Source organism: Streptomyces lienomycini, assembly GCF_027947595.1.
GTDB classification, from domain to species: domain Bacteria; phylum Actinomycetota; class Actinomycetes; order Streptomycetales; family Streptomycetaceae; genus Streptomyces; species Streptomyces lienomycini.
This window is the reverse complement of the sequence record NZ_CP116257.1, coordinates 2,164,035-2,221,705: the sequence shown is the minus strand read 5'-3', so window position 1 is coordinate 2,221,705 and position 57,671 is coordinate 2,164,035. Positions and strand designations below refer to the sequence as shown.

The following is a 57,671-nucleotide window of genomic DNA, read 5'->3' as shown; positions in this document are numbered from 1 at the left end:
TTCGCCCGGTGCAGCGGCACCCGGGACCAGCCGACGGCCGCCGGGTCGAGCCGGCCGTCGGGCAGGCAGAGGTCGACGGGTCCGGTGATCTCGCGCTCGTGCGTCGCCATGGCCGGAGCCTACTGGGCGGCGCGAACCTCAGATGTTCCTCTGAACCGGCCCTCCCCGGGGTTGGCACCGGACCGGGTGGGCGATACCCCGAGCATGTGCGCAGGAAAGGGGGACGCGATCATGCGATCCATCGCGCGACTGGGCACCGGTGTCGGATGGCGGCCGGAGATCGCGGACGTCGTCGAGTCGATGCCCGGCATCGACTGGGTCGAGGCCGTGTCCGAGAACCTCTGTCCCGGGCATCTGCCCGACTCGCTGCTGCGGCTGCGCGAGCGCGGGGTGACCGTCGTGCCGCACGGCGTCTCGCTCGGGCTCGGCGACGCCCGGCGGCCGGACGCGGGGCGGCTGGCGGCGCTGGCCGAGCGGGCGGAGGTCCTGGGGTCGCCGCTGGTCACCGAGCACATCGCGTTCGTCCGGGCGGGCGGGGCGCTGACCGCCTCGCCGCCGCTGGAGGCGGGACACCTGCTGCCCGTGCCGCGCACCCGCGACGCCCTCGACGTGCTCTGCGAGAATGTGCGCATCGCGCAGGACGCGCTGCCGGTGCCGCTCGCCGTGGAGAACATCGCCGCGCTCGTCTCCTGGCCGGGCGAGGAGATGACGGAGGGACAGTTCCTGTACGAGCTGGCCGACCGTACGGGGGTGCGGCTGCTGATCGACGTGGCGAACCTGCACACCAATCACGTCAACCGCGGCGAGGACCCCGCCGAGGCGCTCGCCGAACTGCCCCTGGAGGCCCTCGCCTACGTTCATGTCGCGGGCGGCTTCGAGCGGGACGGCGTCTGGCACGACAGCCACGCCCATCCCGTCCCGCGGCCGGTCCTCGACATCCTGACCGACCTCGCCTCGCGCGTGGCACCGCCGGGTGTCCTGCTGGAACGCGACGACAACTTCCCCGCAGGGCACGAGCTGGAGGGCGAGGTGGCGGCGATCCGCACGGCCGTCGCGAAGGGGCGGGCGGCGGGCCCGGCCGCCACCGGCGACCGGGCGGCACCGCCCGCCTCGCGCGCCGGTGCCGGTTCCGGTGCCAGTGCCGGTGCCGGTGCCGGTGCCGGTGCCGGTGCCGGTGCCGGTGCCGACGACGCCGTACGGCAGCGGGTCGGGCTGGCGCAGGCCGCGCTGCTGGCGGCGCTGGTCGCGGGAGCGCCCGTCCCCGAGGGGTTCGACGGGGTACGGCTGGGGGTGCAGGCGCGGGCGCTCGCCGGGAAGCGCGCGGACGTGGTCGCGAAGGTCGCCCCCGAACTGCCGGTCCTCCTGGGCGCCGACTACCGGCCGGCCTTCCTCGCCTACGCCGAGGGGCGCCCGATGACCGGCGGATACCGGCGCGACGCCCTCGACTTCGCCGAGCACCTGCTGCGGACGGCGCCCGGGGGCGCGGCCCCGGGGGTGCGGCGGGCGGTGCGCGAGTGGTGGCTGGAGCGGTCGGGGCCGGTGCCGCGGTCGGCGCGTCCCGGGGTCCGGCTGGCCCGCGCCACCCGGCGCGTCCTGCTGGGCCGCTGACGCGGAGACACCCACGGGGGGCAGCACGGAACGGGACCAAACGGAACGTCACACACCCGCAACACCGTGTCCCGGAATGTGAACAGGGCATGGCGCCGGCGAAACCCTTTGGCATAGACATACGGCATGTTCTGGGTCCTCTTCCTCCTGTCGGCCTGGGTCGTCGCGGGCCTCGCCTGCCTGCGGCTGTGCCTGGCCGCCGTGCGCGCGGCGGCCGTCGTCGCGCCCGCCGCCGCCCGGGAGCACGCGCTGACGCTGTACGAGGCGGCGTTCCTGTCCGGGGGCCCGCGCCGGGTGGCCGACCTGACACTGGTCTCCATGGCACGCCAGCGTCGGCTGCTGCTCGCGCACACCGGCTGGGCGACCGTCGTCGACCCGCGCGGGCGGGACGACATGGAGCGGTCGGTCATAGGGGCGATAGGCCCCGGGGGGCAGTCCCGGATAGCGCCGGTGCGGGCCACCGCGGCCACCGCGGAGGCGGTGCGGGGGCTGGCCGACCGGCTGGTCGGCGCGGGCCTCGCCGTACCCGACGGCGGCGCCGGTGGCGTGGCGGCCGGGGTGCGGCGGGTGCGGGCCGCCGCGGTGAGCGTGTGCGCGCTCGGCCTGGTCGCCCTGGCGCTGCCGCTGCCCGCCACGGAACCGCGCCCGCTGATCGCCCTCTGGTTCGCGCTGCCGCTCGCCCTGACCCTGGGCTGCCTCGCCCTCACGCGGCTGGAGGTCCACCCGTACTCACGCTGGGCCTCCCCGGCCGGGCAGCGGCTGATCGGTGCCCTCGTCCGGCAGGCCGACGGCACGGCGGACGACCGTACGTTCCTCACCTCGGTCGCCGTGCGGGGCGTGCACGCGATCGGCGAACCGGACCTGCGTGCCGCCTTCGCCCATCGCGAGAGGTACGCCGGGGACCAGTGGGAGCGCCGGGCCTGACGCGCCGGGGGGCGCATGGAGGCACTCGGCGCCGACACCCGCGGGCGGTGCTTGTACCGCCCGCCCGCCGCACCGAGCATCCCTGGTGTCACGCCGTGCACCGAAGGGATACGCGATGCGAGCTGCCGTCCTCCACTCGGCCGCCGGGTCCTTGCTGCTGACCACCCTCGCCGTCGCCCCGGCCCGGGCGGCGCCGTCCGAGGGGCCGGGTTCCGCCGAGGCGCGCGGCACCGCCGTGGCCGCCGGGCGCGCGGCGGCGGCCGGGATCGAGTTCGGCAGGTGCCCGAAGGCGGAGGACCTGCCGGGCGCCATCCGCTGCGGCACGGTCACCGTGCCCCTGGACTACGCGCACCCCGACGGGAAGCGGATCGAACTCACCGTCAGCCGCGTCCGGGCCACCCACGAGGACCCCGACGGCAGCGACCGCGAAGTCCCCGGCCAGGGCGCCCTCCTCTACAACCCGGGCGGCCCCGGCGCCTCGGGCCTGTACTTCCCGCTGGTCGGCATGGTGCCCGAGTGGAAGCGGATCGCCGCGGCCTACGACCTCGTCGGGTACGCCCCCCGCGGGGTCGCGCCCTCCGCGCCGCTGTCCTGCCAGGACCCCGGCGACTTCTTCAAGGGGCCCCGGCCCGCCCCAGCGCAGCCCTCGCAGGCGTACAAGAGGCAGCGTGCCGCCGAGGCCGAGGCGTACGCGAACGACTGCGCGGAACGGGGCGGGGACGCGCTGCGGCACTACCACTCCCTCAACAACGCCCGCGACCTGGAGGTCGTCCGCGCGGCGCTGGGCGAACGCCGGCTCACGTTCATGGGCGCGTCGTACGGCACCTACCTCGGGGCGCTGTACGCCGAGCTGTTCCCGTCGCACGTACGGCGGATGGTGTTCGACGCGGTGGTGGACCCGGATCCGGAACAGGTCTGGTACCGGAACAACCTGGAGCAGTCGGAGGCCTTCGAGGACCGCTGGGACGACTTCAAGGAGTGGGTCGCCGAGCACGACGCCGTCTACGGGCTCGGGGACCGGCCGAGGAAGGTGCAGGACGCCTACGAGGAGGCGAGCGAGCGGCTGGCCGCGGAGCCCGCAGGCGGGACGGTGGGGCCCGCGCAGTTGCAGGGCGCGATGCTGAAGGCCGGGTACTACGACGACTACTGGCCGCACCGCGCCGAGGCCCTGTCGGCCTATCTGAAGGGCGACCCGCAGCCGCTGATCGACCAGGCGGGCACCCGGACCGAGGCGGGGGCGGTCGCCGCCGAGAACTCCAACGCCGTGTACACGGCCGTCGAGTGCAACGACGCGCCCTGGCCGACCGACTTCGAGGTCTGGGACCGGGACAACACCCGGCTGGCCCGCCGGGCGCCCTTCGAGACCTGGGACAACGTGTGGACGAACCTGCCGTGCGCCTACTGGCGGGCGCCCCGGCAGCGGCCCCTGGACGTGCGCACCGCGCCCGGTGAGCTGCCGCCGACGCTGATCCTGGCCGCCGAACGCGACGCGGCCACCCCGTACGACGGCGCGCTGGAGCTGCGGCGGCGCCTGTCGGGCTCGGTCCTGGTGACCGAGCGGGACGCGGGGACGCACGGCATCGGCGGCGGCCCCAACGCCTGCGTCAACGCCCACCTGGAGGCGTACCTGCTGGACGGCCGCCTCCCGGCGCGGGACGCCTCCTGCGCCCCGCGCCCGGAACCCGAGCCCAGGGCCTGACTAGGCCAGCCCGGCCACCAGCTCCGCGACGTCCTTGCGGCGCCCGGTGTAGAACGGGATCTCCTCGCGGACGTGCATGCGGGCCTCGGAGCCGCGCAGGTGGCGCATGAGGTCGACGATGCGGTGCAGTTCGTCGGCCTCGAAGGCGAGGACCCACTCGTAGTCGCCGAGGGAGAACGCGGGCACCGTGTTGGCGCGGACGTCCGGGAAGCCGCGGGCCATCTTGCCGTGGTCGGCGAGCATGCGGCGGCGGTCCTCGTCGGGCAGCAGGTACCAGTCGTACGAGCGTACGAACGGGTAGACGCTGACGTAGTTCCGGGGCTGCTCGTCGGCGAGGAAGGCCGGGATGTGCGAGCGGTTGAACTCGGCGGGGCGGTGCAGCGCCATGTTCGACCACACCGGCTCCAGCGCACGGCCCAGCCTGGTGCGGCGGAAGAGGTTGTACGCCTCCTGGAGCTGGTCGGCGGTCTCGGCGTGCCACCAGATCATGAGGTCGGCGTCGGCGCGCAGACCGGACACGTCGTAGGTGCCGCGGACGGTCACGTCCTTGGCGGCGAGCTGGTCGAACAGCTCCTGGACCTCGTCGGCGTAGCCCGCGCGGTCCTCGGGCAGCGCGTCCTTGAGCTTGAAGACGGACCAGAGGGTGTAGCGGATGACCTCGTTGAGGTCCTTGGCCAGCTTGCCCTTGTTGGGGATCCGGTCGGCGGGGGTGGTGGCGTCGTCACTCATGCCCTTATTCTCCCGCTCCGCCGTGGCGGCTCTCCACCGGGTGGCCGGTGAGTTCCTGCACACCTCGCGGGTCTGCGTGGATCAGGTCGGCGGCGGCGTACGCGCTCGCGATGCTCGCCGGGATGCCGACGCCGTCGTAGGCCGCGCCGCACACCGCGAGGCCGGGGAGTCTCGCGACGTGCTCGCGGACGCGGGCCACGCGCGCGTGGTGGCCGACGGGGTACTGCGGCAGGCCGTCGTGCCAGCGGGTGACGCGGGTGGCGACGGGGGCGGCGATCAGGCCGGTGGCCTGCGCCAGGTCGTGCCGGGAGACGTCGACGAGGCCCTCGTCGTCGCGGCCGAGGATCTCCGTGTCCCCGTACCGGCCCACCGAGGTGCGCAGGACGACCAGGTCCGGGTCCTCGTCGGCGATCCAGCCCCACTTGCGGGAGGCGAAGGTGGACGCCTTGATGGTGTGCCCGTCGACCGGCGGCACCAGGAAGCCGCTGCCCTCGGGGAGGGCGGCGGCGTCGGAGCGGCGGTAGGCGAGGGTGATCAGGGCCATCGAGGCGTACTCCACCGCGGACAGCTCGGCCGCGGCGGCGGGCGCCTCGGCGCGCAGCAGTGCGGCGGCGGGACCGGCGGGGACGGCGACGACGACCGCGTCGGCGTGCAGGGTCCGGTCGCCGGCGACGATCCGCCAGCCGTCGCAGGCCGTGCGGCGCAGCTCGGTGACGGGCGCGTGCGTGACGATCTCGCCGCCCCGCGCGCGCACCGACTCGGCGACGGCGGGCGGGAGGGTGCCGATGCCGCCCTCGATGCCCATGAACACCGGGCCGCTCGGCGGGGAGGTGGCGGTGCGGCCCTGGAGCGTGCGGACCGCCTCGGTGAGCGAGGTGTGGGTGCGGGCGGCCTCGAAGAGCTGGGGCACGGCGGAGCGCAGGGAGATGCGGTAGGCGTCGCCCGCGTAGACGCCGCCCAGCAGGGGCTCGACGAGCCGGTCGACGACCTCGCGGCCCAGACGCGCGGCGACGTACTCGCCCACGGCCACGTCGTCGCCGACCTCGGTGGGAGGCAGTTCGGCGTCGCGCCCGATGCGGGCGAGGCCCTCCTCGGAGAGGACGCCGGACAGGGCGGCGGCGGTGCCGGGGACGCCCATGACGTGGCCCTTGGGCATGGGGCGCAGGACGCCGCGGGTCCACAGGGAGGCCGTCGCGGTGGACGGCGGCTGGAGGCGGTCGGCGAGTCCGGCCGCGCGGGCCAGACCGACGGCCTCGGGGCGGCGGGCCAGCATCGACTCGGCGCCGAGGTCGACGCGCACTCCGGCGATCTCGCCGGGCAGCAGTTTGCCGCCGACGCGGCCGGACGCCTCCAGCACGGTCACCCGGGTGCCGCGCTCCAGCAGCCGGTGGGCGGCGGCCAGTCCGGCGATGCCGGCTCCCACGACAACGACATGTCCCTGTCCCCCGTCCGCGGGGAACTCGCCCGCCGGGGTCTCACTCGCGCTCATGTCCCCAGCGTCTCAGACCCCGCCCGCCCGGACCCGGGGCCGGGTGGCCCCGTGGTCCGGCCCACAGGTCCCGCGAGTCCGGACCGTGATCTCTTCGGAACCGTTCCGCGCCGTCGTCCGCGCCCCTTCGCGCGTCGTAGAGACGTCAGTTGTCACCGACCCCGGGGGGACCCACGATGCGGGCAGGACGATCCACGACACGAGGAGCGGCGGTACGGCGGTCGGCGCCGCCCGCCCGCGCCCTGGCCGGCCTGCTGCTGGTCACGGCGCTCGCCCTCACCGGGTGCAGCGCGTCGGACGCCGGCTCCGACGCGGGCGGCGACGCCAAGGCCGCCGCGCCGCAGCAGGACTCGCGGGCGGCGGGCTCGCAGGCCGACGGCAGGGCCGGCGCGGCCGGTGAGGGGCAGGCCGACGGCACCGGGTCGAGCGCGCCGCCGAAGCTCGCCCCGGCCCACATCATCCGCACGGTCTCCCTGAGCGTTCAGGTCAAGGACACGGCCAGGGCGCTCGACGCGGCGCGTACCGCGACCGAGAACGCCGGCGGCTACGTCGGCGACGAGAGCACCACCCGGGACGCGGAGGGCCATGAGCGGACCGAGGTGACGCTGCGCGTGCCCGTGGAACGCTACGAGGACGTCCTCGACGACCTGGAGGGCGCCGGGAAGCTGCTCAGCCGCGACGCCAAGGCCGAGGACGTCACCGACCAGGTGGTGGACGTGGACAGCCGCGTGAAGTCGCAGCGCGCGAGCGTGGCCCGCGTCCGGGAGCTGATGGACCGGGCGACGCGGCTGAGCGACGTGGTGGACCTGGAGGGCGAGTTGAGCTCCCGGCAGGCGGAGCTGGAGGCGCTGCTCGCCCGGCAGGCGGCCCTGAAGGACCGCACCAGCCTGGCCACCGTCACCCTCTCCCTGTCCCAGACGCCGGTGAAGCACGCCGAGGAGAAGAAGGACGAGGATCCCGGCTTCCTGGACGCGCTGGCCGGCGGCTGGGACGCCTTCGTGGCGATGCTGCGCTGGGTGGCCGTGGTGCTCGGCGCCGTGCTGCCCTTCGCCGCGGTGGCCGCGCTGCTCGCGCTGCTGTGGCTGCGGGTCGTACGCCCCCGGCTGCCGCGCCGTGCGGCAGCCGCGCCGGTGTCCCCGACGCCGCCGGGGGCCGCGCCGGCTCCGCTGCCCCGGGCCCGGCCGGTGCCCGAAGCCGGGCAGCGGGAGGCGCCGCACGGCGACGAACCCGGCGCGGGCGAGTGAGAACGTCCCGCCCCCGTAGCGTGTTCGCATGAACATGAGTGCTGGGGACGGGAAGAGAGAGCGGCTGGTCGTGGTCGGCGGGGACGCCGCGGGAATGTCCGCGGCGTCCCAGGCGCGTCGGTTGAAGGGCCCGGACGAGCTGGAGATCGTGGCGTTCGAACGCGGTCACTTCAGTTCGTTCTCGGCGTGCGGCATCCCGTACTGGGTCGGCGGCGACGTGACCGACCGGGACCAGTTGATCGCGCGCACGCCCGAGGAGCACCGCGCCCGCGACATCGACCTCAGGATGCGCACCGAGGTCACGGAGATCGACGTGGCCGGGGGCCGGGTCCGCGCGCGCGACGTCGATTCCGGGACGGAGTCCTGGACGTCGTACGACAAGCTGGTGATCGGGACCGGGGCGCGGCCGATCCGGCCGGATCTGCCCGGCGTCGACGCGCCCGGCGTGCACGGGGTGCAGACGCTGGACGACGGGCAGGCGCTGCTCGACACGCTGGCAGGCACGCGGGGCCGTCGCGCGGTGGTCGTCGGCGCGGGCTACATCGGTGTGGAGATGGCCGAGGCGCTGATCAACCGCGGCTACGAGGTGACGGTCGTCAACCGCGGCCGGGAGCCGATGTCGACCCTGGACCCGGACATGGGCCGCATGGTGCGCGAGGCGATGGAGGGCCTCGGCGTCACCATGGTGAACGGTGCCGAGGTCACCAAGGTGCTGACCGGGGAGGACGGCCGGGTCCGTGCGGTGGCCACGCAGGACGCCGAGTTCCCGGCGGACGTGGTGGTGCTCGGCATCGGCGTGCGGCCCGAGACCGGGCTCGCCGAGGCCGCGGGGCTGCCGCTCGGCGCCCACGGCGGGCTGCTGACCGACCTGGGCATGCGGGTGCGCGGCCACGAGAACATCTGGGCGGGCGGCGACTGCGTGGAGGTGCTCGACCTGGTCTCGGGCCAGGAGCGGCACATCCCGCTCGGTACGCACGCCAACAAGCACGGGCAGGTCGTCGGCACCAACGTCGGCGGCGGCTACGCCACCTTCCCCGGTGTGGTCGGCACGGCGGTCAGCAAGGTCTGCGACCTGGAGATCGCGCGGACGGGCCTGCGGGAGCGGGACGCGCTGCGGGCGGGGCTGCGGTTCGTGACGGCGACCGTCGAGTCCACCAGCCGCGCGGGCTACTACCCGGGCGCCTCCCCCATGACGGTGAAGATGCTCGCCGAGCGGCGCACCGGGCGGCTGCTCGGCGTCCAGATCGTGGGCCGCGAGGGTGCGGGCAAGCGGGTCGACATCGCCGCGGTGGCCCTCACCGCCGGGATGACGGTGGAGCAGATGACCGCCCTCGACCTCGGGTACGCGCCGCCCTTCTCGCCGGTGTGGGACCCGGTGCTGGTGGCGGCCCGCAAGGCGACGGGGGCGGTGCGGCGGCAGGGCTGACGGCCCGTGGGCGGCGGGGCTGGGGGCCTCGCCCGTTCACGCGGTCCCGTTGATGCGGTCGACGGCCCGGCGTGCTCACCGCCTCGTCCAGGGTGACCGGCCGCAGCGTCTGCGCGGTCGGCCGCCCGGCCTCCTGACCGAGCCGGGCGGCGTCCTCCCAGGGCAGCCTCGGCACGAGGGCGACCTCGGCCTCTCCGTCGGGCGGGGCGTGCGGCGCGGGAGCCGGTGTGACCCCTTCGTTCAACGCCTGTTTCCTCACGTCGTCCCCGCGCCCCGCCTTCCCCGGGCCGCGGACGGTTGAGAGGGCATACGTACACACGGATGGGGGCGTTCAACGGGCGAACCGATTCACCGTCCGCCGGGCGGGCAGTAGTGACTCGTGGTCATCCCCGTCCATGACGTGAACCCCGCGCGCCGCACCCCGTGGGTGACGTACGCCCTGATCCTCGCGAACGTGCTGGTGTTCCTGTTCACCCCCGGCACGACCGGGTCGGCGACGGGCGACGGCAGCCTCGCGCAGATGTGCGACCTCCAGGCCTTCCTGGACCACTGGGCGGCGGTGCCGCAGGAACTGCTCCACCACCGGATGCCGCACCTGGTGCCGACGGGCGCCACCGGGGTCGGCCCGCGGGGGCCGGGCTGCGTGGTGGCGCCGCCCGGCTACGACAAGTCGCCGGAGCTGAGCGTCCTGACGGCGATGTTCCTGCACGGCGGCTGGCTGCACCTGCTGGGCAACATGCTGTTCCTGTGGATCTTCGGCAACAACGTCGAGGACCGCATGGGCCACCTGCGCTTCCTGCTCTTCTACGGCGTCTGCGGCTACGCGGCGACCTACGGTTTCGCCCTTCTCGACGCCGACTCGGGCGCCCCGCTGATCGGCGCGTCGGGCGCGATCGCCGGGGTGCTCGGCGCCTATCTGGTGCTGTATCCGAGGGCCCGCGTCTGGGTGCTGGTCCCCTTCCTGATCTTCCTGCCGCTGCGGTTGCCGGCCTGGCTCGTGCTGGGTTTCTGGTTCGGGCTCCAGGCGGTGTACTCGTCCGGCGGCGCCGTCTCGGACGCGGGCACGGTGGCGTACGTGGCCCACGTCGTCGGCTTCGTCGTCGGCATGCTGATCGCCTGGCCGCTGCGGCGCGGCACCCCGCCCCCGCCGGAGCCGCGCGGGCTGCTGTTCGGGCGGCGGGCGCGGCCGGGGTGGTGAGCGGTGGGGCGCGGGGTGCCCGGGCCGGGGCGCCGGGCTTCCGGGGGTCAGGCCGGGGTCGCCTCGCTCGGCGCGACGGGGGCCGGGGTCCAGCGGATGCGGGTGCCGCACAGCGCGACCGCGCCGGCCGAGGCGGCCACGGCGCCCATGCCCCAGGCCAGGCTGCTGGCGCCGGCGATGAAGCCGATGAGGGGCGGGCCGGCCAGCAGGCCGGTGGTGCCCATGGCGGCGACCAGGGTCAGCGCGTCCGAGCCCTGGCGGGCGGCGGCGGCGTAGACGCAGGGAGTCACGGCGGCGATGCCCAGGCCCATGCAGGCGAAGCCCCCGAGTGCCGGTGCGACGCCGCCGCTGACGAGGGCGGCGGCGAGACCCGTACCGGCCACGACGCTGCCCAGGAGCACGACGCGTCCGTCGCCCCAGCGGGCACGCCAGCCGTCGGCGAAGAGGCGGGCGACGACCATCATTCCGGACACCACGGCGATGCCGAGCGGCGCGAGGTGTGCCGACGCCTTCGCGACGTCCTCGAGGTAGAGGGCGGACCAGTCGTTCATGGCACCCTCGGCGACCGTGCCGAAGACCATGGCGGAGCACATCCACAGGGTCAGGCGGGAGGGGAGGGCGCGGCGGTGGGTCGGTTCCGGGGCGGCGGCCTCGGCCGGGGTGTCCTCGCCGAGCAGGCCCGTGCGGGCCGTCAGGTTCAGGAGGGCCAGGAGGACGACGGCGACGCCGAAGTGGGCGGTGACCGAGTCGGTCGCCGCGGTCGCCCCGGAGGCGAGGAGGGCCGCGAGCAGCGATCCGGCGCTGAACGTGGCGTGCAGCTTCGCCATCGTGTTGCGTGCGTACCGTGTCTCCAGGGCCGCGCCCTGGGCGTTCATGGCGACGTTGAGGCAGCCGACCAGGACGCCGTCGGCGCACATGACCAGCAGGGCCACCGGGTAGTTGGGGGCCGCCGAGAGGGCGGGCAGCGCGAGCGCCAGGCCGAGTTGGGAGAGCAGGGCCAGGCGGCGCGAGCCCAGGCGGCGCATCAGGTAGGCCACCGCGGGGAACGCCACCGCCGACCCGACCCCCGCGGCCATCAGGAGCACGCCCACCTCGCCCGCGCTCAGGTCCAGGTCGGACTTGATGGCCGGGATCCGGGCCGCCCAGGTGGCGTACTGGAAGCCCAGGGAGAGGAAGAGCGCGGAGATCGCCAACTGGCCGCGCAGGAAGGGGTCGTGGAGGCGGGACACGCGGATCAGCTCACTTCGCGCAGGGTGACGGGCGGGGACGGGTGGGCCGGGACCGGCTTGGACATGTAGACGGCCCGGCCGCCGTAGGCGCCGGCGGGCACGACGCCGGGCTGGGCGACGAAGCCGCGGGCCGACCAGAACCGGTCGGTGCCGCCCACGGCGACCAGGGAGATCCGTTCGTCGCCGCGGGCCCTGGCGGTGCCGGTGAGGTGGTGCAGGAGGTGCCGGGCCAGTCCCCGGCGGCGCAGTCCGGGTGCCACGACGATGTCGTGCAGGTGGAGGTTGCCCCACCGCTCGGCCGGGAGCGCCCTCGGTCCGGTGTGCTCCGTCCGGGTCAGGTCCGGGTAGCTGCGTGGCGGGTAGGGCAGGGCGAGGAGGTAGCCGGCGGTGCGGGGGCCGACGTCCACGACGAAGCAGGTGTCCGGCGACGCCGCCGCCCTCGACTGCAGCGCGGCCCGGCCCTCCGACAGGCCGAGGCCGGTGTAGGCGTCCCGTTCCAGGGTCACGACGGCGTCCCAGTCCGCGTCGGCGAGCGGGCGTACGCGCACGGTCTCAGCCATCGGCGCCGGTCCCGTCCGGGCGGCCCGCCCAGGTGTACGGGAGTGGCGCGAAGCCGTTGAAGCCCCGGGTCGTGTAGCTGGTCGCGTAGGCGCCGCAGGACAGCACCCAGACCGGGTCGCCCGAGGCCAGCGCCTTCGGCACCGGGACCAGGCCCTCCTCGTGGGAGTAGGCGTCGTCGCTGTCGCAGGTGGGTCCGGCGACGACCGCGGGGACCCGCGGGCCGTCGGTGTGGCCCGGGAAGACCAGCCGGTACTGCAGGGCGTCCATCTCGTACAGTCCGTTGAACTTGCCGCAGCTCAGGTACAGCCAGTGCTGCGACGTGCCGTCGGCCGTGCGGCGCTCGGTGAGGCGGGCGACGTGGGCGCGGATCGCCCCGTGGTCGGCGACGAGGTGCCGTCCGGGTTCGATGACGAACTCCAGGGGCCCGCCGTGGATCCGGCGCAGTTCGTCCATGCCCTCCCGGATCACCGCGAAGATCTTGTCCAGCGGTGGGTCGAGGGGGTTGCCGCGCCGGTCGCGGTAGCCGAGCGCGGGCAGGCCGCCGCCGAGGTTGACGTGGTCGACGCGGATGCCGCGCCGGCCGAGTGCGCGCAGGACCTCGCCCAGGTCCTCGACGGCGCCGTGCCACGCCTCGCCCGTCATCTGCTGGGAGCCGACGTGCACGGACAGGCCCGCCGGCACCAGCCCGGCGTCCCGGGCCGCCGCCAGCACGCGGACGGCGTCGGCGGGCGGGCAGCCGAACTTGTTGCTCAGCCCCCACACCGCGCCGGCCCCGCCGGTCGCCACCCGGCAGAACACGCGGGCGCCGGGTGCGTGGACGGCGAGGGCGGCCACGTCCTGGACGCTGTCGGTGGCGAAGGTGCGGATGCCGAGCCGGTACGCGTCGGCGATGTCCCGGTCGGACTTGACGGTGTTGCCGTAGTGCGCGCGCCCCACCGGCACCCCGGCCCGCAGCGCCTGTTCCACCTCGCCGGGGCTCGCCGCGTCGACACCGGCGCCCCGGCGTGCCAGGGCCGCGAGGACCTCGTCGACCGGGCAGGCCTTCATCGCGAACCGCACCTGGACGCCGGGCAGTTCGCGGCGCAGTGTGTCGTGGCGGTCCTCGATGCCGGCCAGGTCGTACACGAGCCGGTCGTCGGTGGCGGCGGCGAGGGCGGCGGCCAGGGGCTCGCTGAGGTCCGCGCCCGTCACCGCGCTCACCGGGACCGCTCCGCGGCCGGGGTGACGGGGGTGGCCTTGGCGGCGGTCACCATCGCCTCCCACGCCTCGGTCAGCAGGGCGAAGTCCGCCATGTCGCCGCGTGCCTCGTCGAGGAGGCGGGCACGGCTCCCGGCCAGGTGGTCGGCGACGTCGGCGTAGGCGCCGCCGAGCCGGCGGTAGGCGGTGTCGAGGGCGTCGAGCCGGCGGGTGTTCTCCGCGGTGTCGAGGCCGGTGCTCTCGCGGGCCAGGGCGGCGACGACGGCGGGGCGGGCCCGGCCGTGCTCGTCCAGCAGCGCGTCACCGGCTTCGGTCATGCGGTCGTAGACGAAGTGGAAGTAGAGCATCGACAGCAGGAACTTGGCGAAGCGGGTCTGGTAGGCGAGGAAGCCGGGTCCCGTCCTGCGTTCGCCGGTGTAGTAGTTGACGATGTTGCGGTTGTGGAGCACGCCGGGCAGCCGGGCGTCGTGCACCAGGTGGATCAGGAAGTAGTCGCTGCCGATGGTGTCCCGGGCGGGCGGCAGCGGTACGCGTTCGCTCACCGTCGGGCCGTGGAAGGCGATGTTGCACATGTCGACGCGCATCGGGTCGACCACCGTCAGCAGGGCGTGGTCGCGGGAGAAGGGTTCGGTGCCCGCGCCCGTGAAGGACTCCTCGACCAGCTCGCGCTTCTGGTCGGCGGACCAGTGCTCGGGGGCCCAGAGGGAGACGACGTCGCGGTAGACACCGGGGTCGGCGTCCCGTATCTGCGCGATGTCGACGGAGAGTTCGCCCACGAAGGAGCTGCCCACCATGGCGACCCGCCGCTCCCCCAGGGAGTCCGGCAGGTCCGACTCGGTGACGTGCCGGGCGGCGTCGGCGGCGCGTGCGCCGAGGGTGCGCAGCTCGTGGTGGACGGGGAAGACCGTACGGCCGTCCAGGTGCTGGTAGCGGCTGTCGGAGTCCCTGCGGTGGACGGAGTCGCAGCCGAGGGCGGCCGCGATGAGGAAGGCGCGGTTGGTGCAGGCGCCGTAGGACAGTCCGTCGGGGAGCATCAGGTCGAGCAGCAGCTCGGGCTTGGCGCTGCCCGAGCGTGCCGTCACCCGGGTGAGGAAGTCGCGCTGGGCGGCCTCGTCGAGGTGGTGCGCCGTGATCCGGGGGTGGGCCGGCAGGCGCCGTAAGGCGGCGGCGTGGGCGGCGTGGTCCGGGGGCGGGCAGGAGTCGAGGACCAGGAGGTGGACATCGATGTCGAAGTGGTCGGCGGCGTAGGCGGCTTCCTCGCCGAGCGCCGTGATCGTGTCCGGGCAGGGCCGGTTGGTGGGAAGGGTCAGGCAGATGCTGCGCATGCGGCGTCCCCGGTGGCCTCGTCGGTCGCCTCGTCGGTGCCGTCACCGGCGGTGCCGTCGTCCGCGTGCCAGGACCGCAGGCCGAGCAGTCTGGCGCCCAGTCCGGTCAGTTCGGCGGGGCCGTAGCGTTCGGACTCGTGCCGGTGGGCGTCGCCGAGGAGGGTGGCGTTCCAGTCGGGCGTGGCCAGGGTGCGCCAGGAGTCGACGCGGGAGTCGCGCAGCGTGCGGTGGGTTTCCAGCGCGGGCATCATCGACAGGTACTGGACCGCGCGTACGCCCTCGCCCGAGGTGTTGGGGGCGACGCCGTGGGCCAGCAGGCCGTTCCAGATGAGCAGGTCGCCGGCCTCCAGGTCGGGCCGTACGACGGGCATGTCCTCGCGGTCGATCGCGGGCCGGATCGGGTCGCGGCCGTCGGGCTGGAGGGCCTTCCAGCGGTCGAAGCGGCGGAACAGTTCGGGGCAGCACTGGAAGCCGCCGTGGTCGGGCTTGGTGTCGTTGAGCGCGATGATGCCCTGGACGCGCTGCGGCAGGACACCGAGGGTGGTGTCGACGTCCCAGTGCAGGTCGATGTCGAAGCCCCGGTCGGGCTTGTCGATCAGGGCGCGGTCGCGGTTGCCGACGTTGGGCGGGTTGAGGTTGAGCCGGTCCAGGGTGACCCACAGCTCCTCGCAGTCCCAGACGTCGACGAAGGCGTCGTAGACGCGCTGCGCCTGGCGGCTGTCCCAGATGAGCTGGTGCTGGTAGGCCTCGACGAAGCCGTAGATGTGCAGTTCCCGGTCGAGGTCGGAGCGGTACTCGCGGTCCTGGTACCAGGTGTCGGGGCGTTCGGGGTCGAGCCCTTGGAACTCCCAGGCGAAGTCGAGCAGCCGGCGCGCGGAGTCGGCGGGTACCGCCTCCTTCACGACGACGTAGCCGTACGTCTGCCAGTGGGCGAAGTCCTCCTCGGACAGCACCCGCAGCGGGCGTGTCTTGGTGAGGTCGCGCAGCTGGGTGCGGGCCAGGTAGGTGTCGGCGTCCGCGCTGAAGTAGGGCAGGTCCGACGGGGCTCGGTGGAGGTAGGAATCGGGCGTCGCCATGTGGTGCTCCAGATCCTCGCCGAAGCCCCGTGCGGGCGACGGCGGTGTGGACGACGGTGGTCGGGCCGTCGCACATGAGGTCGGTGGTGGCAGCGGGGCCCGCTCGCGGCACGGAAGCGGGGCGACGGGGGCGGCTCGGACGGACGGGGTGCTCCCCCGCCCGGGGGTTCGCCCCGCTCGGGGGTGGCCCCGCTCGGGGGGTCGCCCCGGTCCGCGCCCTCGTCCGGAATGGTCGTCTCGTCCGGGGTGGTCGTCACGGAAGTCGTCGTACGGAAGTCGTCACCGCGGCGGGGTCTTCGCAGCCCGGCCGCGGCAGGTGTCCGGCGCGGGGACCGATGTCGCATCCGTCCCTCGCCGAACTTGCGCCTCACAATGGACTAGACCAAGGGAAGTGTCAACACCCGTTCCGGCTAGCTCAGTTGTTACTTCCGAGTTGAGAAAGCCGCTCTTGACAGGCGTGGTTAACCTGAACGCGCACCCTCTTGGTCTATACCAAGAACTCATCCGAAAGGCGCGGCCGATGTCCTCCAGCAAGCACAGCAGCGAGTTGCGTCGGCTCGCGCTCTCCGTTCTGCAGCCGGGCTTCGTGGGCACCGAGGCCCCCGACTGGATCCTGCGCGACATCGGCGACGGACTGGCCTCCGTCGTGCTCTTCTCCCGCAACATCGTCTCCACCGAGCAGGTGGCCCGGCTGACCGCACGACTGCGCGCCGAGAACCCGGACCTGATCGTCGCGATCGACGAGGAGGCGGGCGACGTCACCCGCATCGAGTCCGCCACCGGCTCGTCCCGGCCGGGCAACCTCGCGCTCGGCACCGTCGACGACACCGGGCTGACCGAGGCCGTCGCCGCCGACCTCGGCCGGCAGCTGCGCACCGCCGGAGTGAGCCTCGACTACGCGCCGAGCGCCGACGTCAACTCCAACCCGGACAACCCGATCATCGGCGTGCGCTCCTTCGGCTCGGACCCCGACGTGGTCGCGCGGCACACCACCGCCTGGATCCGCGGGCTCCAGTCCTCCGGCGTCGCCGCCTGCGCCAAGCACTTCCCCGGCCACGGGGACGTCGCCGTCGACTCCCACCACGACCTGCCCTCCTACCCGGCCGGGCGGGACGAGATCGCCGCCCAGGCACTGCCCCCGTTCCGGGCCGCCGTCGCGGCCGGGGTGCGCGCGGTCATGAGCGGCCACCTGCTGGTGCCGGCCTACGACCCTGACCTGCCGGCCACGCTGAGCCGGCCCATCCTGCAGGGCCTGCTCCGCGAGGAGTTGGGCTTCGACGGCCTGATCGTCAGCGACGCGATCGAGATGGGCGCCGTCACCCGCCGGTACGGCATCGACGGGGCCACGGTGAAGGCGGTGGCCGCCGGGGTGGACGCCGTCTGCGTGGGCGGCGAGAGCGCCGAGGAGGCCACCGTCGCCCTGCTGGTCAAGGCCCTGGTCGCCGCGGTGGAGGGCGGGGAGCTGCCGGAGCGGCGGCTGGCCGAGGCGGCGGGCCGGGTACGGGAGTTCGCCCACTGGTCGGCCGGGCTCCGGGCGGCCGGGGGCGGTGGGGAGCCGGCCGGGGACGGCATCGGTCACGCCGCCGCGCGTCGCGCCGTGCGGGTCACCGGTGCCGCCCGGGCCGCCCTGCCGCTGACCACCGCGCCGCACGTCGTCGAGCTGGCCCCGGTCACCAACATGGCCATCGGCAAGGAGACCCCGTGGGGCGTGGCCGACCCGCTGCGGGAGCGGCTGCCCGGCACGACCTCCGTGCGGGTGCGCGCGCGGGAACTGGAGGAGGGGACGGTGGCGCTGGAGCAGTGCGCCCTCGAACCGGCCGCGGGGCGCCCGCTGGTGATCGTCGCCCGCGACGCCGCCCGGCACCCCTGGATGCACCGTGCCGTGACCGGTCTGACCACCGCGCGCCCGGACGCGATCGTGGTGGAGATGGGCCTGCCCGGCGCCACCGCCTCCGCCACGGCCCAGATCTTCACCCACGGCGCGAGCGCCGCCTCCGGGACGGCGGCGGCGGAGATCCTGGCCGGCACGGACTGACGCCCGGACCGCGCGGGGCGCGGTTCCCCAAAGCCTGTTGAAGTACCGGACGTTGCCACTTAGAGTTCAATGGTCCAGACCAAAGGGTGAGCAGGGCGGCCGCATCCGTGTGGCCGTCGGCTTCGCCGTGCACGGGGGACGGGGGAATCGATCGTGAGGACGCGGGACTTACGCGTCGGGGCGACAGGACGGGTGATCGTCCTGGACTTCGACGGGGTACTGCTCGACACGGAACGCACCGGTATCGACGTCTGGCGCCAACTGCTGCGCGAGGCCTCGCTCGAGCCGCGCGGCACACTGAGCGTCCGTCCCGACGGCACGCTCGACCGGGACACTCTGCGCCGCGGCCTGACCGGCACGCTGGGCCTGCGGCGCACCACGGCCCTGTGGGCCGAGTTCGAACGGCGCAACCGCGCCCGGGCCGACCTCCTCGAAGCGCGGGCCGGGGTCCGGCCCTTCCTCGCCCACTGCCGGGAGCGGGGGCACCGCCTCACGGTCGCCTCCGGCAACTGCCGGGACTGGGTGGAGGGCCATCTCGGGAGGCTGGGCATCCGGTCCGCCTTCCACTCCGTGCACTGCGCGGGCCCCGGCGTACGGACCAAGCCCGCCCCCGACACCTACCTCGGCGCACTGCGCGCCTGCGCCCCCGCGGAACCGGCCGCCGGACCCCTCGCCGTCGAGGACTCCTACGCCGGCCTGGCCGCCGCCGACGCCGCGGGACTGCCCGCCGTCTGGCTCACCGACGCGCCCCGCTCGACCGTCCCTCCGGGGCCCGTCGCCCGGCGCGTGCGCGCCCTGGACGAACTCATCGACTGCCTCTGACCCGGACGGACCGTCCGCCGAGTACCGAACCGCACCACCGACCTCCGGCCGGGGACCGCGACCGGGCCGCTCCCCGGCCCGTGACGCCGTCACCGCCGTCGAACCGCGCTCTCACCCCACCAGGAGACTGCGATTTCCGTGCTGCTCGCCTCACCCATGCGTGAACTGGACCGCCTCGTGGCCGGTTCCGACCCCCTCGACGCCGCCCGCGACGCGCCGCGGCTGCCCGCCCTCAACAGAGCCGGGGACGTCACCGGCCTCGACCGCCTCGCCCGCACCTGGAACGACCGGGTCGCGGCGAACGTCCGCGACACCGTCACCGCCGGAGCCGCCCTGCGCGACCTCGGCTTCGCCCTCGCCTCGCTCGAACGCCACGGAGTCGACCTCCGCAGCGTGCCCGGCGCGGAGGAGAACCTGCTGCGGCTGGGCGCCCGCACCGGGGAGGTGCCGCGCGACAGCGTCTACACCTACGCCCTGCGCAACCCCGAGAACGCCGTGCGCTCCTTCACCGAACTGCCCGAGGAGGCCCTGTTCATCCGGGAGGTGCGCACCGCGGGAGTCGCCCTGCGTCCCGCCGTCGACGCGCTGCTCGACGCGCTCGCGCTGACCGCGGACGACCCCGTGGTGGCGGAGCTGCTGGCCGAGGCCACCCGGGGGTTCACCGTCTTCGCCCAGTCGCTGCTGGCGGTGAAACGGGCCATCACCCCGCAGACGTTCTCGGGCGAACTGCGCCCCTACTTCCCGCCCATGACCGTCGGCGGCCAGGTGCTCTACGCGCCGGGCGGGGCCCAGATGACGCCGCTGCTCGTCGACATCCTGCTGATCCGGCCGGAGCCCGGCGACCCCCGGGAGGAGTGGTACGAGGGGTACCTGCGCGAGAACCTGCCCTACCTGCCCGCCGCCTACCGCGCGGCGAGCGACCTGGCCCGCCGCCACCGCCCCCTGCTCCCCCGGCTGGTGGACGAGGCCGGACGCTCCACCGCCGGCCCCGCCGCCGCACGCACGCTCGACGGACTGCGGGCGCTCATGCGGGAGCTGCTCCGTTTCCGCCTGCCCCACCTGCAACTCGCCAAGGCCAACATGAACATCCGCCCGGACGGCTCCCTCGGCAGCGGCGGCTACACCACCGACTCCCTCGACCACCTGGCGGAGCTGACCCTCGCCCGGCACCAGCTCCTGTCCGGCGCCTCGGCCGGCGCGACCCCGGAGAAGTGACCCCCATGGCCTCCACCCCACCCGCGGCCCCCGTGTTCGCGCCCTTCACCCCCGGAACCGTCCACCATCCCCTCGCCGCGCCCCCGGGCCCGGTGCGCCCGGCCGCCGACGAGGTGCGCGTGCGCTACCCCACCCGGCTGAACGCCATGGCCCTGCAACCCGGGGCGATCGCGGGCGACAACCACCTGATCTACGACGCCGGAGAGGTCGTCTTCTCCGTCGCCCGCCACCACCACGTCCACGTGCGCCGCCGGGAACCGGGGGCCGGGCTGCTCCTGGACCCCGGCGTGCGCAGGCCCGAACTGGTCACACACGCGGCCCTCATCATGTGTGCGGCCCTCGGTGTGGAGCCCGACCTGGCGATCGGCGTCGACAGCGACCCGCTGCCCGTGCACGCCGGGTTCGGCTCCAGCAGCAGCCTCATCGCGGCCGTCGCCGCCACCGTCAACCACCTGTACGGCTGCCCGGTGGACCGTGCCGACCTGCTGCCGTACCTCACCGGCAACCACGGTGAGGAGCACGGCAGCCGGCCCGGTCTGCTCACCCCCGTGCAGTGCATCGGCGGCTCGGCCGCCTCCGGCCTCTACCCGGGCGGGGTGCAGGTCGTGGCCGGACGGAGCACCGTCGTGCTGTCCGCTCCCGTGCCCGATCACCTGTCCCTGGTCATCGGAGTCCCGCGGGCCCTGGAGGAGCGCCCCACCGACGAGCTGATGGCCGCCGAGGTCGCCCACTTCGACCGGTTCCGGGCCACCGGCGAACGCTGGTCGCCCACCATCGCGTTCCGGATGCTGCACGAGGCCATGCCCGCCGCCCTGCGCGGCGACCTGGCCCCGCTCGGCTCGCTGGTCTTCGACTACCGGTTCCGGATGGGCAGCATCGAGAACTGCTCCTTCTCGCACCCCGGCCTGACCGCACTGGCCGGCGAGGTGGAGTCGCTGTGGCACGAGAAGGCGGCGACGGTGCTCGCCCTGTCGTCCGTCGGCCCGGCCTTCTTCGCCCTCACCGACGACCCGGACCGCTGCGCCGGCCGCTTCGCGGAGCTGGACATGGACGTCGTCCACGCCCGACCGCACAACGGCACCTACGAGGAGACGGAGTCAGTGCGATGACCACCGACGCGAGGACGGCCGCCGACCGGGCCGCCGCCTACTGGAACGCCCCGGACACCGTCGCGGAGTTCCGCTCCCTGCACGCCCGGCCCTACCTCACCGACCTGCTCCGCCGCGTCCCCGTCGACGGTCCGGCCCTCGACCTGGGCTGCGGCGGCGGCCGGGGCACCGTGGCCCTGCTGGAGCGGGGATTCGACGTCCTCGCCGTGGACCTGCACGACGGCATGGTCGAGGCGACCCGCGCCCGGACCGCCGGGTACCCGTCCGGGCGGGTCACGGTGCGGCAGGGCGCCGCCCACGCGATCCCGGCCGACGACGGCATCTTCGCCCTGGTGGTCTGCTACGGCGTCCTGCACAACGCCGTCGACCGGGTCCAGTGGGGGACGGCCGTCCGCGAGATCCGCCGGGTCCTGCGGCCGGGCGGGCGGCTCGCGCTGAACACCTTCACCTCCCAGACCCTGGACCCGCGGCTGCGCGCGGGCTCCGGAGACGGCCGGTACCTGCTGCCCGACGACGTGCCCATGACCCTGCTGTCCGACGCCGCGATCCTCGACGCGTTCGCCGGGGCCGGGTTGCGTCCCGAGGGCGGGACGCACAGCTACGTCCGCGACCTCGACGTCGGGCCGCGCGCGGTGCTGCGCTGCGTGCTGCGCAGGGAGGAGGACTGACGTGGCCGACCTGGAGGACGGTTCGACCGAGACCGACGCCTTCCCGGACGTCCCGCTGCCGGGCCCCGAGCTGGCGCGGGTGCTGGACGCGCGCCTGGCCGAGGTGCCCGGCTGGCACGCCCCCGACGACCCGGTGCGGCTGGGGTTCGCCATGACGGCGCCGCACGCCCTGGCACTGGACGCGTTCGGGCGCTTCGCCGAGCGCAATCCCAACAACGTGGGCGTCCACACCCGCTTCGGCGACGGCGTCCGCGGTACCCGGCGGCTGGAGCGGGAGGCGGTCCTGGCACTCGCCGGCCTGCTGCACGCCGACGCCGCCGACGGCTACCTCACCGGCGGCGCCAACGAGGGCACCCTCGCCGGTCTGCGCGTCGGCCGCAACGCCCTGCGCGCGGCGGGCGCCGGACGGGTCGTCGTCCTCGCGTCGGCGCTCACCCACCACTCGGTGGCCAAGGCGGCCGAGATCCTCGACCTGGAACTGCGGCTGTGCCCGGCCGGCCCCTCCTGGCTGCTGGAGGCCGGGGCCGTGGACGCCGCGCTGGACGCCCTCGCCGCGGAGACCGGCGCGGACGCCCGCACCGGTGTCGTCGTCGTGTCCACCGCCGGGTACTACAACACCGGCCTGGTCGACCCGGTGGACGCCATCGCGGGCGTACTGGCCGGGCGGGCGGCGGGCGGCGGCAACCTGAGCGTCTTCCACCACGTCGACGCGGCGCACGGCGGCATGATCCTGCCGTTCACCGCACCCGAGGTGCCCTTCGACTTCCGCAGTCCGTACGTCCACTCGATCGTGCTCGACCCGCACAAGTCCGGGCTGATGCCGTACAGCTGCGGGGTCTTCCTGTGCCGCAAGGGCCTGCTGGGCCACGGTGCGGTGCCGGCGCCGATGTCGGGCTTCGTCGACGAGACGATCAGTGGTTCGCGTTCCGGCGCGATGGCCGCGGCCCTGTGGTCGCTGGTCTTCGGGCTGGCCGCGGACGGCTACCGGGAGGTGTTCCGGGACTGTCTGCGCGTGCGCGACCGGCTGGCCGACGCGATCCGCGCCGCCGACCCGGACGCCGTGGTCCTGCCCTCCCCCGGCAACACGGTGGTCGTCGCCGGTTTCTCCCACGGCGACGGCAGACTGCCCGCCGAACTGGCCGAACGCTACCGGCTGGTGGGCAACACGCTGCCGTGGACGGCCCCGGACGGCTCGACCGGGGACCGGCTGTTCCACCACTTCTACGCCATGCCGCACCTGACCCCGGCCCAGGTGGACGGCTTCGCCGCCGCGCTCGCCGGCTCGCTCGCCGACGCCGCGCGCACCCCCCGGCGGGACGCCCCGGCCGCCCCCGCGGCCCCCGCGGCCGAGCTGCGGGACCTGCGGCGCAGCAGTGTCTGCCTGCGGCACCTGGTGGTTCATCCGCCGGGCCGCCGCGACCCGGACGACCATCCGCACGCCTACTCCTTCCACACCTTCCAGGACCGGGCCGGGCTCGGCGAGCAGCTGGCCGCCCGCCCGTGGACCGGCGACGACGGCAGCCCCACGGGTCTGTACGTCTACGCGCCCGACCTGGAGGCGCCGTTCGCGAACGAGTTGTTCGGCGTGACCGATCCCGGGCGGTACTCGCTGGAGGTGCTCGACCGCAACCAGCAGAAGCTCTCGCTGGTCGGCGCCGCCCACTTCGCCGTCTTCGGTCCGGAGCCCCGTACCCCGGACCGGCCGGTCGTCCTCGCCAACTTCCACGCGGACGGCACCCTGCGGTCCGTGGAGTACAAGTACGGCGACCGCCGGTACAACGACGAGGTCCAGGTCTTCGCCGACCACGTCGTGGTGAAGATCGGCAAGGACGCGCGCAGTGTGCGCCGCGACGGGGACGACTACTCCTTCTCCCTGGACACCTCGCTGGAGTTGAGGCTGCGGCTGACGGACGACGACGCGGTCCCCCGGATCACCCGCGTGGCCCGGCACGCCGACCCCGCGCTGCCGCGCCGTCGCCATCTGCTGCGCGGGCAGTACCGCCGGTTCCCCAACCGCTTCTTCGACACGGTCGTCGACATGACCGCGGGCCGGCGGCACGAGGCGCGGTGGCCGGCCGCGGGGCCCGTCCCGTCCGGCTCGGAGGGGCCGTTGCTCGCCCGATCCGCGCTGCTGGACCTGGTGCGCGTGACGCCGTCGGTCTCCGGCGGTGCCCTGAGCGTGCGGCTCACCGCGGTCGGCGGGCCGGGCACCGCCGCCTTCACGGTGCCGCTCGGCCTGGGCGCGCGGCTGCCCGGCCTGCTGCCGGGCATCGCGGTGGGCGAACCGGAGACGCTCGACCCGGCCGAGGTGGTGGCGTGGGCCGCGCGCCTGCATCCGCGGCTCGGCCCGCTGCGGGAGGCGGCCCTCGCCCGGGGCGGGCAGCGGCGCCTGTCCGTGCCGGACGAGGTGGCCGGCCGGACGGAGCGGACATGACCGTGGCCGCTCTCGCCGTGCTGTGGGGCGTGCTGCTGTGGGGGCGCTGCTGAGCGTCCGCGCGGCCGTCGCGGCCCGCGCCCTGGACCGGCGGCGGCGACCGGCCCCGCCGCCGCGGGCCGCACCGCACGTCGTGCTGCTGGTACCGGCCCTGCGCGAACAGGAGTTGCTCGGCGAGGTGGTGCGGGCCGCGGCGGGACTGCCGTATCCCCGGGCCTGTTGCACGTGGTCGTCGTCACCACGGAACGCGAGGAGCGGGAGCGGCGGGCGGTGCTGGACCGGGCGGCCGCCCTCGCCGCGGACCTCGTCGCGAGCGGGGCGCGGGACGCGGCGGCCCGGCTGGCCGGGGTGGTGCCCTCCGGCCTGGCGGCCGAGGCCGCGCGCCGCACCCGTGCCTCCGCCGACCCGGCGGGCACCCTGCGTGCCGAACTCGACGCCGTCCCCACCACCCGCGAGGTCGCCTCGGCGCTGCTGCCCGAGGTCGCGGCGGAGCATCCCGGGGTGGGCCTGCACCACCTGCACTACCCGGACGAGGGCGCCAAGAGCAGCCAGCTCGTGCACGCGGTGGAACGGCTCGCGGACCTGCTGCCGCCGGACGCCACCCCCTCGTTCACCTACGTCGGGCTGTACGACGCCGACGCGCAGCCCGATCTGGACACCCTGACGCATCTGGCCGCCGCCGTGTCCCCGGACGGCGGCGGCCCCGCGCCCGACCTGGTCCAGCAGCTTCCGCTCCAGCTGCGGCGCCCGCACGCGGCACGCCCCGGCGCCGCGGACGTCCTGCTGCGGGCCCACGCCCTGGCCGACCTGCGCCGCCGGGCGGGTGTCGAGGCGCACCGCATCCTGGCCCGGCGCCGCCTGCGGGCCGCGCGGCTGCCGGCGCGCGTGACGGCCGTGGCCGAACCGGTGGTGTACGGGATCGGCTCCGGCCTGTTCGTGCGGCACGACACCCTGGTGGCCATCGGCATGTACGAGGAGCCCGTCGACGATCTGCTCGTCGGCTACAAACTCTCCTCGGCGGGCGCGGTGATGGAGGTGCTTCCCGTGTTCAACCTGGTCGACCGGTACTCCGGGACGGCGGCGCTCGGCAAGGCGTACGCGCTGGTGGCGCACGGTTCGCTCGCCGGGTGCCGACGGCTGCTGACCGATCCGGTGCTGCGCGCGTTCCGGCTCCGCAACACCGTGGTGCTGGTCAAGGAGGGCCTGGACACCCTGTGGTGGTTCGCCGGCCCGGCGGTGGTACTGGCCGCGGCGGGCACGCTGGTCGTGCGCGGCGCCCACGGCCCGCTACTGGCCTGGGCCGCGGCGGCGTGCGCCTACACGGTGCTGCACGCCTGGTGGTGCGTGCGGCGGGCCCGGCACTGGCTGGCCGGGCACCGCGGCGCCGACGCCCGCGCCGAACCCCCGACGGCCCCTCGCCCTTCGTCCTCGGCCTGGCGTTCCTGTGCCAGCCGCTGCTGCACTGGGCGGGCCCGGTCCGGCACGTGGCCCGTCTGCTGCGCGGCGGGCCGCTGGTGCTCGGCAAGACGGAGCGGTGACCGCCACGTCCCCTCCGGCCGCGGCCCCGCCCCGCACCCGTCCCCCTGCTCCCCCGTACCCCCCACACCCCCATGCCCCTCGTTCCCCGAGGCCCCGCGAGAAAGACCCGAGGATGACACCGCACCGTTCCGACGTCCGTCTGTCCACCGTGATCATGGCCCACCCCCGGCGACGGGCCGCGGCCGAGGCGCTGGGGCGGGCGCATCCCGCCCTCGCCGCACGGGTCGTCACCGACCCGGAGCCGCAGGGACCGCCGTCGGCGCTGCGTACCGCGCGCCTGGCCTGGCGCTCGGTACCCGCCGACGCCACGCACCATCTGGTGCTCCAGGACGACGCCGTGCTCTCCCCGCACTTCGCCGACACCGTCGCCGCGCTGGCCGCCGCCCGTCCGGGGGACTCCGTGAGCCTGTTCACCGAGTGGGGTTCACGCACCGCCAACGCGGTCCGTGCCGCGGCCCTGCTCGGCCACGCCTGGGCCCCCGTGGTGGACGACTACCTGCCGTCCGTCGCGCTGGTGCTGCCCGCGGAACTGGCCCGGGGCTTCGAGGAGTACGCCACCGCGAAGGCCGCGCCCGACGCGACCGACGACGTCACTCTGCTCGACTACCTGCACGACGTCGACCGGGTCGTTCCGGTGGCCGGCCCGGTCGACCACGCCAACCCGCCGAGCCTGGTCGGCAACGACGTGATGGGGCCGCGCAGCGCCGCCTGCCTCGCCACCACCGGCGACCCCGCGGGTTCCGTCCTGCCCGCGATGCGCGCCGTGCCGTACTTCTGCTGGTGGGAGCAGCTGGCCGTGGTCTACCTGCGCGACCCGGCGAGTCCGGACGGCTGGCGCCGGGTGCCGGCCGAGGAGGCGCTGGAGGCGCGGGGCATCGCACGGGAGCGGGTCGTGGCGTCGCTGCGCACGGCGCTGGAGAGCGTCCCGCACCGGGAGTCGATCCACGACCGGGTCAGCGACGTGCTGCTCGCCGAGGTGTGGACCACCGCGTACGCCCTGGGCGTGGTGACCCGGGACCTCGGCGGCTTCCCGGACCTCGGGCGTCCGGCGGTCCGGGAGGCGCTGGCCACGCTGGCGCCGGGGGCGCTGCGCCGGGTCGTCCCGGTGCGGTGGCTGCCCCGGGTGGGCGAGCTGCTGTACCCGCTGGTGACGGCGGCCGTGCTGCGGGGCGCCGCGGACGCGGAGGCGGCGGGGAGCGGCTCGTGAGTACTCCGGGGCACGCGCCGCCCGTCATCGACGTGGCAGGTGTCACCAAGACCTTCCGCACCTGGGACCGGGCCGAGGCGTGGAGCGTCCGCCGGCCGTTGCGGCGGCGGCGGGCCGGCCGCGCGGTCGCCCTGAGCGACGTGGGGCTGCGCATCGGGCAGGGCGAGTTCGTCGGGCTGCTGGGGCAGAACGGCGCCGGCAAGTCGACGCTGATCAAGCTGATGACGGGCCTGCTGCTCCCGGAGGCGGGCACCGTCCGCGTGTGCGGTCTCGACCCGTACGCCGACCGGGAGGCCAACGCCCGGAACATGGGCGTCACCTTCGGGCAGCGCACCCAGCTGTGGTGGGACCTCCCCGCCCGGGACTCGTTCTCCGTCCTGCGCGACATCCACGGGCTGCCGCAGGACGCCTGGCGCCGTGCGCTGGCCGAACTCGACGACGTCCTCTCGCTGTCGGACTTCTGGGACACCCCGGTGCGGTTCCTGTCGCTCGGTCAGCGGGTGCGGTGCGATCTGGCCGCCGCGCTGCTGCACCGGCCCCGGGTGCTCTTCCTGGACGAGCCCACCATCGGGCTGGACGTGCTGGTGAAGGACCAGGTGCGGGAGCTGCTGTCGCGGCTGGCCGCCACCGGGGACCACTGCGTGGTGCTGACGACGCACGACATGGCGGAAGTGGAGGCGCTGTGCGGCCGCATCGTCGTCATCGACCGCGGCCGGGTCGTCCACGACGGCCCCCGCGACCGGCTGTCCGTCGCCGGGACGGAGTCCGCGTTCCTGGTCGAGTTCGAGACGCCGCCGCCGCACCTGGACCTGCTGACGGCCGAGGTCGTCTCCGTGGAGGGGCCGAGCGTGCGGGTCAGGCCGCTGCCGGGTGCGGACCGGGCCCGGGTGACCGCCGAACTGCTCGCCGTCCATCCGGTCCGCTCGGTCCGGTACGAGGGGGCGACCGCGGAGGACGTCCTGCGGGCCCTGCACGCGGGCGCACGGCAGCAGCGGGCCGCGGTACCGGGGGCCGGCGGATGAGCGTCCTGGACCGGCCCGGTCCGGCGGCGCGACCCACCTCGCGCGCCCACCGGCTCGTCCTCCTGGTCCCGCGCACCGAGTGGGCCTACCGCCCGCGGCTGGCGGCGACCGCCTTCGTGATCGTCACCCAGGTCTTCCTGTACGTCCTGCTGTGGCGGGCGCTGTACCGCGAGAGCGGCGGCGAGGTGGTCGGCCTGGACGTGGACCAGGCCATCACCTACTCGGTGCTGGCCACGCTGATGGGCACCGGCCGGGTGATCATGGAGGGTGCCTCGCAGGAGACCGCGCAGAGCAAGATCCGCGACGGTTCGGTGGTGTTCTGGTTCGTCCGCCCGCTCTCCGCCCGCCGCTACTGCGCCTGGCGCGGTCTCGGGGAGAGCCTGTACGCCACGGCCTGGCTGCTCGTCGGCCTGGCCGTGGGGGTGGTGTGCGGCCTGGTCGCGGTGCCGCCGTCCGCGGCCGCCGCCTCGGTGACCGTCCTCGCCTACGGACTGGGCCAGGTCGTCTTCTACCAGATCGGCCTGCTGGTCGATCTGACCAGCTTCTGGACCATCACGAGCTTCGGTGTGAACCGGCTGGTGGCCTTCGCCCAGTTGCTGCTGTCGGGCGGGCTGGTCCCGCTGTGGTTCTTCCCCGACGGGTTCCGGGCCGTCGCCGCACACCTGCCCTTCGCGGCGACCATCAACGTGCCCGTCTCCCTGTACACCGGGCGGATCGGCGTGGCGGACTGCTGGCCGTACCTGGCCGAACAGGCCCTGTGGTGCGTGCTGCTGGCCGGGCTGAGCCGCGTGATGTGGCGGCGTGCCGCCCGCCGACTGCTCGTCCTGGGAGGGTGACGCCGATGACCTCCGACACCGCCGCACCGCCGTCCGCGGCGCACCGGGTGGGCCGGCTGCGGCTGGCCGCCGTGATCATGCGGGCCGGTCTGCGCAGCCAACTCGCCAACCGCGCGGACTTCGCGATGGCCGTCGCCAACGGGGTGACCTTCCAGATCACGGTGCTGCTCTTCGCAGCGGTGATTTTCAGCCGGTTCCCGTCCCTGGCGGGCTGGGACCTCGGCGAGATCCTCCTGATCAGCAGCATCCGGATGCTGGGGCACGGCCTGTACATGCTGTTCTTCGGCAATCTCGGACTGATCCCGCACCTGCTGCGGGAGGGCCGCTTCGAGGCCTTCCGCACCCGGCCGGCACCGGTGCTGCTCCAGGTCTTCACCTACGAGGCGCCCATCAACGCGCTGGGCGACCTGGTGGTGGCCGGCGCCTCGCTCGGCGTCTGCCTGTCCCTGCTGGACGTCGCGTGGTCGCCCGCCGCGCTGGGTTTCCTGGCCGTGGCGGTCGTCGCCGCCACCGTGATCGAACTCGGGCTCAACCTGCACATCGCCGGTCTGGTGCTGAGGTTCCGGGGCAGCGAGTCCCTGTTCTTCTGGTTGGACAACACGGCGGGCAACTTCGGCAACTACCCGCTGAGCGTGTTCCCGGTGGCGCTCCAGGGCGCGTTCACCTTCGGGGTGCCGATCGCGTTCGCCGGGTACTACCCGGCGGCGTGGCTGACGGGCCACGCCGACACGGTCCCGGTCTCCCCCGTCCTGGTGTACCTGTCGCCGCTGGTCGCCGTGGTGGTGCTGCTGTCCGGGCTGGCGCTGTGGCGCGGGTGTCTGGCCTGGTACGCCCGCAACGGCTGAGGGATCAGCGCGCGGTCTGCGTGTGGACGTACTCCACGAGGCGGGTCAGCGCGTCCGGGTCGGTGGTCGGCAGGACGCCGTGGCCGAGGTTGAAGACGTGGCCCTCCAGGCCCGCCGCCGCGTCCAGGATCTCGCGGGTCTTGGTCTCGACCGCCTCGCGCCCGGCGAAGAGGACGGCCGGGTCCAGGTTGCCCTGGAGCGCCTTGCCGGGGCCGACGCGGCGGGCGGCCTCGTCCAGCGGGACGCGCCAGTCGACGCCGACGACGTCCGCGCCGGCCTCGCCGAGCAGGCCGAGCAGTTCACCGGTGCCGACGCCGAAGTGGATGCGCGGCACGCCGTACCCGGAGACGGCGTCGAAGACCTTGCGGGAGGCGGGCAGCACCGAGCGGCGGTAGTCCGCGGGCGACAGCGCGCCGACCCAGGAGTCGAAGAGCTGGACGGCGCTCGCGCCCGCCTCGATCTGCACCTGGAGGAAGGCGGCCGTGATGCCGGCGAGCCGGTCCAGGAGGTCGGCCCACAGCTGCGGATCGCCGTACATGAGGGCCTTGGTGTGCTCGTGGTTGCGGGACGGGCCGCCCTCCACGAGGTAGCTCGCGAGGGTGAACGGCGCCCCCGCAAAGCCGATCAGCGGGGTGGCGCCCAGCTCGCGGGTGAGCAGGCCGAACGCCTCGGTGACGTAGGTGACGTCCTCGGGGGTGAGGTCGCGCAGCCGCGCCAGGTCCGCGCGGGTGCGGATCGGTTCGGCGATGACCGGGCCGACGCCCGGCTTGATGTCGAGGTCGATGCCGATGGCCTTGAGCGGGACCACGATGTCGCTGAAGTAGATCGCCGCGTCCACCCCGTGCCGGCGCACCGGCTGGAGGGTGATCTCGGCGACCAGTTCCGGCCGCATGCAGGACTCGAGCATCGGGATGCCCTCGCGCGCCTTCAGGTACTCCGGCAGGGAGCGCCCGGCCTGCCGCATGAACCACACGGGGGTGTGCGGCACCGGCTCACGCCTGCACGCCCTCAGGAACGCGGAGTCGTACGTGGCGGTCGGCTGCTGGCCCGCGGGGCTCTGGTTGGCACTCACACCGGCAAGTCTCGCATGTCCCCGGGACGGCTCCGGGCCTCGGGTGGGGCGGCTCCCGCGCGCCCCCGCGGGACCGCGTGATCCGGACATCGCGCCCGCACGCGGGTGTCCCTCCCTGCGCCGAGCCGCCGTTCCGCTTAATGTTCCCCGCATGGCTGCGGCTCAGGGACGACTGTCGGACGGCGCTGGCGGAATGGACGAGGCGAAGGGGACCGAGGAAGAGGCCCGGCACAGGGGGAGTACGGCACCGCCGGCCTTCACGGCCGCCGTCGAGGCACTGCGGGCCGCGCGGCTGCGGCCGCAGATCGAGGTGGAGGCGACCCGCGCACCGCAGCGGCTCGCCCCGCACGCGTACGCGCTCGAGGCCGCGGTCGTCGACGGCGACGAGGATCTGGCGGACGGTCGGCTGGTGCTGCTGCACGAGCCGGCCGGGCACGACGCCTGGCACGGGACCTTCCGGCTGGTGACGCTGGTGCGCGCCGAGCTGGAACCGGAGATGGCCGCGGACCCGCTGCTGCCGGACGTGTGCTGGTCCTGGCTGACCGGCGCGCTCCAGGCGCGCGGGCTCACGTACGGCGAGCCCAGCGGCACGGTCACCCGCGCGAGTTCCCACTACTTCGGGGGGCTGTCGGCCCGCCCGGCCGCCTCGCAGATCGAGATCCGCGCGTCCTGGACGCCGCGCGAGGGCCTCGGCGGCGTCCCGGACACCGCGGCGCACCTGTCCTCGTGGTGCGATCTGCTGGCGCAGGTCGCGGGCCTGCCGCCGGCCGCGCCGGGCGACGCGTCGATCGTCACGCTGCCGCAGCGTCGCGGCCCGCAGTCGCGCTGATCCCACCCGTTTCCCTTCACGGCTCCGACCGGGGTGTCCGCATGCCCGGAGCAGGTTCCGTCACTTTGTCGACACGGCCACTTTCGGGCTCGTATCGACAAAGTGCGAAACCGTTCGATCTTCGAATGATCGACAGCGTGTCCGAATTGCTCGGATTGTTACTCACCAGATCGTGATCATTCTCTAAAGGCGGACGCGTTCGGTGCCGAAGACGACTGTGACCTTGAAAGCACGGTTCATCCCGGCTTCGCCCCCATGAGCCGGCCCCGTCCCCGCACCCCAGGAGGCCTGGTGTCCGTTCTCCTCGAGCAGCCTGCAAGCCTGGTCGCCTACCGCCCGAACAAGCCGACCGCCATGGTCGTCGTGGCCGATCAGCGCGTCCGTTCCACCGTCACCCGCCACCTGTGGGCGCTCGGTGTGCGCGACGTCATCGAGGCCTCGTCCGTCGCGGAGGCTCGTCCCCGCATCGGCAACCCCCGCGACATCTGCGTCGCGGAAGTACACCTCCCCGACGGCTCCGGCCTGACCCTGCTGTCGGAGACCCGCGCCGCGGGCTGGCCCAACGGGCTCGCCCTGTCCGCCGCCGACGACATCGGCGCCGTACGCAACGCCCTCGCCGGCGGTGTGAAGGGCTACGTCGTCACCGGCACCCGCACCAACGTCGGGCTCCCCACCCGGCCGGGCGCCGCCCCCATCGGCGCCGCCGCCGCCCGTCTGCACCGCCGCCCCCCGGGCGCCCCGAGCCACCCGGGCGGCTACCGCGAGCTCTCCGGCCGCGAGGTGGAGGTGCTGCGGCTGGTCGCGGAAGGCCAGTCGAACAAGGCGATCGGCGTCTCGATGGGCCTGTCCGCCCTGACCGTCAAGAGCCATCTCGCCCGCATCGCCCGCAAGCTCGGCACGGGCGACCGCGCCGGGATGGTCGCGGTGGCCCTGCGCACGGGCATCATCCACTGACACCGACCGCCCCCGCTCTCCACTCCCACTCCCCGCTCCCCACCCCTGAACGACGCCCTGTGAAGCCGATCTTTCACTGACCTGACTGGTTTACGACCCCCGGCGCCCGCCGACGGAACGTTCCGTCGGCGGGCGCCGTCGATCCACCGATACCCTTGACAGGTGACCGACGCCCACGAAACCGCAGCAGACCGTCCACTGCGAACCACCGGAGGCGCCCCTCCGGACGACGCCGGATCTTCTGCGGGTCAGGCGCCGATCCCCTTGCTCGAACCACGCGAGGGCGTTCCGCCGGTGATCGCCGACGCGGACGCCCTCGCCGAGGTGACCGCGGCCTTCGCCGCCGGGACCGGCCCCGTCGCCGTGGACGCCGAGCGCGCCTCGGGGTATCGCTACGGCCAGCGCGCGTACTTGGTGCAGCTGCGCCGCGAGGGCGCCGGGACCGCGCTGATCGACCCGGTGGCCTGTCCGGACCTGTCCGGGCTCGGCACGGCGATCGCCGACGCGGAGTGGGTGCTGCACGCCGCCACCCAGGACCTGCCGTGCCTGCGCGAAATAGGGATGGTGCCCACCCGCATCTTCGACACCGAGCTGGCCGGACGGCTCGCCGGGTTCCCGCGCGTCGGCCTCGGCGCGATGGTGGAGAACGTCCTGGGCTTCGTCCTGGAGAAGGGCCACTCGGCCGTCGACTGGTCCACCCGCCCGCTGCCCGAGCCCTGGCTGCGCTACGCCGCGCTCGACGTCGAGCTGCTGGTCGACCTGCGGGACGCCCTGGAGAAGGAGCTGGACCGGCAGGGCAAGCTGGAGTGGGCCCGGCAGGAGTTCCACGCCATCGCCTCGGCGCCGCCGCCCGAGCCGCGCAAGGACCCGTGGCGCCGTACGTCCGGCATGCACAAGGTGCGCCGGCGCCGGCAGCTCGCCGTGGTGCGGGAGCTGTGGCAGACCCGGGACCGGATCGCGCAGCGCCGTGACGTCTCCCCCGGCAAGGTGCTCGGGGACTCGGCGATCGTCGAGGCCGCGCTCGCGCTGCCGCCCAACGCGCACGCCCTGGCCGCGCTGCACGGGTTCGGGCGGGTGAACCGCCGTCAGATCGAGCAGTGGCAGGTCTCGGTCGACCGGGCCAGGGCGCTGTCCGAGTCGCAGTTGCCGCAGCCCGGCCAGCCGGTGACCGGCCCTCCGCCGCCGCGGGCCTGGGCCGACAAGGACCCGGCCGCCGCGGCCCGGCTGGCCGCGGCACGCGCGGCGGTGACGGCGCTGGCCGAGCGGCTGGGCATGCCGCAGGAGAACCTGATCACGCCGGACACCGTGCGCCGGGTCTGCTGGGAGCCGCCCGCGACGGTCGACGCCGAGTCCGTGAGCGCGGCCCTCGCCGGACACGGGGCCCGGCCCTGGCAGGTGGAGCAGGTGACACCGGTACTGGTGGCGGCGCTGCTCCAGGACACGCCGTAGCGCGGGCGGCGGGCGGGTTCCGGTCGCGTCCCGGGACGGGCGGCCGGACGGACGCCGGGCCGCGCGGTGCTCCGGTGGTGTGACGGACGGTGTGACCTTCGCCGCTCCCGCCGGGGGGACTGGGCAGCTACGTTACTCATAAGTAGCATGGGGCTGAGCGCGCGCTCAGTGCATGCGCGCCGCAGCAGTGCCATCCCGCACCCTGGAGGAGAGCCATCGTGCCTCGTACCGTCAGGGACGTCGTCTTCGTCGACGGCGTCCGCACCCCGTTCGGCAAGGCGGGCCCGAAGGGCATCTACCACGAGACCCGCGCCGACGACCTGGTCGTGAAGGCGATCCGGGAGCTGCTGCGCCGCAACCCCGGTCTCGACCCCAAGAAGATCGACGAGGTCGCCGTCGCCGCGACCACGCAGATCGGCGACCAGGGCCTGACCATCGGCCGCACCGCCGGCATCCTGGCGGGCCTGCCCACCTCGGTCCCGGGCTACTCCATCGACCGCATGTGCGCGGGCGCCCTGACCGCCGTCACCACCGTGGCCGGCTCCGTCGCCTTCGGCGCGTACGACGTCGCGATCGCGGGCGGTGTCGAGCACATGGGCCGTCACCCGATGGGCGAGGGCGTGGACCCGAACCCGCGGTTCGTCAGCGAGAAGCTGGTCGACGAGTCCGCCCTGTTCATGGGCATGACGGCGGAGAACCTGCACGACCGCTACCCGTCGATCACCAAGCAGCGCGCCGACGAGTACGCCGTGCGCTCGCAGGAGAAGGCCGCCAAGGCCTACGCAGGCGGCCAGATCCAGGCCGACCTGGTGCCGGTCTCGGTGCGCCGCACCAACGAGGAGGCGGGCGAGACGGGCTGGGGCCTGGTCACCGCCGACGAGCCGATGCGTCCGGGCACCACGCTGGAGAACCTGGCGGGTCTGAAGACGCCGTTCCGCGTGCACGGCCGGGTCACCGCGGGCAACGCGGCCGGTCTGAACGACGGCGCCACCGCCTCCCTCATCGCGAGCGAGGACTTCGCCCGCGAGAACAACCTGCCGGTCAAGATGCGCCTGGTCGCGTACTCCTTCGCGGGCGTGGAGCCGGAGGTCATGGGCTACGGTCCGATCCCGGCCACGGAGAAGGCCCTGGCCCAGGCCGGGCTGTCGATCTCCGACATCGGCCTGTTCGAGATCAACGAGGCCTTCGCCGTCCAGGTCCTCGCCTTCCTGGAGCACTACGGCATCGCCGACGACGACGCGCGCGTCAACCAGTACGGCGGCGCCATCGCCTTCGGCCACCCGCTGGCCTCCTCCGGCGTCCGCCTGATGACGCAGCTGGCCCGCCAGTTCGAGGAACAGCCGCACGTCCGCTACGGCCTGACCACCATGTGCGTCGGCTTCGGCATGGGCGCGACGGTCATCTGGGAGAACCCGCACTTCGAGGGGGACAAGTGAGCACCACCGCAGAGCTGCTGAAGGGTGCGGCCGAGCTGTTCCCCGGCGAGGTCGTCACGCGGGCGCACGTGCGCCACTTCGACCTCCCGTCGGGTGTCGGCCGTTTCGCCCTCATCACCCTGGACAACGGCCACGACCACACCAAGCCGACCACGCTCGGCCCGCAGTCGCTGGCGAACATCGACGCCGCGATCGACCAGGTCGAGAAGGAGGCCGCGGACGGCGACATCGTCGGTGTCGGCGTCACCGGCAAGCCGTTCATCTTCGCGGTCGGCGCCGACCTCAAGGGCGTCGAGCTGCTGAAGCGGCACGAGGACGCGCTGGCCATCGGCAAGGGCGGCCACGACGTCCTCAAGCGCCTGGCGAACCTCGCGGTGCCGTCCTTCGCGTACTACAACGGCGCGGCCATGGGCGGCGGCGTCGAGATCGGCCTGCACTGCACCTACCGCACGGTGTCGGCGGCCCTCCCGGCGTTCTCCCTCCCCGAGGTCTTCCTCGGCCTGGTTCCCGGCTGGGGCGGCTGCACGCTGCTGCCGAACCTGATCGGCGCCGACAAGGCCGTCTCGGTGATCATCGAGAACAGCCTCAACCAGAACCGGCAGCTCAAGGGCGCGCAGGTCTTCGAACTCGGCATCGCTGACGCGATCTTCGAGGGCGCGGACTTCCTGGAGCAGTCGCTGATCTGGACGGCGTCCGTCCTCAAGGGCGAGATCACCGTCGAGCGTCCGGTGATCGACCGCGGCGAGGCCTGGGACCGGGCCGTCGCCAGGGGCCGCTTCGTCGCCGACGGCAAGGTGCACGGCGCCGCCCCGGCCGCCTACCGCGCGCTGGACATCATCGCCGCCGCCAAGAACGGCGACCTCCAGCAGGGCTACGACGCCGAGGACCGGGCCCTCGCCGACCTGATCATGGGCGGCGAACTGCGCTCCGGCATCTACGCCTTCAACCTGGTGCAGAAGCGCGCCAAGCGCCCCGCCGGTGCCCCGGACAAGTCGCTGGCCCGCCCGGTCACCAAGGTGGGCGTCGTCGGTGCCGGCCTGATGGCCTCCCAGCTCGCGCTGCTCTTCCTGCGCCGCCTGGAGGTCCCGGTCGTCCTCACGGACATCGACCAGGAGCGCGTCGACAAGGGCGTGGGTTACGTCCACGCCGAGATCGACAAGCTGCTCGGCAAGGGCCGCGTCGACCAGGACAAGGCGAACCGGCTGAAGGGCCTGGTCTCCGGCGTCCTGGACAAGGCCGAGGGCTTCGCGGACGCCGACTTCGTCATCGAGGCCGTCTTCGAGGAGATGGGCGTCAAGCAGAAGGTGTTCGCGGAGGTCGAGGCGGTCGCCCCGGCGCACGCGATCCTCGCGACGAACACCTCCTCCCTGTCCGTCTCCGAGATGGCGTCGAAGCTGAAGCACCCCGAGCGGGTCGTCGGCTTCCACTTCTTCAACCCGGTCGCGATCCTCCCCCTGCTGGAGATCGTCCGCGGCGAGCAGACCGACGAGGCCTCGCTGGCCACGGCGTTCGGCGTCGCCAGGAAGCTGAAGAAGACCGCGGTCCTGGTCAAGGACGCCCCGGCGTTCGTGGTCAACCGCATCCTCACCCGCTTCATGGGCGAGATCCAGAACGTCATCGACGAGGGCACCCCGGTGCCGGTCGCGGAGAAGGCGGTGGAGCCCCTCGGCCTGCCGATGTCCCCGCTGGTCCTCCTGGAACTGGTCGGCCCGGCCATCGGCCTGCACGTCTCCGAGACCCTCAACCGGGCCTTCCCCGAGCGCTTCACGGTCTCCCCGAACCTCAAGGCGGTCGTCGAGGCGGGCAAGCGCGGCTTCTACACGTACGACAGCGGCAAGCCCGAGCTGGACCCGGAGGTCGCCGCGCTCCTCAAGCAGGGCGACACCGTCCTGACCGAGGAGCAGGTCCGCGACCGCGTGCTGGACGCGGTGGCCCAGGAGATCGGCCTGATGCTCGACGAGGGCGTCGTCGCCGAGGCCCAGGACATCGACCTCTGCCTGATCACCGGCGCCGGCTGGCCCTTCCACCTGGGCGGCATCACGCCGTACCTGGACCGCGAGGGCGTCGCCGAGCGGGTGAACGGGAAGCGGTTCCTGGCGCCCGGGGCGGCTTCGGTACCGGCGTAACCTGGCGGACCGCTCCGGTCCCGCACCCCGCTCCGCCCCTGTCGCTGTCCGCAGCGGCGGGGGCGGACGTGTTTACGGGGCCGGGACAGCAGCCGGAGCGGTCCGGACCGCCGCTCCGTTCCGTACCGTCTGGTCTCAGTACTCCTGCCAGGCCGTGAGCGCCAGCCCCGGCTCGTCCTTGAGGCGGCTGAGCAGCAGCCGGCCCGTCGAGGGGGACAGCGTCGCCGCGACCACCCGGTCCTCGGCGTCCAGGGCGAGGGAGACCTCGGCGTCCTCGGGCAGCGGGGGCCCCGACTCGGTCCACCACGCCCCCGCCGACTCCTGTTCGGTGGGATAGGCGGCGAAGGCGACCCGGCCGGAGAAGGAGCGCTGGGCCAGGAGCGTGCAGTCGTAGCCCTCGATACGGCAGCGGACGGCGGCGACCGGACCGGGCCCCGCCGCGGGCAGCAGCGCGAACGGCTCACCGCCGGGGCGCCAGACACACAGGTCGCCGGAGGTGTCGACGAAGAACAGGCTGGTGTCCTCCTCCGACGTGCGCAGCACGCTCAGTGTGTCCGGACGGGCCCGCGCCCGCACCGACCTGAGCGCGCCGAACGCCTTGCCGACGCCCGCCTGACGCCAGTGCATGAGCGTGTCGGGACCGGAGGCGTACGCCTGCACGCCCCCGCTCGCGTCCGTCGCCGCGACCGGACCACCCCGGGGGTCAGCCGCCCCCTCCAGGTCCTGCCAGGGGCCCCAGCCGCCCTTCTGGCCCTGCGCCCGCACACGGAGCCCGCCGCCGTCGTCCGGCGCGAAGACGTGGGCCCGGCCCTGACCGTCGACGGCGACCGCCGGCGTGCCGGTGCGGTCGCCCACGCCGCCCGGACGGCCCATGTCGGCCCAGTCCAGCGGGGCCAGCAGGGGACGGAAGTGGACGGAGTGCACGAGCTGCGACCGGCCGGGTCCCATGGGCCGCCAGGAGACCAGGTGCACATACCTGTCCGGGCCCTGGCCGAGCGCGAGGACCGGATCGAGCCGCTTGTCGCCGCCCACGGTGCGCGCGGCACCCCAGGAACCGCCCGGTGCCGACTCGGTGCGGCACCAAGCCGCCTCAGGTGACACGTGGTAGGCGCTGAGGCGGTCGTCACGACCGCGTACGAGCCACTCACCGATCACGTGATCAGATTATGTCGCCGCGGTGTGGGCCGCCGCGGCGGGGTGGGCGTGGGACCCTGACCCCATGAAGGACAGTGCCTCTCTCCTGGTGGTCGTCGACGCCGCGAACGTCGTCGGCTCGGTGCCCGACGGCTGGTGGCGGGACCGGCGCGGGGCCGCGGAGCGGCTGCGGGACCGGCTGGCGGCGGACGGGGTGCCGGGGCGGGCCGGACCGGTGGAGGTCGTGCTCGTCGTCGAGGGCGCGGCCCGCGGCGTGGAGTCCGTTCCCGGCGTACGGGTGGAGTCCGCGCCCGGCAGCGGGGACGACCACATGGTCGGTCTGGTCGCCGGGGCCGCCGGTGACCGCCCCGTCCTGGTCGTGACGGCCGACCGCGAGCTGCGCCGCCGGGTGGCGGAGCTGGGCGCCGAGGTCGCGGGGCCGAGGACGGTACGGCCCGCGTGAGGGCCCGCCCGCCCGCCGGGGCCCCGCGCTGTCGGAAGCGCGGAGCCTCGGCGCGGTGAGCCGGGGGCGCTAGGGGCCGGACGGCCCGGCCGGGGACGCCGGGGCCTTGTCGTCCTGGGCCAGGCGGCTGTGGGTGCGGCCGTAGAGGAAGTACACGACGAAGCCGATCGCCATCCAGATGCCGAATCGGACCCAGGTCTCGGCGGGCAGGTTCAGCATCAGCCACAGCGAGGCGGCCACGGAGACGATGGGCAGCAGCGGGACCAGCGGGGTGCGGAAGGCACGGGGCAGGTCGGGGCGGGTCCGGCGCAGGATGATCACGCTGATCGCGACGACGACGAAGGCGAAGAGCGTGCCGATGTTCACCAGTTCGGCCAGTTCGCTCAGGCTGGTGAAGCCGGCGACGATCGCGATGACGACGCCGAGCAGGATGGTCGGCCGGTAGGGGGTGCGGAACTTCGGGTGGACGTGGGAGAAGAAGCGGGGCAGCAGTCCGTCGCGGCTCATGGCGAAGAACACCCGGCTCTGGCCGAGCAGCAGGATCATGCAGACCGTCGTCAGGCCGACCGCGGCGCCGAAGCTGATCACGCCGGAGAAGAAGGGGTGCCCGGTGGCCTTGAACGCGTCGGCGAGCGGGGCGTCCACGGACAGCTTGGTGTAGTGCTGCATGCCGGTGACGACGATGGAGACGCCGACGTACAGGAGGGTGCAGATGATCAGGGAGCCGAGGATGCCGCGGGGCATGTCGCGCTGCGGGTTCCTGGTCTCCTCGGCGGCGGTGGCGACGATGTCGAAGCCGATGAAGGCGAAGAAGACGACGGAGGCGGCGGTGAAGATGCCCATCACGCCGAAGTTGGACGGCGCCCAGCCGAACATCAGCTGGACCAGTGGTGAGTGCAGTCCCCCGCCCGCCTCGACGGGCTGCGACTTCGGGATGAAGGGGTCGTAGTTGGCGCTCTTGACGAAGAAGGCGCCCGCGATGATCACCACGAGGACGACGGCCACCTTGATGGCGACGACGAGCGAGGTGATCCGCGCCGACAGCTTCATGCCGAGCACGAGGACGGCGGTGAGCACCAGCACCAGGGCCGCGGCGAGGATGTCGAAGCCGAACCCGTCGGCGCCGTCCCTGCCGCCGAGCGACGCGGGCATGTGCCAGCCCGCGTTGTCCATCAGTGAGCGGATGTAGCCCGACCAGCCGACGGCCACCACCGCCGTGCCGAGCGCGAACTCCAGGACCAGGTCCCAGCCGATGATCCAGGCGGGCAGTTCGCCCAGCGAGGCGTAGGAGAAGGTGTACGCGGAGCCGGCCACCGGGACGGTGGAGGCGAACTCGGCGTAGCACAGCGCGGCGAGCGCACAGACGACTCCGGCGACGACGAACGCCAGGGCGGTGGCGGGCCCGGCGTTGTCCTTGGCGACGGTGCCGGTCAGTACGAAGATGCCGGTGCCGATGACGACGCCGATCCCGAAGACGGTCAGGTCCAGCGCCGACAGGGATTTCCTGAGCGCGTGCTCCGGTTCCTCCGTGTCACGGATGGACTGCTCGATCTTCTTCGTCCTGAACAGGGTGTTGCTCACGGGGACCTCCCACGCTTGTCGTCCTCGACATGATCGAGAGGGGGCGTACTGCGTATGCCCCGGCGTGGCCGATTTCACGCGGATGGGCCGGTTCCACCACTGCAACGAGTGGCGGAACCGGCCCGTCCGGCCCAGTGCGCGGTCGCGGAGCGCGCGGTGTCAGTCGCGCGCGGCCTCCACCTGGTCCACCTCGGCGCCCGTCCGGTCGTACCGCCCGTCGAGCTTGGCGACCAGGCCGGTCACCTGGCGCGCGATGTCGGGCGCGGTGAGCCCGATCTCGGCCAGCACCTCGGCGCGGGAGGCGTGGTCGAGGAAGCGCGGCGGGATGCCGAAGTCGCGCAGCGGCACGTCGACACCGGCGTCGCGCAGGGCCTGGGCGACGGCGGACCCGACGCCGCCGACGCGGGAGTTGTCCTCGACGGTGACGACCACGCGGTGGCGCTCGGCGAGCGGGGCCATGGCCTCGTCGACGGGCTTGACCCAGCGCGGGTCGACCACGGTGGTGGAGATGCCCTGCTTGTTCAGCAGGTCGGCGACCTCCAGGCACATCGGCGCGAGGGCGCCGACGGAGACCAGGAGCACGTCGGGGGTGTCGGTGCCGGGGGCGCGCAGCACGTCCATGCCGCCGACGCGGCCGACGGCGGGGACGGCGGGGCCGACGGCGCCCTTGGAGAAGCGGACCACGGTCGGCGCGTCGTCCACCGCGACGGCCTCGCGCAGCTGGGCGCGGACCTGGTCGGCGTCGCGCGGGGCGGCGAGCCTGAGGCCGGGGACGACCTGGAGGATCGACATGTCCCACATGCCGTTGTGGGAGGCGCCGTCGGTGCCGGTGACTCCGGCGCGGTCCAGCACGAACGTCACGCCGCACTTGTGCAGGGCCACGTCCATCAGCACCTGGTCGAAGGCGCGGTTGAGGAAGGTGGCGTACACGGCGAAGACCGGGTGCACTCCCCCGTGGGCGAGGCCGGCCGCGGAGACGGCGCCGTGCTGCTCGGCGATGCCGACGTCGTAGACGCGCTCGGGGAAGGCCTTGGCGAACTTGTCGAGGCCGACCGGCTGGAGCATCGCGGCCGTGATGGCGACGACGTCCCGGCGCTCCTTGCCGAGCTTGAGCATCTCGTCGCCGAACACGGACGTCCAGTCGGCGCCGGAGGTGGAGATGGGCAGGCCCGTGTCGGGGTGGATCCTGCCGACGGCGTGGAAGCGGTCGGCCTCGTCCTGGAGGGCGGGCTGGTAGCCGCGGCCCTTCTCGGTGAGGCAGTGCACGATGACCGGGCCGCCGAAGCGCTTGGCGCGGGTGAGGGCGGACTCCAGGGCCTCGAGGTCGTGGCCGTCGATCGGGCCTACGTACTTCAGGCCGAGGTCCTCGAACATGCCCTGCGGGGCGATGAAGTCCTTCAGGCCCTTCTTGGCGCCGTGCAGGGTGTCGTAGAGCGGCCGGCCGACGACCGGGGTGCGCTCCAGGAGGTCCTTGCCGCGGGCCAGGAAGCGCTCGTAGCCGTCGGTGGTGCGCAGGGTCGCCAGGTGGTTGGCGAGACCGCCGATGGTCGGCGCGTAGGAGCGCTCGTTGTCGTTGACGACGATGACCAGGGGCCGGTCCTTGGCGGCGGCGATGTTGTTCAGCGCCTCCCAGGCCATGCCGCCGGTGAGGGCGCCGTCGCCGATGACGGCGACGACGTGGTCGTCGCGCTCCATGACCTGGTTGGCCTTGGCGATGCCGTCGGCCCAGCCGAGGACGGTGGAGGCGTGGCTGTTCTCGATGACGTCGTGCTCGGACTCCCCCTGCGAGGGATAGCCGGACAGGCCGCCCTTCATCTTCAGCTTCGAGAAGTCCTGGCGGCCGGTGAGCAGCTTGTGGACGTAGGACTGGTGGCCCGTGTCCCAGAGCACCTTGTCCTTCGGTGAGTCGAAGACGCGGTGCAGGGCGAGGGTGAGTTCCACCACGCCGAGGTTGGGGCCGAGGTGGCCGCCGGTCTTGGACACGGCGTCGACGAGGAAGGTACGGATCTCCTCGGCCAGCTGGTCCAGCTCTTCCAGGCTGAGCCGGTCCAGATCGCGCGGTCCCGTGATGCGGGTCAGCAGCGGCACCCGTGCCTCCTTGCAGTAGAGCTGTTGCCGGGCTCGTCGAGTCTAATGTTCCGCTCCGGCGGAACGTGTCCGGGCGGTGCGTCGTACGTCACGCGTTCGGCCCTACCCACTGGTGGACCGTTCTACGACATCCGGGTCCGCGACGCCCGGCTTGGGGACACCTTTACCCGGGTGGTCCAGTCCACCGGGCGCGCGGTGTCCAGGCCGGGTGGCGCCCGGCGCGGCCGATTGGTCTAGTCCCATTTTGGTCCAGACCATTGCGTCGCCCGGGCTCCGGCGATATCCCCGTACCCGGCAACACCCCTGCACAGCACGGGAATCGACGTTCCACCCCACACACACCGGGACTGACATGAGACGCATGCGTTCCTTCCGGGCGGCCCTCACCGCGGCCGCCACCGCCGTGGCCGCGATGGGCCTCGCCCTGTCCGGCACCGGCACGGCCCAGGCGGCGACCCCGCTGCCGGACCGGGTCTTCGCGCCGTACTTCGAGGCCTGGACCGGCGAGAGCCCGGCCGCGCTGGCCGCGCAGTCGGGTGCCAAACACCTGACCATGGCGTTCCTCCAGACGGCGACCGCGGGCTCCTGCACGCCGTACTGGAACGGCGACACCTCGATGCCGATCGCCCAGTCGACCTTCGGCGCCGACTTCGACACCATCCAGGCGAACGGCGGCGACGTCATCCCCTCGTTCGGCGGCTACACGGCCGACACCACGGGCACCGAGATCGCCGACAGCTGCACCGACGTCCAGCAGATCGCCGCGGCCTACGAGAAGGTCATCACGACCTACGACGTCTCCCGGCTCGACATGGACATCGAGATCGACTCGCTGGACAACACCGCGGGCATCGACCGCCGCAACAAGGCCATCAAGCTGGTCCAGGACTGGGCCGCCGCGAACGGCCGCGACGTCGAGATCTCCTACACGCTGCCCACGACCACCCGCGGCCTCGCGAGCAACGGCGTCGCCCTGCTCGAGAACGCCGTGCGGAACGGCACCAGGGTCGACGTCGTGAACCTCATGACGTTCGACTACTACGACAACCAGCAGCACGACATGGCCAAGGACACCCAGACAGCCACCCAGGGCCTGCACGACGTACTGGCCCGGCTCTACCCGGACAGGTCCTCCGCCGAGCTGTGGCACATGATCGGCGTCATCGAGATGATCGGCGTCGACGACTTCGGGCCCGCGGAGACCTTCACCCTGGCCAACGCCCGCACGGTCTACGACTGGGCTCTGAAGCAGGGCATCAACACGCTCTCCTTCTGGGCGCTCCAGCGCGACAACGGCGGCTGCGCGGGCGGCGCCGCGGCCGACAACTGCTCCGGCATCCAGCAGAACACCTGGGACTTCTCGCACGTCTTCGCGCCCTTCACCGGCGGCAGCACCGCCCCGGCGAACGACTTCTCCCTCTCCGCCGCTCCGGCCTCCGGCACGGTGACCGCGGGCGCCTCGGCCACCACCACGGTGAAGACCGCGGTGAAGTCGGGTCAGGCGGAGACGGTGCGGCTCACGGCGAGCGGCGTCCCGGCGGGCGTCACGGCGTCCTTCAGCCCCGCCTCGGTCACGGCGGGCGGGCAGTCGACGCTCACCCTCTCCACCACCGCCCAGGCCGTCTCGGGGACCTACTCGGTCACGGTCACCGGCACCAGCCCGTCCGGCAGCCACAGCACCACGTACGCGCTGACCGTCACCGGCGGCAACGGCAACCAGTGCACCGCCGCCCCGTGGGCCTCGGGCACGGTCTACACCGGCGGGCAGCAGGTCTCCCACGAGGGGCACACCTGGAAGGCCAAGTGGTGGACGACCGGCGAGGAGCCCGGGACCACCGGCCAGTGGGGCGTCTGGCAGGACCTCGGCGCCTGCTGACGACGCCAGGACGCACCGCCGCGACACAGCGGTCCGCCCGCCGGCCCGGGGCTCAGCCGGGCGGGCGGGCGGACCGTCGTCGGCCGTGCGGCGCGTACTACGCGCGGCCGGCCGTCTTCTGCGTCTTGCGGGTGATCGCGTCGATGACGACGGTCGCCAGCAGCACGCCACCGGTGATCATGTACTGGACCGGCGAGGCGATGCCCTCCAGGGCGAGGCCGTACTGGATCGAGACGATGACCATCACACCGAGCAGCGCGTCCCAGGTGCGGCCGCGGCCGCCGAAGAGGGACGTGCCGCCGATCACGGCCGCGGCGATGACGTTCATCAGGAACTCACCGGTGCCCGCGCCCTGGTTGGCGGAGGCGATCTTCGAGGCCACGAAGAGGCCGCCGATCGCGGCGAAGCCGCCGGCGATGGCGAAGACCGAGATCCGGACCAGCTCGACGTTGATACCGGCACGGCGGGACGCCTCGACGCTGCCGCCGAGGGCGAAGATCTTGCGACCGTAGGCGGTGCGGCGCAGGACGAAGTCCGTGAGCAGCAGGAACGCCAGGAAGATCACCACGGCCAGGGGCAGGCCCTTGTACTGGTTGAAGACGATCGCCACGACGAAGGCCAGGACCGCGAGCAGCACCGTGCGCACGATGATCTCGTTCAGCGGCCGGGACGGCACCCCGGCCGCCTCGCGGCGGCGGTTGTCGAAGAACGCGGTGAGGAAGTACCCCGCGGTCACGACGATCGCCAGGCCGTAGGCGGCGGCCACGTCGGAGAAGTAGTAGCTCGTCATCTTGACGACGATGCCCTCGGAGTCGAGGTTGATCGTGCCGTTGCTGCCCAGGATCTGCAGCATGAAGCCCTGCCAGAACAGCAGTCCGGCCAGCGTCACGGCGAAGGCCGGCACACCGATGCGGGCGAAGACGAAGCCGTGGATGGCACCGGCCGCGGTGCCGGTGAGGACGGCCAGCACCAGCGCCAGCCACTCGTTCATCCCGTGCGTGACGCTCAGCACCGCGAAGGTGGCGCCCGCGACACCGCTGACCGAGCCGACCGACAGGTCGATCTCGCCGAGCAGCAGGACGAAGACGATACCGACGGCGATCATGCCGGTGCCGACCATGGCGACCGACATGTCGGAGAAGTTGCCGGCGGTGAGGAAGTTGGAGTTCAGGCCGGTGAAGATGGCCCAGATGATCAGCAGTCCGACGACGACGGGGATGGACCCCAGGTCACCGGCCTTCATCTTCCGCTTGAACTCGCCGAGGTAGCCGGCGAAGCCCTGCTCGCGCACCAGCAGTCGCGGGTCGACGACGGTGACCGCGGCGGAGGCGGCGGCGGGGTTCTCCACCGCTTCGCCCTCGGCGGGCGTGGAGGTCTTGTCGATGCTCACTTCTTTATCTCCCCATTGGTGCGCGCCGCACGACGGGTCACGGCGTTCTCCGTGGCGCCCGTGATGGCGGAGATGATCTCTTCCTGGGAGGTCGACTTGACCTCGAAGATGCCGTTGTTGCGCCCGAGGCGCAGGACGGCGACCTTGTCGGCGACCGCCTTGACATCGGCCATGTTGTGGCTGATGAGGATGACGGCGTGGCCGCGCTCGCGCAGCCGCTCGACGAGGTCGAGGACCTGCGCGGTCTGCTCGACGCCGAGGGCGGCGGTGGGCTCGTCCAGGATGACCAGCTTGGGCTCGCCGAGCATGGACCGGGCGATCGCCACGACCTGGCGCTGACCGCCGGACAGCGAGGCGATCGGGATGCGGACGCTGGGGATGCGGATGGACAGCGTGTCCAGCAGTTCGCGGGAGCGGCGCTCCATCTCCACCTCGTCCAGGACGCCGCGCTTGCGGATCTCCCGGCCCAGGTAGAGGTTGCCGACGACGTCGATGTTGTCGCACAGCGCGAGGTCCTGGTAGACGGTCGCGATGCCGAGGTTCTGGGCGTCGTGCGGCTTGTTGATCGAGACGGACCTGCCGTCCCACTCGATGGCACCCTCATCGATGGGGTGCACGCCGGCGATCGTCTTGACCAGCGTGGACTTTCCGGCACCGTTGTCGCCCACCAGGGCGACCACCTCACCGGCGTGGACCTCAAGCTCGACATCGGTGAGCGCCTGGACGGCACCGAATCGCTTGGAGACCCCGCGCAACGCCAGCACGGGCGTAGCGGACACGTGAACCATCTCCTTCGCCGCCTGACCCGGCGGGAGGTTGTGCAGAAGTATTCGGGGGGGTGTTCCGTCCGGCGCCCCGCGTAGCTTGCGGGGCTGATGTCGCGGGGCGCCGGAGGAGCTGGGGCGGGCGGTCCCGGGCGCGCTCAGGCGGCGCGGGACGCGGGTCCGCTTACTTGAGGCCGATCTTGTCGCAGGCGGCCTTGTAGTTGCCGGAGCAGATCTCGTCGAGGGTGTAGAAGCCCTCCTTGATGACGGTCTCCTTGATGTTGTCCTTGGTCAGCGAGACGACCGGGACGAGGACGGTCGGAACGCCCTTGGTGGTGGAGCTGTCGGACTTGCTCGTGGCGATGGAGTCGAGCGACTTGCCCTGGGCGAGCGCGACGGCCATCTCGGCGGCGACGGCCGCCTCCTGCGGGTAGGACTTGTAGACGCTCATGTACTGCTCGCCGGTGACGATGCGCTGCACGCCGCTCAGCTCGGCGTCCTGCCCGGTGACCGGGATGTCCGCGATGCCGGCGCGCTTCAGGGCGGTGATGGAGCCGCCCGCCATGCCGTCGTTGGCGGAGTAGACGCCGATGATCTTGTCCTTGCCGAGCGCGGAGATCGCGGCGTCCATGTTGGCGTTGGCGTTCTCCGGCTTCCACTCCTTGGTGTCGTACTCGCGGCCGATGTTCACCTTGCCGTCGAGGACGGAGTGGGCGCCCTCCTTGAACTGGGCGGCGTTCGGGTCCGTGGACGAACCGTTCATCATGACGATCTGGCCGTCCTTGGCCTTGTCGCCCAGCGCCTTCAGGAGGGCCTCGCCCTGCGTCTTGCCGACGGTGACGTTGTCGAAGGACGTGTAGGCGTCGATCGGACCCTCGGCCAGGCGGTCGTAGGCGACGACCTTGATGCCCTGGTCCTTGGCCTTCTTCACCGAGCCGGCGATGGACTTGAAGTCCACCGCGTCGATGATCAGGACGTCGACCTTGTTGGTCACCATCGTGTCGACCTGCTGCGCCTGCAGGCTGGCGTCCTGCTTGGCGTTGGCGTAGGTGACCTTGCCCTTGTTGTTCGTGAGCTCCTTGACCTTCTTCTCGATCAAGGGCTTGTCGAACTTCTCGTACCGCGCGGTCTGGTTCTCCGGAAGGAGCAGACCGACCGTGATGTCGTCGCCCTTCTTCGCGGCCGAGTCGGACGACTCGTTGCTGTCGCCGGACTCCTTGGCACTGCCACAGGCGGCGAGCGAGACGGCCATCGCGGTGGTGGCAACGGCAACGGCGGCACGACGCATACGCGTGTTCACTACACAAACCTCCCTGACGAGGCCGCGTCGTTGCGGCCGAGGTGGCTGGAAGTCAACTCGGCCGCACGTGCGACGTCAAGAAGTAAATCCTTAACGAGATGACAACGGTGCCATCCGTGCTCTAAGTGAATGCAGGCGCCGCCACCGGCAGAGCACCGGTCGCACTTCCGTCCAAAAGCGTCGAATCGCCCATCTCGCTCAGGGCCAGGGCAAGGGCCCCCAGCACCTCCGCACGGCCTCCGAGGGCCCCCGGAAGCACGGAGAGTTGCCGGGCCGCGCTGGGGATCGCGTAGCGCCCGACGGACTCCCTTATGGGCCCGAGCACCAGCTCGCCGGCCTCGGCGAGATCGCCGCCGAGGACGACCCGGCTCGGGTTGAGCAGGTTGCAGAGGTTGGCGACTCCGCTGCCGATGTGGCGGCCGACATCGGCGATCACCCGACGGCAGCCCGGGTCACCGTCCCGGGCCAGCCGGACGACACCCTCCATCGTGAGATCGGTGCCGTGGCCGGGCTGGAGGAGCGGAAGCACATAGCGTGCCGCCGCGAACGTCTCCAGGCAACCCCGGTTGCCGCAGCGGCAGACGGGACCGGCCTCGTCGAGGGTGATGTGCCCGATCTCCCCCGCCGTGCCGCCGGGCCCGCGGTAGATCTTGCCGTTGATCACCAGGCCCGCGCCGACACCGCTGGCGACCTTGATGTACGCCAGGTCCCGCACCCCTCGGCCGCTGCCCCAGACCAGCTCGCCCAGGGCGCCGAGGTTGGCGTCGTTGTCCACGTGGACCGGCACGCCGAGCCGCCCCCGCAGCTCCTCGGCGGGCCGGGTGCCGCCCCAGCCGGGCAGGATGGCGGTCGAGCCCAGCGTCCCGGACTCCACGTCGATCGGTCCGGGCACGCCCAGGCCCACTCCGGCGATCTTGGCGCGGTCCACGCCGGTGGCCTCGATCAGCCGGCTGACCAGCTGTTCCGCCCGGTCGAAGCCCTGTGCCGCGGACGCGTCGACGTCCAGCGGCTCGGACTCCTCGGCCAGCACCTGGTGGGCGAGGTTGCCGACCGCGACACGCAGGTGGGTGTGCCCGAAGTCCACGCCGATGACGATGCCCGCGTCCCCGCTCAGCGAGACGCTGCGGGCCCGCCTGCCGCCCGCCGAGGTGGGCGTGACCTCGACCGTCCCGCCGTCCTTCAGTTCCCGGACGATGTTCGAGACCGTGGCCGCGGACAGCCCCGTCGTCCTCGCGATCTCCGCCTGCGTGAGCGACCCGGCGAGCCGTACCGCTCGTACGACCCGTTCCAGGTTGGCGCGGTGCAGCGACGACTGCGACCCGGGAGTCTCCATTGACTCTCACCCTCATCCCCTGGGTCCGCGTCACCCGGTGCGATGCGGACCTTGTACAAGTTATGAACCCCAAACTCCGCTGAATCGTCCAGTGACGTCAAGCCCTTGAAAGAAATCGGTTCCAGGCCGTGTCCACGGCCGGCCGCGGTGGTACGCCGCAGGGGTCCGTCCCCGGAGAGCTGTCTCTCCGGGGACGGACCCTGCGTACGACGGGTGAAGCGGCGGCAGCGGGCGTCAGCGGAAGGTGCCCTGCGACACCGAACCGGCGATCCGCCGCTGGAAGACGCAGTACACGAGGAGTACGGGCACCACCGTGATCACGATCGCCGCGAACAGCGCACCGTAGTCGATGTCGTAGACCTGCGAGGACGCGTAGGCGGCCATGCCCTGGGTGAGGACCCACTTGTCCTGGTCGGTGTTGAGCGCCACCGGCAGCAGGAACTGGTTCCACAGGCCCAGGAAGTTGAAGATCGCCACCGCCGCCATGCCCGGACGGGCCATCGGCAGCATCACCTGGAAGAACGCCCGCCAGTCCCCGGCACCGTCGATCAGCGCGGCCTCGTACACGTCGTGCGGCAGCGACCGGAAGAACGAGTAGAGGAAGAACATCGTGAACGGCAGCGCGAACGCGACATAGGTGAGGATCAGTCCGGGACGTGTGTTGAGCAGCCCGAAGTTCTGCAACTGGAAGAAGAGCGGAACGATCGCCAGGAAAACCGGGAAAGTCAGGCCGGCGAGCATCACGTAGTAGATCAGCCGGCGTCCGGGGAACTCGAACCGGGCGAGAACGTAGGCGCACATCGCGCCGAGCAGCATCACCAGGATCAGTGCCGAGACCACGACGATCACGGAATTCAGGAAGTACTTCCCGATGTTCGCGTCGGTCCACGCGTTCGCGTAGTTCTCGAAGCGCCAGTGGTCCGGCAGCGAGAACGGCGACGAAAGGATCTCGCCGGTCGATTTGAACGACGACACCAGCACCCACAGCATGGGCACGATCACGATCACGGACCACAGGATCAGCAGGGCGTGCGAGATCGCCGCGAATCTGCGGTCGCTGCTCGCGGCGGCCCTCGCCAGCTTGCGGTCACTCGCCGGTCTCCGGTCACTGGCCGGCTTGCGGTCGGCGGCGATGACGCTCACCGGGCACCTCCCTTGGCTGCGGCACGCCGAGCCCTGGACCCAGGTGCTTTCCTCTTGCTCTCGCCCTCGCCGCCGCCCGTGAGGCGGTTGACGAGGAACACCAGCGCCGCGAACACCAGGGTGACGGCGGCGAGGACGACGCCCATCGCGGTGGCGTAGCCGAACTGCTGCTTGGCGAAAGCGACGCTGAACAGACGCTGGCTGATCGTCAGGGTCGAGTTGTCCGGGCCGCCGTTCGGCACCATCGCCTGGACGTAGACGAACGCGTCGAGGGCGGCGATGCCCAGGTAGATGTACGCCGTCTGCACGCTGTCCCGGATCGCCGGCAGGGTGATCGAGATCGTGGTGCGCAACCGGCCGGCCCCGTCGATCTTCGCCGCCTCGTACAACTCGCCGGGAACGCCCTTGATCGCGGCGATGAAGAGCACCGCGTAGAACCCGACGAGCCCCCAGACGATGACGAACATCACGGCCGGCATCGCGGCGGCCTTCTCGCCCAGCCACGCGAACGTGTCGAACTGGTCGAGGCCGAGGCCGGTGAGGACGCCGTTGAGCAGGCCGGCGTTCGGGTCGTACATCTGCGCCCAGATCAGACCGACGATGATCGCCGGCACGACGTAGGGGAAGAACGAGATGATCCGGTAGAACGACGCTCCCCGGATCCCTCGGACGGGGCCCTTGCTGGGCCCGCCCAGGGTGATGGCCACGGCGACCCCGAGGGCCAGCGTCAGCGTCACCAGCGGCACGAAGGCCGCGAGGAGTGCGACGTTGCGCAAGGCCTTCAGGAAGATGTCGTCCTGGAACATCTTCGTGAAGTTGTCGAAGCCGACGAAGTTGTAGTCCGGGCTGAAGCCGCGCCAGTCGGTCATCGCCCAGAAGATGGCCTGGCCGAACGGGATCAGAACGAAGATCACGAAGATGGCCAGCGGGACACCGAGGAACGCGAGGAAGAACGTCACCCGGTCGAACGTGAGCTTGCGGCGCCGTGGCCGCCCGCCGCGAGCGGCCGGCTCGGGCCGGCGGCTCGCGGCGTCGGAGGTGGTGATGTTGTCTTTCATCGCCGTACTAGCTGATCTTGATCTTGTCGATGGAGTCGTCTTCCTGGACCTTGTCGGAGATCTTCTGCAGGGCCGCGGTGAGGCCCTTGCGGTCGAGGTCACCGGAGAGGAACGAGTTCCACGGCACCAGCTGGTCGGTGTTCATGCCGTATGCCTCGACGAACCGCCTCATGTCGTAGATGTTGTCGCCCGCGGCCTCGAGCATCTGCGTCTGGGAGACGAGGGCGGCCGATCCGAAGCCGTCGGCGGGCACGGTGCCCTTGACCACCGTCGGGGCCAGCTTTGTCTTGGAGAAGTTGGCGGCCGCCTTCTCGGACAGCATCGCCCGCAGCACTTCCTTGCCGCCGGCCGGGTTCTTGCCCTGCTTGGGCACGATGAACGGCTCTCCCGCTGCGGCGTGGAGCGACTCGTAGGGCAGCTTCGGCTTGTCCGTGAGCGTCATCTCCGGGAACCCGGTCATCTGGAAGTCCGTCTTGGTGGCCTTCTTCATCTCGTTCTCGATCCAGCCACCGGACGGGTAGAGCAGCGCCTTCTGGTCGTTGCTCCAGATCGCCTGCGCCTTCTGGAACTGGGTGCCGGAGCCGCCGGGGACGAACATCTTCTCCTTGATCATGGTCTCCATGACCTTGAGGACGCCCTGAATGGCCGGATGCGACCAGGCGTTCTTCTCGAGGTTGCCGAGAGCGAGCCGGACCTCGTCACCGCCCTCCTTGATCGCTGAGGCGAACAGCATCGTCTGGTAGTAGGTCGCGGCTTCCTTGCCGTGGACGAAGAGGTACTTGCCCTTCCTCTTCGCCTGCTGGCCGAGGTCGAGCGCCTCGTCCCAGGTCTTCGGCGGGGTCCAGTTGTTCTCCTCGAAGAGCGTCTTCGAGTACCAGACGCCGTACACCGTCATCACGTACCGGAGTGAGACGAACTTGCCGTTGTACGTTCCGGGTTCCTTGACGCCGGGGTAGACGATGTCGGCGATCTTCTTGCCCTCGTAGGTGTTGGCCTCGAAGAGGTCGTCGAGCTCCTCCAGCTGGTCGAGGATGCCGAGGAAGCCGATCTGGTCCTCACCGGAGTTGTCGATGAGGTCCGGCGGGTTGCCGCCGACGAAGCGGGGCTGGAGCTGGGGTGCGATGTCGACGACCGGCTTGACCTGGACCTTGAGTCCCTTGACGTTGCTGCCGAGCACCTGGTTGGTGTAGTCGACGTAGTCGGTGCCGTAGCCGCCGTCGAAGATGGCCGCTTCGACCGAGGAGTTCGCGGCGACGCCGAACGGGTTGTTGGCGCTCTTCTCGCCCTTCGGGCCGCCGTCGCTGTCCTTGTTCTCGCTGGAGGGGGAGCTGCACGCGACCGCGAACGAGCCCATCGCCGCGGTGGCGATGGCACCGCGCAGGAGCGTCCGCCTGTCAAGAGAGCCGGCACGAATGGTCATCTTTGCATCCTCACTGATCGATTGGTTCTGTCCGGGTGTGCTGCGTCTGCGGCGTTGTCGCCGTCGTCTCGGAGCCGCGGTGCGGCGCCGATGATCAGCTGAGCGATGCCGGCACAACAGTCGCCGGGGCCGGAGCGGCGGTCGCGCTCCGCCTGATCAGATCGTGATGGCCCACGCCGGTGGTGGATCCCATGCTCAAGTCCTCGCCTTCTCCAGGACTCAGGCGGTGAACCGGATCATCCCCGGCACCGCGATCGGGTCAAGCTGGGTCGTGCAGGAAATGCGGCCGTACAAGGTCGGGTGCGGTGAAGATGCCCCGGAGTGCCGACAGGTATAGTCCACTTTCGCTTGGCGGAGCAAGATCGAATGCAAGGTTGGCCATACGTCTTTTCCGAGTTGAGACCTCCCGGAAATATGAATGGACTGTGCACCGCATGCCGGAGGAATCCCTGCCATAAGCCCCGAAGGCCACATCCAACACCCTTGACATCACTTGTCACTTGACCCCTACTGGTCCTTGCGCAGTTGATTTGACAACGTTGTCCCCAGCGCAGGGAGGGTGGCCAGGACATGCGATACAGAGTTCGGCACAGATGGGGTCCGGCGGTCGTGATGACGACCGCCTTCGCCGTGGCGGTGGGCTCACAGGGGGCGGCGGTCGCGCTGCCGGACGCGCCCGCGAAGACCGACCGGGAGTTCGCGTCGTCGTTCGAGTCGGACGACCCGGTTCCGGACTGGGTCGACACCGTGGACACCGGCCGCGACGGCCGCAAGCGGTCCTCCGGCGTGGACGGCGGCTACAGCACCGGCATTCCGGGCAATGTCACCGAGAACGTCACGGGCGTACGGGCCAGCGCCGAGAACACGGGCGGCGGGGAGGTGAAGGAGAACCTCGTCGACAACGAGCCGAGCACCAAGTGGCTGACCTTCGCGCCGACCGGCTGGCTCGAGTTCGACCTGGACGCGCCGACGGAGATCGCCAAGTACGCGCTCACGTCGGCCAACGACCACGACGAACGCGACCCGAAGAACTGGACATTGAAGGGCTCGGCCGACGGCGAGAACTGGCAGACGCTGGACACCCGCTCCGGGGAGTCCTTCGGCGAGCGTTTCCAGACCAAGACGTACGAACTCGCCGAAACCGCCGAGTTCCAGCACTTCCGGCTGGAGATCACCGGGAACAACGGGGCGGGCGACGCGCTCCAGCTCGCCGACGTGCAGCTGGCCACCAGCGACACCGAGGTCCCCACCCCCGAGGACATGCTCTCCTCCGTCGACGAGGGCCCGAAGGGCTCGCCCACCGCGAAGGCGGACGCGGGCTTCACCGGCACGCACGCGCTGCGCTACGCGGGCCGCCACACGGCGGACGGCCGGGCCTACTCGTACAACAAGGTCTTCGACGTCGACGTGAAGGTCGACCGGCGCACCGAGCTGTCGTACAAGGTCTTCCCGTCGATGGCGGACGGCGACCTCGACTACGACGCCACGAACGTCTCCGTCGACCTCGCCTTCACCGACGGCACCTACCTGAGCGACCTCAGGGCCACCGACCAGCACGGCTTCCCGCTGACGCCGCGCGGTCAGGGCGACGCCAAGATCCTCTACGTCAACCAGTGGAACAGCGTGAGGTCCGGGATCGGTTCGGTCGCGGCCGGCAAGACCGTCGACCGGATCCTGCTGGCGTACGACTCCCCCAAGGGTCCGGCGAAGTTCCGCGGCTGGCTGGACGACGTGGAGATCGGGCGGGCCGCGCCCGAACGCCCCGAGGCCCACCTCTCGGACTACGCGCTCACCACCCGCGGCACCAACTCCAGCGGCAGCTTCTCGCGCGGCAACAACTTCCCCGCGACCGCCGTGCCGCACGGCTTCAACTTCTGGACGCCGGTGACCAACGCCGGGACGGACAGCTGGCTCTACGAGTACGCGCGCGGCAACAACGACGACAACCTGCCCACCCTCCAGGCGTTCGCCGCGAGCCACGAGCCGAGCCCGTGGATGGGCGACCGGCAGACCTTCCAGGTGATGCCGTCGGCCGCCTCCGGCACCCCGGACACCGGCCGGGACGCCCGCGAGCTGGCCTTCCGGCACGAGAACGAGACCGCCAAGCCCTACTACTACGGAGTGCGGTTCGAGAACGGCCTCAAGGCCGAGATGGCGCCCACCGACCACGCGGCGATGATGCGCTTCACCTACCCCGGTGACGACGCGAGCGTGATCTTCGACAACGTCGAGGACAAGGGCGGGCTGACCCTGGACAAGGAGAACGGCACCTTCAGCGGCTACTCGGACGTCAAGTCCGGCGGCTCCGCGGGAGCCACCCGCCTCTTCGTCTACGGCGAGTTCGACAGCAGGGTCACCGGCGGCGACGCGAGCGGCGTCAAGGGGCACCTGACCTTCGACGCCGGCCGGGACCGCGCCGTGACGATGCGCATCGCCACCTCGCTGATCGGCGTCGACCAGGCGAAGGACAACCTGCGCCAGGAGATCCCGAAGCACGCCTCCTTCGACAAGGTCAAGCGGAACGCCCAGAAGGCGTGGGACAGGATCCTCGGCAAGGTCGAGGTCGAGGGCGCCACGCGGGACCAGCTGACCACGCTGTACTCCAGCCTCTACCGGCTGTACCTGTACCCGAACGCGGGCCACGAGAAGGTCGACGGGACGTACAAGTACGCCTCCCCGTTCTCCAAGGCGGCCAAGGAGAACACGCCGACCGAGACCGGCGCCAAGATCGTGGACGGCAAGGTCTACGTCAACAACGGCTTCTGGGACACGTACCGGACCACCTGGCCCGCGTACTCCTTCCTCACCCCCTCCCAGGCCGGTGAGATGGTCGACGGCTTCGTGCAGCACTACAAGGACGGCGGCTGGACCTCGCGCTGGTCCTCCCCGGGCTACGCGGACCTGATGACCGGCACCTCCTCGGACGTGGCGTTCGCCGACGCCTACGTCAAGGGCGTCGACTTCGACGCGAAGGCGGCCTACGACGCGGCCGTCAAGAACGCCACCGTCGTGCCCCCGTCCTCGGGCGTGGGCCGCAAGGGCATGGCGACCTCGCCGTTCCTCGGCTACACCAGCACCGAGACGCACGAGGGCATGTCGTGGGCGCTGGAGGGCTACCTCAACGACTACGGCATCGCGAAGATGGGCGAGAAGCTCTACAAGGAGACCGGCGAGAAGCGGTACAAGGAGGAGTCGGCCTACTTCCTGAACCGCGCCCAGGACTACGTCAACATGTTCGACGCCCAGGCCGGCTTCTTCCAGGGCAGGGACGCCCGGGGCAACTGGCGCGTCGACTCCGACAAGTACGACCCCCGTGTGTGGGGTTACGACTACACCGAGACCAACGGCTGGGGCTACGCCTTCACCGCCCCGCAGGACAGCCGCGGCCTCGCCAACCTGTACGGCGGCCGGGACGGACTCGGCGACAAGCTCGACGAGTACCTCTCCACCCCGGAGACGGCCTCCCCGGAACTGAAGGGTTCCTACAACGGTGTCATCCACGAGATGACCGAGGCGCGGGACGTCCGGATGGGCATGTACGGGCACTCCAACCAGGTCGCCCACCACGCCCTGTACATGTACGACGCGGCCGGGCAGCCGTACAAGACGCAGAAGAACATCCGCGAGGTGCTCCAGCGCCTGTACACCGGCAGCGACATCGGCCAGGGCTACCACGGTGACGAGGACAACGGCGAGCAGTCGGCCTGGTTCCTCTTCTCCTCGCTCGGCTTCTACCCGCTGGTGATGGGCAGTGGCGAGTACGCCGTCGGGTCCCCGCTGTTCACCAAGGCGACGGTGCACCTGGAGAACGGCCGCAAGCTGGTCGTCAAGGCGCCGAAGAACAGCACGAAGAACGTCTACGTGCAGGGTCTGAAGGTCAACGGCAAGCGCTGGAACTCCACTTCGCTCCCCCACTCGCTGATCTCGAAGGGCGGCGTCCTGGAGTTCGACATGGGCGCGAAGCCGTCCTCGTGGGGCACCGGCGAGAACGCGGCGCCCCCGTCGATCACCAAGGACGACGAGGTGCCGACCCCGCGCAGCGACGCGATCACGGGCGAGGGTGCCCTGTTCGACGACACGTCGGCGACGGACGCGAGCGTGACGTCGGTGGACCTGCCGGTGTCCGCCGAGGGCGCGAAGGCGGTCCAGTACACGCTCACCTCGTCGGCGGACCGCACGAAGGCGCCGACCGGCTGGAAGCTCCAGGGCTCGGCCGACGGCACGACCTGGCGGACGCTGGACGAACGTTCCGGCGAGTCCTTCGCCTGGGACCGCCAGACGCGGGCGTTCTCGGTGGGGTCGCCGGGCTCGTACGCGAAGTACCGGCTGGTCCTGGACGGCGAGCACACGCTGGCGGAGGTGGAGCTGCTGGCGTAGGCGGCCGGTCCCTTCGGCACACGGCTGAGGGCCGCACCCCCCGCGAGACAGGGGGTGCGGCCCTCAGCCGTTGTGCAGCGCGTCTACTCGCTGATCGGACTACTTCCGGATCAGGCTGCGCAGCACGTACTGCAGGATGCCGCCGTTGCGGTAGTAGTCCGCCTCACCCGGGGTGTCGATGCGGACGACCGCGTCGAACTCGACGCCGGTGTCGGTGGTGACCTTCACCGTGCGCGGGGTGGTGCCGTCGTTCAGCTCGGTCACGCCGGAGACGGAGAAGGACTCCTCGCCGGTCAGGCCGAGGGACTCGGCGGTGCGGCCCTCCGGGAACTGCAGCGGCAGGACGCCCATGCCGATGAGGTTCGAGCGGTGGATGCGCTCGTAGGACTCGGCGATGACGGCCTTGACGCCGAGCAGCGCGGTGCCCTTGGCGGCCCAGTC

At 72.5% G+C, this 57,671-nt stretch carries 45 protein-coding genes (2 of these 45 cut by a window edge); 25 read left to right on the top strand and 20 right to left on the bottom strand.

What is annotated here, in order from left to right:
• Positions 1-110: the 5' portion of a DUF2804 domain-containing protein gene (locus BJ961_RS10085; protein WP_271320980.1), read on the bottom strand. 946 nt of this gene lie to the left of the window's left edge; 110 of the gene's 1,056 nt are visible here — the first part of the coding sequence; its start codon is at positions 108-110; the stop codon falls past the left edge of the window.
• Positions 111-240: 130 nt separating this feature from the next.
• Between BJ961_RS10085 and BJ961_RS10080 the strand changes: the two genes are divergently transcribed.
• The 3 genes from BJ961_RS10080 to BJ961_RS10070 all read left to right on the top strand — a co-directional run bounded on the left by BJ961_RS10080 (position 241) and on the right by BJ961_RS10070 (position 4,231).
• Positions 241-1,608 carry a DUF692 domain-containing protein gene (locus BJ961_RS10080; RefSeq protein ID WP_271417009.1) on the top strand — a complete coding sequence of 456 codons (1,368 nt, stop codon included), beginning with the start codon at positions 241-243 and terminating at the stop codon, positions 1,606-1,608.
• A 126-nt stretch (positions 1,609-1,734) separates the two neighbouring features.
• On the top strand, positions 1,735-2,532 hold the full coding sequence (locus tag BJ961_RS10075) for a TIGR04222 domain-containing membrane protein (RefSeq protein ID WP_271320979.1): 798 nt from the start codon (positions 1,735-1,737) through the stop codon (positions 2,530-2,532).
• 115 nt (positions 2,533-2,647) lie between these two features.
• Positions 2,648-4,231, top strand: a complete 1,584-nt coding sequence (locus BJ961_RS10070) for an alpha/beta hydrolase (RefSeq protein WP_271320978.1) — start codon at positions 2,648-2,650, stop codon at positions 4,229-4,231.
• Here BJ961_RS10070 and hemQ read toward each other — a convergent pair whose 3' ends face one another.
• Together hemQ and hemG are read right to left on the bottom strand one after the other, a co-directional pair.
• The gene (gene hemQ / locus BJ961_RS10065) at positions 4,232-4,960 is read right to left on the bottom strand and encodes a hydrogen peroxide-dependent heme synthase (RefSeq protein ID WP_271320977.1); all 729 of its coding nucleotides are present in this window, start codon (positions 4,958-4,960) and stop codon (positions 4,232-4,234) included.
• Between the two features lie 4 nt (positions 4,961-4,964).
• Positions 4,965-6,449: a protoporphyrinogen oxidase gene (gene hemG / locus BJ961_RS10060; RefSeq protein ID WP_271320976.1), complete on the bottom strand. Its 1,485-nt coding sequence runs from the start codon at positions 6,447-6,449 to the stop codon at positions 4,965-4,967.
• A gap of 176 nt (positions 6,450-6,625) precedes the next feature.
• Here hemG and BJ961_RS10055 point away from each other — a divergent pair, with 176 nt between their 5' ends.
• The 3 genes from BJ961_RS10055 to BJ961_RS10045 all read left to right on the top strand — a co-directional run bounded on the left by BJ961_RS10055 (position 6,626) and on the right by BJ961_RS10045 (position 10,317).
• Positions 6,626-7,693 (top strand): DUF4349 domain-containing protein, encoded by a 1,068-nt coding sequence (locus tag BJ961_RS10055; protein ID WP_271320975.1) that lies wholly within the window; start codon positions 6,626-6,628, stop codon positions 7,691-7,693.
• A gap of 28 nt (positions 7,694-7,721) precedes the next feature.
• A complete protein-coding gene (locus BJ961_RS10050) occupies positions 7,722-9,119 on the top strand; it encodes an FAD-dependent oxidoreductase (RefSeq protein WP_271320974.1) in 1,398 nt (465 codons plus the stop codon).
• Between the two features lie 379 nt (positions 9,120-9,498).
• A complete protein-coding gene (locus tag BJ961_RS10045) occupies positions 9,499-10,317 on the top strand; it encodes a rhomboid family intramembrane serine protease (RefSeq protein WP_271320973.1) in 819 nt (272 codons plus the stop codon).
• Positions 10,318-10,364: 47 nt separating this feature from the next.
• On the opposite strand, the gene BJ961_RS10040 is transcribed toward BJ961_RS10045, so the two are convergent.
• The 5 genes from BJ961_RS10040 to BJ961_RS10020 are packed head-to-tail and all read right to left on the bottom strand — an operon-like array spanning position 10,365 to position 15,705.
• Entirely contained in the window at positions 10,365-11,546 is a 1,182-nt protein-coding gene (locus BJ961_RS10040; protein WP_271320972.1) for an MFS transporter, read from the bottom strand.
• A gap of 5 nt (positions 11,547-11,551) precedes the next feature.
• Entirely contained in the window at positions 11,552-12,106 is a 555-nt protein-coding gene (locus tag BJ961_RS10035; protein WP_271320971.1) for a GNAT family N-acetyltransferase, read from the bottom strand.
• Complete coding sequence (locus BJ961_RS10030; RefSeq protein WP_271320970.1) at positions 12,099-13,307, bottom strand: type III PLP-dependent enzyme; 1,209 nt, start codon at positions 13,305-13,307, stop codon at positions 12,099-12,101. Before BJ961_RS10030 ends, BJ961_RS10035 begins: the two co-directional genes overlap by 8 nt.
• Complete coding sequence (locus BJ961_RS10025; RefSeq protein ID WP_271320969.1) at positions 13,304-14,629, bottom strand: DUF6271 family protein; 1,326 nt, start codon at positions 14,627-14,629, stop codon at positions 13,304-13,306. Before BJ961_RS10025 ends, BJ961_RS10030 begins: the two co-directional genes overlap by 4 nt.
• Positions 14,611-15,705 carry a phytanoyl-CoA dioxygenase family protein gene (locus BJ961_RS10020; protein WP_271320968.1) on the bottom strand — a complete coding sequence of 365 codons (1,095 nt, stop codon included), beginning with the start codon at positions 15,703-15,705 and terminating at the stop codon, positions 14,611-14,613. The genes BJ961_RS10025 and BJ961_RS10020 overlap by 19 nt, the downstream gene beginning before the upstream one ends.
• Before the next feature lie 520 nt (positions 15,706-16,225).
• Between BJ961_RS10020 and BJ961_RS10015 the strand changes: the two genes are divergently transcribed.
• The 11 genes from BJ961_RS10015 (at position 16,226) to BJ961_RS09965 (ending at position 29,437) form a co-directional block, all read left to right on the top strand.
• Positions 16,226-17,740: a glycoside hydrolase family 3 protein gene (locus tag BJ961_RS10015; RefSeq protein ID WP_271320967.1), complete on the top strand. Its 1,515-nt coding sequence runs from the start codon at positions 16,226-16,228 to the stop codon at positions 17,738-17,740.
• Between the two features lie 192 nt (positions 17,741-17,932).
• Entirely contained in the window at positions 17,933-18,562 is a 630-nt protein-coding gene (locus BJ961_RS10010; RefSeq protein ID WP_271320966.1) for an HAD family hydrolase, read from the top strand.
• 138 nt (positions 18,563-18,700) lie between these two features.
• Positions 18,701-19,777 carry a monodechloroaminopyrrolnitrin synthase PrnB family protein gene (locus BJ961_RS10005; RefSeq protein ID WP_271320965.1) on the top strand — a complete coding sequence of 359 codons (1,077 nt, stop codon included), beginning with the start codon at positions 18,701-18,703 and terminating at the stop codon, positions 19,775-19,777.
• Between the two features lie 5 nt (positions 19,778-19,782).
• Positions 19,783-20,886: a GHMP family kinase ATP-binding protein gene (locus BJ961_RS10000; RefSeq protein ID WP_271320964.1), complete on the top strand. Its 1,104-nt coding sequence runs from the start codon at positions 19,783-19,785 to the stop codon at positions 20,884-20,886.
• The gene (locus tag BJ961_RS09995) at positions 20,883-21,554 is read left to right on the top strand and encodes a class I SAM-dependent methyltransferase (RefSeq protein ID WP_271320963.1); all 672 of its coding nucleotides are present in this window, start codon (positions 20,883-20,885) and stop codon (positions 21,552-21,554) included. Before BJ961_RS10000 ends, BJ961_RS09995 begins: the two co-directional genes overlap by 4 nt.
• A gap of 1 nt (position 21,555) precedes the next feature.
• Complete coding sequence (locus tag BJ961_RS09990) at positions 21,556-23,988, top strand: pyridoxal-dependent decarboxylase (protein ID WP_271320962.1); 2,433 nt, start codon at positions 21,556-21,558, stop codon at positions 23,986-23,988.
• Positions 23,989-25,325: 1,337 nt separating this feature from the next.
• Complete coding sequence (locus BJ961_RS09985) at positions 25,326-25,526, top strand: hypothetical protein (protein WP_271320961.1); 201 nt, start codon at positions 25,326-25,328, stop codon at positions 25,524-25,526.
• Between the two features lie 113 nt (positions 25,527-25,639).
• Entirely contained in the window at positions 25,640-26,734 is a 1,095-nt protein-coding gene (locus BJ961_RS09980) for a hypothetical protein (protein WP_271320960.1), read from the top strand.
• Positions 26,731-27,756, top strand: a complete 1,026-nt coding sequence (locus BJ961_RS09975) for an ABC transporter ATP-binding protein (protein WP_271320959.1) — start codon at positions 26,731-26,733, stop codon at positions 27,754-27,756. Before BJ961_RS09980 ends, BJ961_RS09975 begins: the two co-directional genes overlap by 4 nt.
• On the top strand, positions 27,753-28,592 hold the full coding sequence (locus BJ961_RS09970) for an ABC transporter permease (protein WP_271320958.1): 840 nt from the start codon (positions 27,753-27,755) through the stop codon (positions 28,590-28,592). Before BJ961_RS09975 ends, BJ961_RS09970 begins: the two co-directional genes overlap by 4 nt.
• A gap of 5 nt (positions 28,593-28,597) precedes the next feature.
• A complete protein-coding gene (locus BJ961_RS09965) occupies positions 28,598-29,437 on the top strand; it encodes an ABC transporter permease (RefSeq protein ID WP_271320957.1) in 840 nt (279 codons plus the stop codon).
• Positions 29,438-29,441: 4 nt separating this feature from the next.
• Here the strand turns inward: BJ961_RS09965 and hemE are convergent, their stop codons facing one another.
• Complete coding sequence (gene hemE, locus BJ961_RS09960) at positions 29,442-30,509, bottom strand: uroporphyrinogen decarboxylase (RefSeq protein ID WP_271320956.1); 1,068 nt, start codon at positions 30,507-30,509, stop codon at positions 29,442-29,444.
• Positions 30,510-30,660: 151 nt separating this feature from the next.
• Between hemE and BJ961_RS09955 the strand changes: the two genes are divergently transcribed.
• The 5 genes from BJ961_RS09955 to BJ961_RS09935 all read left to right on the top strand — a co-directional run bounded on the left by BJ961_RS09955 (position 30,661) and on the right by BJ961_RS09935 (position 37,303).
• Entirely contained in the window at positions 30,661-31,338 is a 678-nt protein-coding gene (locus BJ961_RS09955) for a DUF3000 domain-containing protein (RefSeq protein WP_271320955.1), read from the top strand.
• A 291-nt stretch (positions 31,339-31,629) separates the two neighbouring features.
• Positions 31,630-32,292, top strand: coding sequence for a helix-turn-helix transcriptional regulator (locus tag BJ961_RS09950; protein WP_059298226.1), 663 nt, complete (start codon positions 31,630-31,632; stop codon positions 32,290-32,292).
• Between the two features lie 162 nt (positions 32,293-32,454).
• A complete protein-coding gene (locus BJ961_RS09945; protein WP_271320954.1) occupies positions 32,455-33,741 on the top strand; it encodes a ribonuclease D in 1,287 nt (428 codons plus the stop codon).
• Positions 33,742-33,959: 218 nt separating this feature from the next.
• Entirely contained in the window at positions 33,960-35,177 is a 1,218-nt protein-coding gene (locus BJ961_RS09940) for a thiolase family protein (protein ID WP_271320953.1), read from the top strand.
• The gene (locus BJ961_RS09935) at positions 35,174-37,303 is read left to right on the top strand and encodes a 3-hydroxyacyl-CoA dehydrogenase NAD-binding domain-containing protein (protein ID WP_271320952.1); all 2,130 of its coding nucleotides are present in this window, start codon (positions 35,174-35,176) and stop codon (positions 37,301-37,303) included. Before BJ961_RS09940 ends, BJ961_RS09935 begins: the two co-directional genes overlap by 4 nt.
• Before the next feature lie 135 nt (positions 37,304-37,438).
• Here BJ961_RS09935 and BJ961_RS09930 read toward each other — a convergent pair whose 3' ends face one another.
• Positions 37,439-38,458: a hypothetical protein gene (locus tag BJ961_RS09930; RefSeq protein ID WP_271320951.1), complete on the bottom strand. Its 1,020-nt coding sequence runs from the start codon at positions 38,456-38,458 to the stop codon at positions 37,439-37,441.
• 64 nt (positions 38,459-38,522) lie between these two features.
• Between BJ961_RS09930 and BJ961_RS09925 the strand changes: the two genes are divergently transcribed.
• A complete protein-coding gene (locus BJ961_RS09925) occupies positions 38,523-38,900 on the top strand; it encodes a PIN domain-containing protein (RefSeq protein WP_271320950.1) in 378 nt (125 codons plus the stop codon).
• Positions 38,901-38,969: 69 nt separating this feature from the next.
• Here the strand turns inward: BJ961_RS09925 and BJ961_RS09920 are convergent, their stop codons facing one another.
• A complete protein-coding gene (locus BJ961_RS09920; protein ID WP_271320949.1) occupies positions 38,970-40,481 on the bottom strand; it encodes an amino acid permease in 1,512 nt (503 codons plus the stop codon).
• 159 nt (positions 40,482-40,640) lie between these two features.
• Positions 40,641-42,569, bottom strand: coding sequence for a 1-deoxy-D-xylulose-5-phosphate synthase (dxs, locus tag BJ961_RS09915; protein ID WP_271320948.1), 1,929 nt, complete (start codon positions 42,567-42,569; stop codon positions 40,641-40,643).
• Positions 42,570-42,921: 352 nt separating this feature from the next.
• Between dxs and BJ961_RS09910 the strand changes: the two genes are divergently transcribed.
• Positions 42,922-44,445, top strand: coding sequence for a glycosyl hydrolase family 18 protein (locus tag BJ961_RS09910; protein ID WP_271320947.1), 1,524 nt, complete (start codon positions 42,922-42,924; stop codon positions 44,443-44,445).
• Positions 44,446-44,542: 97 nt separating this feature from the next.
• On the opposite strand, the gene BJ961_RS09905 is transcribed toward BJ961_RS09910, so the two are convergent.
• From BJ961_RS09905 to ngcE, 7 genes are all read right to left on the bottom strand, one after another.
• Positions 44,543-45,835, bottom strand: coding sequence for a sugar ABC transporter permease (locus tag BJ961_RS09905; protein ID WP_271320946.1), 1,293 nt, complete (start codon positions 45,833-45,835; stop codon positions 44,543-44,545).
• Positions 45,832-46,623 (bottom strand): ATP-binding cassette domain-containing protein, encoded by a 792-nt coding sequence (locus BJ961_RS09900; RefSeq protein ID WP_271320945.1) that lies wholly within the window; start codon positions 46,621-46,623, stop codon positions 45,832-45,834. Before BJ961_RS09900 ends, BJ961_RS09905 begins: the two co-directional genes overlap by 4 nt.
• A 160-nt stretch (positions 46,624-46,783) precedes the next feature.
• Positions 46,784-47,887 carry a substrate-binding domain-containing protein gene (locus BJ961_RS09895; protein WP_271417008.1) on the bottom strand — a complete coding sequence of 368 codons (1,104 nt, stop codon included), beginning with the start codon at positions 47,885-47,887 and terminating at the stop codon, positions 46,784-46,786.
• Positions 47,888-48,020: 133 nt separating this feature from the next.
• Positions 48,021-49,232 (bottom strand): ROK family transcriptional regulator, encoded by a 1,212-nt coding sequence (locus BJ961_RS09890; RefSeq protein WP_271320944.1) that lies wholly within the window; start codon positions 49,230-49,232, stop codon positions 48,021-48,023.
• A 234-nt stretch (positions 49,233-49,466) separates the two neighbouring features.
• A complete protein-coding gene (locus tag BJ961_RS09885) occupies positions 49,467-50,375 on the bottom strand; it encodes a carbohydrate ABC transporter permease (RefSeq protein ID WP_271320943.1) in 909 nt (302 codons plus the stop codon).
• Positions 50,372-51,433, bottom strand: coding sequence for a carbohydrate ABC transporter permease (locus BJ961_RS09880; RefSeq protein ID WP_271320942.1), 1,062 nt, complete (start codon positions 51,431-51,433; stop codon positions 50,372-50,374). Before BJ961_RS09880 ends, BJ961_RS09885 begins: the two co-directional genes overlap by 4 nt.
• 7 nt (positions 51,434-51,440) lie before the next feature.
• A complete protein-coding gene (ngcE, locus tag BJ961_RS09875) occupies positions 51,441-52,853 on the bottom strand; it encodes an N-acetylglucosamine/diacetylchitobiose ABC transporter substrate-binding protein (protein ID WP_271320941.1) in 1,413 nt (470 codons plus the stop codon).
• 570 nt (positions 52,854-53,423) lie between these two features.
• On the opposite strand from ngcE, the gene BJ961_RS09870 reads away from it, so the two are divergent.
• Positions 53,424-57,230: a GH92 family glycosyl hydrolase gene (locus BJ961_RS09870; protein ID WP_271320940.1), complete on the top strand. Its 3,807-nt coding sequence runs from the start codon at positions 53,424-53,426 to the stop codon at positions 57,228-57,230.
• Between the two features lie 99 nt (positions 57,231-57,329).
• On the opposite strand, the gene acnA is transcribed toward BJ961_RS09870, so the two are convergent.
• Positions 57,330-57,671 carry the final stretch of an aconitate hydratase AcnA gene (gene acnA / locus BJ961_RS09865; RefSeq protein WP_271320939.1) on the bottom strand. The gene runs 2,376 nt beyond the window's last position, so 342 of the gene's 2,718 nt are visible here — the last part of the coding sequence; its start codon lies off the right edge, out of view; it ends in the stop codon at positions 57,330-57,332.

Coding starts and splice junctions, on each gene's coding strand:
- BJ961_RS09980 (WP_271320960.1), top strand. CDS start 25,640: ATGACACCGCACCGTTCCGACGTCCGTCTGTCCACCGTGATCATGGCC.
- BJ961_RS10000 (WP_271320964.1), top strand. CDS start 19,783: ATGGCCTCCACCCCACCCGCGGCCCCCGTGTTCGCGCCCTTCACCCCC.
- BJ961_RS09965 (WP_271320957.1), top strand. CDS start 28,598: ATGACCTCCGACACCGCCGCACCGCCGTCCGCGGCGCACCGGGTGGGC.
- BJ961_RS09955 (WP_271320955.1), top strand. CDS start 30,661: ATGGCTGCGGCTCAGGGACGACTGTCGGACGGCGCTGGCGGAATGGAC.
- BJ961_RS10020 (WP_271320968.1), bottom strand. CDS start 15,705: ATGGCGACGCCCGATTCCTACCTCCACCGAGCCCCGTCGGACCTGCCC.
- BJ961_RS09970 (WP_271320958.1), top strand. CDS start 27,753: ATGAGCGTCCTGGACCGGCCCGGTCCGGCGGCGCGACCCACCTCGCGC.
- BJ961_RS10015 (WP_271320967.1), top strand. CDS start 16,226: ATGTCCTCCAGCAAGCACAGCAGCGAGTTGCGTCGGCTCGCGCTCTCC.
- hemQ (WP_271320977.1), bottom strand. CDS start 4,960: ATGAGTGACGACGCCACCACCCCCGCCGACCGGATCCCCAACAAGGGC.
- BJ961_RS10025 (WP_271320969.1), bottom strand. CDS start 14,629: ATGCGCAGCATCTGCCTGACCCTTCCCACCAACCGGCCCTGCCCGGAC.
- BJ961_RS09895 (WP_271417008.1), bottom strand. CDS start 47,887: ATGCGTCGTGCCGCCGTTGCCGTTGCCACCACCGCGATGGCCGTCTCG.
- BJ961_RS09995 (WP_271320963.1), top strand. CDS start 20,883: ATGACCACCGACGCGAGGACGGCCGCCGACCGGGCCGCCGCCTACTGG.
- BJ961_RS09870 (WP_271320940.1), top strand. CDS start 53,424: ATGCGATACAGAGTTCGGCACAGATGGGGTCCGGCGGTCGTGATGACG.
- BJ961_RS10055 (WP_271320975.1), top strand. CDS start 6,626: ATGCGGGCAGGACGATCCACGACACGAGGAGCGGCGGTACGGCGGTCG.
- BJ961_RS09925 (WP_271320950.1), top strand. CDS start 38,523: ATGAAGGACAGTGCCTCTCTCCTGGTGGTCGTCGACGCCGCGAACGTC.
- BJ961_RS10035 (WP_271320971.1), bottom strand. CDS start 12,106: ATGGCTGAGACCGTGCGCGTACGCCCGCTCGCCGACGCGGACTGGGAC.
- BJ961_RS09910 (WP_271320947.1), top strand. CDS start 42,922: ATGAGACGCATGCGTTCCTTCCGGGCGGCCCTCACCGCGGCCGCCACC.
- BJ961_RS09890 (WP_271320944.1), bottom strand. CDS start 49,232: ATGGAGACTCCCGGGTCGCAGTCGTCGCTGCACCGCGCCAACCTGGAA.
- ngcE (WP_271320941.1), bottom strand. CDS start 52,853: ATGACCATTCGTGCCGGCTCTCTTGACAGGCGGACGCTCCTGCGCGGT.
- BJ961_RS09900 (WP_271320945.1), bottom strand. CDS start 46,623: ATGGTTCACGTGTCCGCTACGCCCGTGCTGGCGTTGCGCGGGGTCTCC.
- BJ961_RS09880 (WP_271320942.1), bottom strand. CDS start 51,433: ATGAAAGACAACATCACCACCTCCGACGCCGCGAGCCGCCGGCCCGAG.
- BJ961_RS10070 (WP_271320978.1), top strand. CDS start 2,648: ATGCGAGCTGCCGTCCTCCACTCGGCCGCCGGGTCCTTGCTGCTGACC.
- BJ961_RS10075 (WP_271320979.1), top strand. CDS start 1,735: ATGTTCTGGGTCCTCTTCCTCCTGTCGGCCTGGGTCGTCGCGGGCCTC.
- hemG (WP_271320976.1), bottom strand. CDS start 6,449: ATGAGCGCGAGTGAGACCCCGGCGGGCGAGTTCCCCGCGGACGGGGGA.
- BJ961_RS10050 (WP_271320974.1), top strand. CDS start 7,722: ATGAACATGAGTGCTGGGGACGGGAAGAGAGAGCGGCTGGTCGTGGTC.